Origin of the sequence: Glutamicibacter sp., assembly GCF_035257265.1 — a bacterium.
Classification (GTDB): domain Bacteria; phylum Actinomycetota; class Actinomycetes; order Actinomycetales; family Micrococcaceae; genus Glutamicibacter.
The window spans coordinates 57672-115342 of the sequence record NZ_DATEXC010000038.1 but is presented as its reverse complement, the minus strand read 5'-3'; the positions used below and the strand labels follow the sequence as shown (position 1 = coordinate 115342).

General features: G+C 55.6%; 53 protein-coding genes (2 of these 53 cut by a window edge). 30 read left to right on the top strand and 23 right to left on the bottom strand.

The genetic code is table 11. The features are described from left to right. Positions 1–781, bottom strand: partial view of an NAD(P)/FAD-dependent oxidoreductase gene (locus VJ369_RS09265; RefSeq protein WP_324091789.1) — the 5' portion only. It extends 620 nt beyond the left edge of the window; only the first 781 of its 1401 coding nucleotides appear in the window; the start codon lies at positions 779–781; its stop codon lies off the left edge, out of view. A gap of 346 nt (positions 782–1127) precedes the next feature. Beyond that, positions 1128–1988, bottom strand: coding sequence for a prephenate dehydratase (locus VJ369_RS09260; protein WP_324091788.1), 861 nt, complete (start codon positions 1986–1988; stop codon positions 1128–1130). A gap of 274 nt (positions 1989–2262) precedes the next feature. Here VJ369_RS09260 and VJ369_RS09255 point away from each other — a divergent pair, with 274 nt between their 5' ends. Then, complete coding sequence (locus VJ369_RS09255; RefSeq protein WP_324091787.1) at positions 2263–3006, top strand: IclR family transcriptional regulator; 744 nt, start codon at positions 2263–2265, stop codon at positions 3004–3006. 281 nt (positions 3007–3287) lie between these two features. On the opposite strand, the gene VJ369_RS09250 is transcribed toward VJ369_RS09255, so the two are convergent. Genes VJ369_RS09250 through VJ369_RS09240 form a run of 3 tightly spaced genes read right to left on the bottom strand, consistent with a single transcriptional unit; the run spans position 3288 to position 7905 of the window. Continuing rightward, positions 3288–4298, bottom strand: a complete 1011-nt coding sequence (locus tag VJ369_RS09250) for an NAD-dependent epimerase/dehydratase family protein (RefSeq protein ID WP_324091786.1) — start codon at positions 4296–4298, stop codon at positions 3288–3290. Further along, positions 4295–6883: an alpha/beta fold hydrolase gene (locus VJ369_RS09245; protein WP_414652639.1), complete on the bottom strand. Its 2589-nt coding sequence runs from the start codon at positions 6881–6883 to the stop codon at positions 4295–4297. The genes VJ369_RS09250 and VJ369_RS09245 overlap by 4 nt, the downstream gene beginning before the upstream one ends. Next, complete coding sequence (locus tag VJ369_RS09240) at positions 6880–7905, bottom strand: 3-oxoacyl-ACP synthase III (protein WP_324091785.1); 1026 nt, start codon at positions 7903–7905, stop codon at positions 6880–6882. Before VJ369_RS09240 ends, VJ369_RS09245 begins: the two co-directional genes overlap by 4 nt. Before the next feature lie 677 nt (positions 7906–8582). Between VJ369_RS09240 and VJ369_RS09235 the strand changes: the two genes are divergently transcribed. Then, positions 8583–8873 carry a hypothetical protein gene (locus tag VJ369_RS09235; RefSeq protein WP_324091784.1) on the top strand — a complete coding sequence of 97 codons (291 nt, stop codon included), beginning with the start codon at positions 8583–8585 and terminating at the stop codon, positions 8871–8873. Between the two features lie 62 nt (positions 8874–8935). Here VJ369_RS09235 and VJ369_RS09230 read toward each other — a convergent pair whose 3' ends face one another. Then, positions 8936–9412, bottom strand: coding sequence for a helix-turn-helix domain-containing protein (locus VJ369_RS09230; RefSeq protein WP_324092096.1), 477 nt, complete (start codon positions 9410–9412; stop codon positions 8936–8938). 21 nt (positions 9413–9433) lie between these two features. Between VJ369_RS09230 and VJ369_RS09225 the strand changes: the two genes are divergently transcribed. The 3 genes from VJ369_RS09225 to VJ369_RS09215 all read left to right on the top strand — a co-directional run bounded on the left by VJ369_RS09225 (position 9434) and on the right by VJ369_RS09215 (position 11534). After that, the gene (locus tag VJ369_RS09225) at positions 9434–9940 is read left to right on the top strand and encodes a PaaI family thioesterase (protein WP_324091783.1); all 507 of its coding nucleotides are present in this window, start codon (positions 9434–9436) and stop codon (positions 9938–9940) included. A gap of 13 nt (positions 9941–9953) precedes the next feature. Continuing rightward, entirely contained in the window at positions 9954–10469 is a 516-nt protein-coding gene (locus VJ369_RS09220; RefSeq protein WP_324091782.1) for a PaaI family thioesterase, read from the top strand. A gap of 102 nt (positions 10470–10571) precedes the next feature. Next, a complete protein-coding gene (locus tag VJ369_RS09215; protein ID WP_324091781.1) occupies positions 10572–11534 on the top strand; it encodes an ADP-ribosylglycohydrolase family protein in 963 nt (320 codons plus the stop codon). On the opposite strand, the gene VJ369_RS09210 is transcribed toward VJ369_RS09215, so the two are convergent. Together VJ369_RS09210 and VJ369_RS09205 are read right to left on the bottom strand one after the other, a co-directional pair. Next, complete coding sequence (locus VJ369_RS09210) at positions 11514–11828, bottom strand: DUF1883 domain-containing protein (protein WP_324091780.1); 315 nt, start codon at positions 11826–11828, stop codon at positions 11514–11516. The genes VJ369_RS09215 and VJ369_RS09210 overlap by 21 nt on opposite strands. 136 nt (positions 11829–11964) lie before the next feature. Continuing rightward, positions 11965–13008, bottom strand: a complete 1044-nt coding sequence (locus tag VJ369_RS09205; RefSeq protein ID WP_324091779.1) for an NAD(P)-dependent alcohol dehydrogenase — start codon at positions 13006–13008, stop codon at positions 11965–11967. Positions 13009–13334: 326 nt separating this feature from the next. Between VJ369_RS09205 and VJ369_RS09200 the strand changes: the two genes are divergently transcribed. The 4 genes from VJ369_RS09200 to VJ369_RS09185 all read left to right on the top strand — a co-directional run bounded on the left by VJ369_RS09200 (position 13335) and on the right by VJ369_RS09185 (position 20100). After that, complete coding sequence (locus VJ369_RS09200; protein ID WP_324091778.1) at positions 13335–14558, top strand: serine hydrolase; 1224 nt, start codon at positions 13335–13337, stop codon at positions 14556–14558. Between the two features lie 532 nt (positions 14559–15090). Beyond that, complete coding sequence (locus VJ369_RS09195; protein ID WP_324091777.1) at positions 15091–16347, top strand: exodeoxyribonuclease VII large subunit; 1257 nt, start codon at positions 15091–15093, stop codon at positions 16345–16347. Between the two features lie 307 nt (positions 16348–16654). Then, complete coding sequence (locus VJ369_RS09190; RefSeq protein WP_324091776.1) at positions 16655–18883, top strand: polyribonucleotide nucleotidyltransferase; 2229 nt, start codon at positions 16655–16657, stop codon at positions 18881–18883. A 308-nt stretch (positions 18884–19191) separates the two neighbouring features. Continuing rightward, a complete protein-coding gene (locus VJ369_RS09185; RefSeq protein ID WP_324091775.1) occupies positions 19192–20100 on the top strand; it encodes a PaaX family transcriptional regulator C-terminal domain-containing protein in 909 nt (302 codons plus the stop codon). Here VJ369_RS09185 and VJ369_RS09180 read toward each other — a convergent pair. Then, positions 20077–20820, bottom strand: coding sequence for an alpha/beta hydrolase (locus tag VJ369_RS09180; protein ID WP_324091774.1), 744 nt, complete (start codon positions 20818–20820; stop codon positions 20077–20079). The two genes, VJ369_RS09185 and VJ369_RS09180, sit on opposite strands and share 24 nt — an antisense overlap. 71 nt (positions 20821–20891) lie before the next feature. After that, positions 20892–21380 carry a cupin domain-containing protein gene (locus VJ369_RS09175; RefSeq protein WP_324091773.1) on the bottom strand — a complete coding sequence of 163 codons (489 nt, stop codon included), beginning with the start codon at positions 21378–21380 and terminating at the stop codon, positions 20892–20894. 203 nt (positions 21381–21583) lie between these two features. Between VJ369_RS09175 and VJ369_RS09170 the strand changes: the two genes are divergently transcribed. Then, positions 21584–22642: an MBL fold metallo-hydrolase gene (locus VJ369_RS09170; protein WP_324091772.1), complete on the top strand. Its 1059-nt coding sequence runs from the start codon at positions 21584–21586 to the stop codon at positions 22640–22642. After that, positions 22639–24126: an MFS transporter gene (locus VJ369_RS09165; RefSeq protein ID WP_324091771.1), complete on the top strand. Its 1488-nt coding sequence runs from the start codon at positions 22639–22641 to the stop codon at positions 24124–24126. Before VJ369_RS09170 ends, VJ369_RS09165 begins: the two co-directional genes overlap by 4 nt. A gap of 571 nt (positions 24127–24697) precedes the next feature. Here the strand turns inward: VJ369_RS09165 and VJ369_RS09160 are convergent. Continuing rightward, complete coding sequence (locus VJ369_RS09160; protein WP_324091770.1) at positions 24698–26041, bottom strand: aromatic acid/H+ symport family MFS transporter; 1344 nt, start codon at positions 26039–26041, stop codon at positions 24698–24700. Positions 26042–26154: 113 nt separating this feature from the next. On the opposite strand from VJ369_RS09160, the gene VJ369_RS09155 reads away from it, so the two are divergent. From VJ369_RS09155 to VJ369_RS09145, 3 genes are all read left to right on the top strand, one after another. After that, entirely contained in the window at positions 26155–26634 is a 480-nt protein-coding gene (locus VJ369_RS09155; RefSeq protein WP_324091769.1) for a thioesterase family protein, read from the top strand. Between the two features lie 230 nt (positions 26635–26864). Next, on the top strand, positions 26865–27653 hold the full coding sequence (locus VJ369_RS09150; RefSeq protein WP_324091768.1) for a cyclase family protein: 789 nt from the start codon (positions 26865–26867) through the stop codon (positions 27651–27653). Between the two features lie 73 nt (positions 27654–27726). Beyond that, a complete protein-coding gene (locus VJ369_RS09145; RefSeq protein ID WP_324091767.1) occupies positions 27727–29379 on the top strand; it encodes a thiamine pyrophosphate-binding protein in 1653 nt (550 codons plus the stop codon). Between the two features lie 419 nt (positions 29380–29798). On the opposite strand, the gene VJ369_RS09140 is transcribed toward VJ369_RS09145, so the two are convergent. From VJ369_RS09140 to VJ369_RS09120, 5 genes are all read right to left on the bottom strand, one after another. Further along, on the bottom strand, positions 29799–32189 hold the full coding sequence (locus VJ369_RS09140; protein ID WP_324091766.1) for a bifunctional salicylyl-CoA 5-hydroxylase/oxidoreductase: 2391 nt from the start codon (positions 32187–32189) through the stop codon (positions 29799–29801). Positions 32190–32256: 67 nt separating this feature from the next. Beyond that, on the bottom strand, positions 32257–33888 hold the full coding sequence (locus VJ369_RS09135; protein ID WP_324091765.1) for an AMP-binding protein: 1632 nt from the start codon (positions 33886–33888) through the stop codon (positions 32257–32259). Between the two features lie 34 nt (positions 33889–33922). Continuing rightward, the gene (locus VJ369_RS09130; protein ID WP_324091764.1) at positions 33923–34816 is read right to left on the bottom strand and encodes an acyl-CoA thioesterase; all 894 of its coding nucleotides are present in this window, start codon (positions 34814–34816) and stop codon (positions 33923–33925) included. Continuing rightward, positions 34813–35295 carry a cupin domain-containing protein gene (locus tag VJ369_RS09125; RefSeq protein WP_324091763.1) on the bottom strand — a complete coding sequence of 161 codons (483 nt, stop codon included), beginning with the start codon at positions 35293–35295 and terminating at the stop codon, positions 34813–34815. The genes VJ369_RS09130 and VJ369_RS09125 overlap by 4 nt, the downstream gene beginning before the upstream one ends. A gap of 41 nt (positions 35296–35336) precedes the next feature. Beyond that, positions 35337–36197, bottom strand: a complete 861-nt coding sequence (locus VJ369_RS09120) for a fumarylacetoacetate hydrolase family protein (protein ID WP_324091762.1) — start codon at positions 36195–36197, stop codon at positions 35337–35339. A gap of 142 nt (positions 36198–36339) precedes the next feature. Between VJ369_RS09120 and VJ369_RS09115 the strand changes: the two genes are divergently transcribed. Beyond that, entirely contained in the window at positions 36340–36759 is a 420-nt protein-coding gene (locus VJ369_RS09115; protein ID WP_324091761.1) for a RidA family protein, read from the top strand. A gap of 94 nt (positions 36760–36853) precedes the next feature. On the opposite strand, the gene VJ369_RS09110 is transcribed toward VJ369_RS09115, so the two are convergent. Both VJ369_RS09110 and VJ369_RS09105 read right to left on the bottom strand, forming a co-directional pair. Continuing rightward, on the bottom strand, positions 36854–37726 hold the full coding sequence (locus VJ369_RS09110) for a PaaX family transcriptional regulator C-terminal domain-containing protein (RefSeq protein WP_324091760.1): 873 nt from the start codon (positions 37724–37726) through the stop codon (positions 36854–36856). A 305-nt stretch (positions 37727–38031) separates the two neighbouring features. Continuing rightward, a complete protein-coding gene (locus tag VJ369_RS09105; RefSeq protein ID WP_324091759.1) occupies positions 38032–38613 on the bottom strand; it encodes a purine-nucleoside phosphorylase in 582 nt (193 codons plus the stop codon). Between the two features lie 141 nt (positions 38614–38754). Here VJ369_RS09105 and VJ369_RS09100 point away from each other — a divergent pair, with 141 nt between their 5' ends. Then, positions 38755–39246 (top strand): S-ribosylhomocysteine lyase, encoded by a 492-nt coding sequence (locus VJ369_RS09100; protein WP_324091758.1) that lies wholly within the window; start codon positions 38755–38757, stop codon positions 39244–39246. A gap of 200 nt (positions 39247–39446) precedes the next feature. On the opposite strand, the gene VJ369_RS09095 is transcribed toward VJ369_RS09100, so the two are convergent. Beyond that, positions 39447–39770 (bottom strand): hypothetical protein, encoded by a 324-nt coding sequence (locus tag VJ369_RS09095; protein WP_324091757.1) that lies wholly within the window; start codon positions 39768–39770, stop codon positions 39447–39449. A gap of 315 nt (positions 39771–40085) precedes the next feature. Here VJ369_RS09095 and VJ369_RS09090 point away from each other — a divergent pair, with 315 nt between their 5' ends. Further along, a complete protein-coding gene (locus tag VJ369_RS09090; protein ID WP_414652638.1) occupies positions 40086–41456 on the top strand; it encodes a M16 family metallopeptidase in 1371 nt (456 codons plus the stop codon). 82 nt (positions 41457–41538) lie between these two features. Here VJ369_RS09090 and VJ369_RS09085 read toward each other — a convergent pair whose 3' ends face one another. Beyond that, complete coding sequence (locus VJ369_RS09085) at positions 41539–42303, bottom strand: alpha/beta hydrolase (RefSeq protein ID WP_324091756.1); 765 nt, start codon at positions 42301–42303, stop codon at positions 41539–41541. Between the two features lie 73 nt (positions 42304–42376). Continuing rightward, the gene (locus tag VJ369_RS09080; protein ID WP_324091755.1) at positions 42377–42790 is read right to left on the bottom strand and encodes a hypothetical protein; all 414 of its coding nucleotides are present in this window, start codon (positions 42788–42790) and stop codon (positions 42377–42379) included. A 199-nt stretch (positions 42791–42989) separates the two neighbouring features. Here VJ369_RS09080 and dapB point away from each other — a divergent pair, with 199 nt between their 5' ends. Both dapB and VJ369_RS09070 read left to right on the top strand, forming a co-directional pair. After that, the gene (gene dapB, locus VJ369_RS09075; protein WP_324091754.1) at positions 42990–43748 is read left to right on the top strand and encodes a 4-hydroxy-tetrahydrodipicolinate reductase; all 759 of its coding nucleotides are present in this window, start codon (positions 42990–42992) and stop codon (positions 43746–43748) included. Beyond that, positions 43745–44209 carry a hypothetical protein gene (locus VJ369_RS09070; protein WP_324091753.1) on the top strand — a complete coding sequence of 155 codons (465 nt, stop codon included), beginning with the start codon at positions 43745–43747 and terminating at the stop codon, positions 44207–44209. The genes dapB and VJ369_RS09070 overlap by 4 nt, the downstream gene beginning before the upstream one ends. Positions 44210–44294: 85 nt before the next feature. Here VJ369_RS09070 and VJ369_RS09065 read toward each other — a convergent pair whose 3' ends face one another. Then, a complete protein-coding gene (locus VJ369_RS09065) occupies positions 44295–45182 on the bottom strand; it encodes a hypothetical protein (protein WP_324091752.1) in 888 nt (295 codons plus the stop codon). Positions 45183–45259: 77 nt separating this feature from the next. Next, entirely contained in the window at positions 45260–46438 is a 1179-nt protein-coding gene (locus tag VJ369_RS09060) for a heparan-alpha-glucosaminide N-acetyltransferase domain-containing protein (RefSeq protein WP_324091751.1), read from the bottom strand. A 60-nt stretch (positions 46439–46498) separates the two neighbouring features. Here VJ369_RS09060 and dapA point away from each other — a divergent pair, with 60 nt between their 5' ends. The 11 genes from dapA to VJ369_RS09005 form a co-directional block, all read left to right on the top strand. After that, positions 46499–47410, top strand: a complete 912-nt coding sequence (gene dapA, locus VJ369_RS09055) for a 4-hydroxy-tetrahydrodipicolinate synthase (RefSeq protein WP_324091750.1) — start codon at positions 46499–46501, stop codon at positions 47408–47410. 19 nt (positions 47411–47429) lie between these two features. Further along, a complete protein-coding gene (locus tag VJ369_RS09050) occupies positions 47430–49136 on the top strand; it encodes a ribonuclease J (RefSeq protein WP_105678603.1) in 1707 nt (568 codons plus the stop codon). Positions 49137–49222: 86 nt separating this feature from the next. Further along, positions 49223–49753, top strand: a complete 531-nt coding sequence (locus VJ369_RS09045; protein WP_324091749.1) for a hypothetical protein — start codon at positions 49223–49225, stop codon at positions 49751–49753. Positions 49754–49835: 82 nt separating this feature from the next. Continuing rightward, positions 49836–50318, top strand: a complete 483-nt coding sequence (locus tag VJ369_RS09040; RefSeq protein ID WP_324091748.1) for a hypothetical protein — start codon at positions 49836–49838, stop codon at positions 50316–50318. Positions 50319–50442: 124 nt separating this feature from the next. Then, entirely contained in the window at positions 50443–50943 is a 501-nt protein-coding gene (locus tag VJ369_RS09035) for a hypothetical protein (RefSeq protein ID WP_324091747.1), read from the top strand. Between the two features lie 437 nt (positions 50944–51380). Then, entirely contained in the window at positions 51381–52208 is an 828-nt protein-coding gene (locus VJ369_RS09030) for an ABC transporter ATP-binding protein (RefSeq protein ID WP_324091746.1), read from the top strand. Further along, positions 52205–52888: an ABC transporter permease gene (locus tag VJ369_RS09025; RefSeq protein WP_324091745.1), complete on the top strand. Its 684-nt coding sequence runs from the start codon at positions 52205–52207 to the stop codon at positions 52886–52888. Before VJ369_RS09030 ends, VJ369_RS09025 begins: the two co-directional genes overlap by 4 nt. Continuing rightward, positions 52888–53658 carry an ABC transporter permease gene (locus VJ369_RS09020; protein WP_324091744.1) on the top strand — a complete coding sequence of 257 codons (771 nt, stop codon included), beginning with the start codon at positions 52888–52890 and terminating at the stop codon, positions 53656–53658. The genes VJ369_RS09025 and VJ369_RS09020 overlap by 1 nt, the downstream gene beginning before the upstream one ends. Next, positions 53655–54557: an ABC transporter substrate-binding protein gene (locus tag VJ369_RS09015; RefSeq protein ID WP_324091743.1), complete on the top strand. Its 903-nt coding sequence runs from the start codon at positions 53655–53657 to the stop codon at positions 54555–54557. Before VJ369_RS09020 ends, VJ369_RS09015 begins: the two co-directional genes overlap by 4 nt. A 321-nt stretch (positions 54558–54878) precedes the next feature. Continuing rightward, complete coding sequence (locus VJ369_RS09010) at positions 54879–55232, top strand: TM2 domain-containing protein (RefSeq protein WP_324091742.1); 354 nt, start codon at positions 54879–54881, stop codon at positions 55230–55232. A 257-nt stretch (positions 55233–55489) separates the two neighbouring features. After that, on the top strand, positions 55490–57671 hold the 5' portion of the coding sequence (locus VJ369_RS09005; RefSeq protein ID WP_324091741.1) for a DNA translocase FtsK. The gene runs 746 nt beyond the window's last position; the window shows 2182 of its 2928 coding nt (coding positions 1–2182); its start codon is at positions 55490–55492; its stop codon lies beyond the right edge, outside the window.

Below are 57671 nucleotides of genomic sequence, written 5' to 3'. Positions count from 1 at the left end.
TGCCGTTGCTGAAGTGCGCGATTGAACCTTCGAAGCGGTCAATGAGGGGAAGTTCCTCAATGCCTTCAGGCCAGTCGAACCCCATAGGCCCTGAGCGGTAGCTATACGTAACTGAGCGTGCGCCCATTTTGAATGATTGGACGCCAATGTCTTCAGCCGAATAGCTGGCTCCGATCAGCAGAACATCTTTATCTGCCAAGCGTTCAGCTCCGCGGAAATCGTGGGCATGCATTAACTCGCCAGGGAAAGTTTCAATGCCCTTAAAGTCTGGGACGTTGGGGAAGCTGAAATGTCCGGAGCCCACAATGACGTGATCGAATTCGGAAGTTTCTGTTTGTCCGGTCTTGAGATCTTCGGTGGTGACAGTAAATACGTTGGTGCTCTCGTCAAAATCAACCCAACGCACCACGGTAGCGAAGCGAACGTGCTTTTTAACATCGGACTTCGCAGCACGCCCATTGATGTAATCCCACAGCACTGCACGTGGTGGGTAGGAAGAAATTGGGCGGCCAAAATGCTCATCAAAGGTGTACTCGGCGAATTCCAGGGCTTCCTTGGGGCCGTTGGACCACAGGTTGCGGTACATGCTTGAATGAACTGGTTCACCGTACTTGTCGATACCGCTGCGCCAGTTGTAATTCCACTGGCCTCCCCAGTCGTCTTGCTTTTCAAAGCAGACGAGCTCAGGGATCTCTCGCCCGGATTTCTTGGCAGAATCGAATGCCCGCAGCTGGGCAATGCCGCTGGGTCCTGCTCCAATGATTGCGACGCGTTGAGTCAAATGTACCTCTCCGGCTAGCTAAGCCTCATATCAGTTGCGCGCCGGGAATCGAATGAATAATCGAGTTCGTCAGTGTCGCGCAATTCAACAAAAATGCTTTCAAACCAGTCGACTAGTCACGCATTAAAACGTTCGCATGTCGAGGAGAAACTTGTCCTGTTCAAAGGACTTCAGCCTTGAGTTTACCAGTTATTCATTTTTTGGAATTTTAAAGCAGCTATTGAAGGGGTGGTTTGACGTCGATTCGGTGAAATTCGTGCTCGATAATTCGCCGTCGGGCATAGCAAATAACGCCAACTTCTATGGGCGAGTTCCGGTGGTTCGGAGACTAATGAGCTGCCAACTTTTACACGAAGGAGGCAGAGACTTTTTGGCGGTGTTCACTTGCTGCGTAGGTACCGAGTATCTTGATTTCCCAAGTGAAGAAGTCCAACTCTTCTAAGGCAAGGCGTACCGGTAGATCTTCGGGATGGCCTTCAATGTCAACCATGAAAATTGTGGCAGCGAAACTTGAGTCGAGCATGTAACTTTCCATGCGGGTCAGGTTTACCCCATTGGTAGCAAATCCGCCTAAAGCTTTGTACAGTGCGCTAGGTACGTTGCGAGCTTGGAAGACCAGAGTGGTGATCACAGATTCGGGTAGTTTAGAGCGCGCGGGGAGCTCTTGCTTCCGTGCAAGAACGACGAAACGGGTGGTGTTCGTTTCGTCGTCTTCAACTGAAGAAGCTAGTACTTCTAGTCCGTAAAGTTCGGCAGCAAGTGGTGGTGCCAGAGATAGCTTGCTTGGGTCGTTCCAATCGCGGACCTCGCGCGCTGAACCTGCGGTGTCTCCAGCAATCACTGGTGTCAGCTTGTGCTCACGGATGATCTTGCGACACTGCCCTAGCGCATGGATATGACTATGGACTTCGGTAGCATTTTCAATGCTGCTTCCAGGAAGTCCCAACAGGTCAAAACGGATACGCAAATAGTGCTCGCCGACAATCTGTAGTCCGGATTCGGGAAGTAAAACGTGAATATCGGCAACTCGTCCTGCAATCGAGTTCTCAATGGGAATCATGGCAAGGTCGGCGTCGCCGCTTTCTACCATGGCGAAAGCGTCTTCAAAGCTCGCACAAGGTATGGCTTCCATATCGGGGAACTGCTCGGTGCAGGCCATATTCGAATTGGATCCGGCTTCGCCCTGATAGGAAATCTTTTTGCTCATTAGTTCAATTTAGCGCAGAGTGCTCGCCACCGATGAATGCTAGCAAGGATGTTTCGAAGTGGCTGATCTACGAATGTTGCTGACAATCTCAGGGAGTGAAATTCCCCAGGAATATCTGTCTGGTCGTTCGCATGAAGCCAGATATCACGGTGAGTATCGATTTGTGTAGATATAAAATTTGACAGCATTTAGAACTGCAACGGTTCTAATCAGCTTAGGTTATGATGTAGCTCACTGCTGTTTTTGGGATCTCAGCTTTTCATGGGGGTGTGAAGTGGCACAACCAACTTTGATTGGGTCGGTGCAGAAGGCATTGCGCCTTTTGGAGGCTGTTGCGGCGAGCGGTACTGCCATTTCGGCGAAGAAGCTCGCACGAATCACCGAATTCCCCTTACCCACGACCTATCACCTATTGCGGACCCTCGAATTTGAGGGTTACCTGTGCAAAATTGATGGTGGGTATGCGCTCGGCGCATCCTCACTTACGGTGCAAAATGACGCGATCCAAGAACTGGTGCCACGGGTTCGTCCGGTGCTCCGGTCGTTGAGTGATGAGCTTGGCGCAGCAACGTATTTAACCTCCTACCAGGATGACGAGATCCAACTCCTAGCAATGGTCGAAGGTCCCGAGGGGCGAAGCGTGGATTTGTGGGTAGGCGTGCATGAGTCCGGGCATGCAACGGCATTCGGCAAGGCGATTCTGGCAAACCTTAGCGACGAACTGCGTGATGATTACATCAACCGGCACGATCTTTATGATCTAACGCCTAACACCATTACTAGCCGCGGCGGACTGGAACGCAACCTGTCCGTCGGTTCTAAGATCTGGTCAGATAAAGAAGAATATCTACTTGGTATTTCCTGTCACGCGGCTCCCATCCAGAATAACGGGATGGTTGGCGCGATTGCAGTGTCTTTACCTTCGCAACGCAAGCTGCTGGAAGGCGAAGAAGCAAGTCTTAAGAGGGCTGCGAGACGTCTCGGTCTGGCAATGGGGCCATCTCTTATCAGTATTTGAAATCTTGTCTCTTGTTGACCAGTTGGCCCACCAGCGATGATGGACGCATAGAAGGTCAGCAGGAATCTAGAAATCCAAGATGTAGCGCGAGTGCTACGGACCAACTGCGATATCTAGCATTCCAGACAGCCTCTAAACGTCCTGCGCAGTATTTCCCGAGTACCCCCAAGACCCGGGAAACCAACGTTCAGGATAGCGGCCCCGAAGATTCCCCCAAGACTTCGGGGTCGCGCTGTCTGGAACCGACACTGCCACAGGACTAAAGACTGCGTACTTTTGACTTACAACTGCCCATAGTGGGCTGCAAGTTTTGCCAAGCCTGCGTCAAGTCTCACCGTTGGCTTCCAATCCAGCACTTCATGCGTCTCGCGCTGGTCAAACCAGTGAGCGGTTGAAAGCTGCTCGGCCAAGAACCGAGTCATCGGCGGCTCATCATGCACTAGATTGCGCGAACCTGCGGCCAACCAGACTTTCTCGATAACTGAGCCCGCACCGCGCGCTAACCAGCCAGGAACATTGAGCTTCGGGGCCGGAGCTCCACCAGCCTTGCAGATTCCAGCAATGAGTTCCCCCACCGGGCGAGGCTCACCATTGGTGACCACAAGCGCACGTCCGTGGGCGTAATCCATGCGTTCCATCCCGCGAACAATCGCGGAGGCTGCATTATCAATGTAAGTAGTGTCAATAAGTGCCACACCACTGTCTAGCAGTGGAAGCCGGCCGCTCTTGGCACGGTCAACCACACGCTCAACCAGTTGGGTATCGCCAGGACCCCACACCACGTGTGGCCGAATGGCAGCCACCCGGAATTCGGGGGAGTCCTCGGCCAATGCATTTAGCTCAGCAGCTGCCTTAGAGCGAGCGTAGTTACCGCGAGCCAAATTCGGGTCCGCAATTCCTGCTGATGCGCCCGCCAGCGAATCGCCGAAATGAGCGACCGAAGGGGAAGAAACAAAAACAAAATCCTTGATGCCAGCGCTTTTCGCAGCTGCTAACAAATTTGCTGTTCCATCAATATTTGTGGCGAAAAATTCGTTCCAATGTCCGGTGAAGGAGACCTTCGCGGCCAGATGAATCACCGCATCCATGGATTGCACGGCTGTAGCCACTGCATCCTTATCGGTGAGTGAGCCGCGGATCTCGTCCGTCGCTTGGCTCGAAGTGCCGCGCTGGAAAGTTCGAACGTGGTGTCCTTTGCCGCGCAATAGCTCAGCTACCGCCCCGCCGAGCATCCCGCTGGCTCCGGTAACCAAGACACGACGAGGTTCTGGTTTATTCACGGCTGTGCTCATGGCTTGCGTACCCTACCGCCGGCCAGCGTGGCAGTTGCCCAAGTAGCTAGTGCGGCACGATCGATTTTGGAGTTATGGCGAATGTCAGTCGGCAGCGATGGCACAATCAAAACCGCAGCCACATCCACGCCGGTTTCCGCGACGGCACTGCGTACTTTTTGCGATAACTCGTTACTTGCCGGGCCTGCTTTGCGCGCCGGTGGAATTGTTTCCATCACTACAACGGCGGCCTGTGTGCCAGCCGGTCCTACGCCTACCAATGCGGCGCGACCAGCGCCGGACACAGACTCAACTGCGTGTTCAGCGGCCACCGGGGTAATAGCCCCTTCAGCGGTGCTCAGTACATGCCCCAGTCGGCCCTCTACCCAGAGCCTTCCGTCATCATCTAGATGTCCAACATCTCCAGTCCTGTGCCAACCCGGGATTGAAATGCTCACCTGCTCGGTAACCCACAGCCGGTCATAACGATCCTTGACATGTGGGGCGCGAACCAGAATTTCACCGGTGACGTGAGGGGCGTACTGCGGTTGGTCTCCCGCGATTCCCATCGAATCTATAGGGGCAATCGCTACCTTTGCGCCAGCAACGGCCGTACCAACGCATACACCGTTGCCCTGGCCCGCGGCGCGAATACCCGCAAGGTCGATATCTGTGACGGGAAGTGCCTCGGTCATGCCATACGGTGTGTGTACCTGTGCGTTAGGTACTAGCTCTTGGACTTTGGCTAACAATGGCTCTGGAATAGGTGCACCAGCCGAGAGCATCACCGAAACATTTGCGAGAGTCTTCCGGTGAGTTGCATCCAGAGAATTCTTGGTTTCCAAAACGTTGGCCAGTGCTGCGGGTGAGGCAAATACCGTTGTTGCATCTACGGCTACCGCAGCATCTGCTAAGGCCGCGGCAGTCAGCGTTCGGGGTGCGGTGACATCCATATCTGGAGTGACCGAGGTTGCGCCCAATGCCGGACCAAGCAAAGCAAACGGCGCAAAGCCAGCAACAAGAGCAGAACCGGCTTTGAGATTGTAAGTTTCGCGCAGGGTGTCACGCATTGCGCCCAACTGACGGTGTGTATAAACAACACCCTTGGCGGGGCCGGTCGAGCCAGAAGTGAAGAGCACCGCGGCGTCAGCGTCTGGTTCGGCGGGCACGGAATTTGAAGCCTTTGGCACCAGCTTGTTTCCTACGTCGTAGAGCTCGGCAAGAGAATGCTCAACGCCTAAGAGTTTGCGCTTGGCAGCAGGCAAGGTGTCCACTGAGATTTTGGTACCTGGCCAGTTGAATAGTCGTGCTCCGGTGAGTGCACGGTCAATTCCAATAAGATAGCTTGGCCCAGCGCCCTTGATGGCACGTCCCATACCCTTGGTGCCGAGTCCAGCATCAGCCACCACTATGACGGCCCCTAAACGCAGGCAAGCATAGATCAAAGTTGTTAGCTCAATGCCCGGGGGAACAAGTAAATTAATTCGGTCGCCGGCCTTGACACCAATTTCCTGAAGTCCCGCGGCCAAAGCATTGACTCGTTGACCCAACTCTGACCAGGAAAGCGAGCGTGGAGGATTAATATCTACCACAGCAACGCTGTGGTCTGCGGTGCGTGAATCCAACTCTGCGAGCATTGGCCGGTAGGCAGCTAGGCTGTCTGCTCGCGAAGAATTTGTGGAGTTCTGACTGCTGGATAACCAGTCAAACATTGGGGTGGCGATATCTTTGTCCTCGCCTACCAAATGGCTGGCGCCCTCGAAACGGTGCACCTGAGCGTGCGGGAGTCGACCCATCAGGTCGCGCAGATAGCGGTCTGAGAAGACTGGATCTTTTGGACCCCACAACATCAAGGCCGGAACGGTGAGTGTGCGCACGGCCTGTGCAATTTCGTTCAGAGTTGAGCGGCTGGGATGTTCGTCGGCGAAAGGAATATCTGCCACAAAGTTCGCTACGCCCTCGCGTTTGGCAGCACTTGTGTAGGGAGCCATGAATGCTTTGCGGACTTCTGGATCAAGCGCAGGCTGGGCCAGCGAGTGGGTTACCTGTAAGAATGCGCTGGTGGTCTTCGTGCCCCAACCATGAACCGCAGGATGTGAAGCGAGCTTCAATGCTGCGGGCAGTTCAAAGCCAGCAGGATGAATCGCGGTGTTAGTTAAAATGACGTTGGCCAGCTGATCCTGATGTCTGGTGGCCCATCCCAGAGAAATGACGCCACCCCAGTCATGCCCCACGGTAGTGACCTTGCCGCTGAGCCCGAGTGAGTCAATGAGATCTCCCAAATCATTAACTCGGTCCGCTAATCGACGGAACTTCCCGGTACGCGCGGAGAATCCCATATCTAGCTGATCCACGGCGACGACACGCCACGGCAGAGCATTAGCCGAAACATGGTTCAACAGGCTGCGCCATAGGTAAGACCACGTTGGGTTGCCATGGACACACACGAGGGTGCCGATGGGCTCAATTCCTCGTGCTAGAAGTTCTTCTTCGTTATCGAGCAGATGCCACATGTGAAGCGTCCCTGGATCATCCACTTTTGAAGTCGAAGGAACCTCAAGATAAGTCGAATAAATTCCGTCTACACCGGGGAAAAGCTCGGTCACCAGGCAATCTCCATCATCGCGGTATTTAATCCTGACCCAACACCCATACACAGAACGCGGTCACCTGGCTTCAAGGTGTCAGCTTCCTGTGACAAGGTCATCGGCAAGGAGGCTGGGCCAACGTTTCCCCACTTGGAGAAGGTGATCGGAACGCGATCCTTGACTAGGCCCACAGCCTTGATGATGGCGTTGGTGTAGGACTTGGAAACTTGGTGGGTGACATACCGATCCATGGACTTCCAGTTCCATCCGGATGCTTGAGCTTCATCCCAGGCATTTACCACCAGTTCTAGGCCGTTGTCTAACAGCCCCTTGGTGTCGGTGTACATTCCTGCCGGGCCACCTACGCACAGTTCGTGGTGTTCGGTACCGGCGCGGGAGACGCCACCAATGATGCGGTGTCCGTCCGGGTGCAGATCTGCTGGGCCAATGACGGCTGCAGCTGCGCCCGAACCAAGAGTCAGAGTCGCAAACTCGCGCATGTAATCTTCACGAGTAGAGCTCTCATCATTCAGCCGCCGGAATGTTGTTTCCTGAGTTGGGCGGGAATCTTCACCAGCCACGATCAGGGCGTACTTGATCTGCCCCGAATCAATCATGTTTGCTGCCAAGCTCATACCGTTGACGAATCCTAGGCAGGCATTTGTTATGTCAAAATTCATAGCAGAGGATGGTAAACCCAAACCATTATGAATCTTGGAAGCTACCGAAGGCTCTAGGTTGCGGCGGGTGACTGAGGTATTAATCAGGAGACCAATCTCGCCCGGCTCCACACCTGCCTGCGTCAGCGCATTTTTACCAGCAACGATTGCAGCGTCGTCGAACTCGACACCCTCAGACCACCAACGGCGTTCTTTTACGCCCGACACCCGTTCAAGCAACTTTTTGGAAAGACGGAGGCGCTTGAGGCTTGGAGCCAGGCGCTCGTCGAATTCTGCTGAACTCATGACCTCTGGTGCAAGTACGCTATTTACCGCTAAGAGGGCCACGTTGTGGTGTTTAAAAGTGGCGTTGCCGTTCAAAATGTAGCCTTTGTGTCGGAGCTGTTGCGCCGTGCTTGGACGCAACGAAGTAGAAGTAGTTAGATGCTTTACGGGCAATAATAAAAAAACGTCTATCTCTACCGTATTCCTTGTTGGTGCACAGTGCGTACACGGGCACGCTATTTTCAGCGGTTAGCAAGAAACTCACAGTCTTTTTGGCTATATTTCGCTCATCCGACCACCATGAGTTACTGCACAGTAATATTTTTTGCGGAATAATCCAGTGATGGCTAACTCTGGGAGTGCAAGGAATTAGGTTCTGCAACCCGTGGCACTAATTTATCCTCCGGTAGGCTGGCCTTGAACTGCGGGCCCGATGGCGCTCCTACTGCAAATAGGCGGGAAATCTAATGGATCTACTACGCGGATTAAGTCGAGAAGACCTATCGGTTGCGATTTGGGTATGCCTCGCGATTTTCGCTGTAGGGATGGGCATCTGGCGTCGACGACAGCTGCAATGGGTGGCACTTAGTTCTGTGATGCTCTTTGCAGTGCTTAACGCCGGCGCGGGGATCTACGTTTTGCGAACCGTCGGGGATCCTAGATGGGCACAGGAGGGAACCGTCCCACTTAGTGCACCCTCCCTGAGCGAGACACCTCTTGTCGGGCAATACTTGGACCCCTTAAATTCCGCACTCCAGTCAATGGTTGGAAGTGTGAACTCACTCGTGGCGTTCCAGCAGGCGCTTCCGTTAGCCCTGGATTTTTTCACGAAGAGCGGCTGGGCATTTCTCATCGCCGTTCCACTGATGATTCTCGTCGCGGTGATGGGTTTCAGAGCTGCTAGGCGTCGAAGGCGAGAGCTGAATAATTACCGTGAGACTGTTGACCAGCTCAAAATTGATTTAGAGCAGGTCAAGGTCAGACTCACTATGTTGGACGGAGCGTCAAGTCTCGGACAAGCAACGGTAGCTCTACCGCAAGCCGGACGCACAGACCAACGCTAAGAGATGTGGCGCTGAAAAATCCACCGGAAGCTGCGAAATTGATTGCCTGCGGGATCGAAAATTTAAGGAGTTGATCCACGCAGTTTCGCTCCGGGCCCGGGGGATACCTGAGACTTTCGTGGTGAGTCTAGAACGTGCCCGAGCGCGCACTGCACCACGGTGGAAACCTGCTCGCCACAACCTCGGTGCTTGATGAGTAATGGTGGACCGGCGGGATGTGCCTCGTATCTGTCGCCCCATTGGAGCAGTGAAATTATTATTGGGTAAAGATCCAATCCCTTTGGGGTGAGACGATATTCGTTACGCGTACGGTGGCCAGGTTCCTTGTATGGAGTGGCTACGAGTATTCCGCTGGCCACCAGGGAATTTAGCCGGGCGGAGATTATCGCTTCGGAAGCACCTAGGTGGCTGCGTATCGCGTCGAATCGACGCACTCCATTAAATGCTTCTCGGATTATCAGCAAACTCCACTTTTCACCGACGACTTCCAGAGTGCGTTGAATAGAGCAATTTTCTGTGTCGTAGTCCTGCCATTGCATAGTCAAAGCAGCTCCTTACCGTTGACAGATACTGACGATCTAGCTAGCTTCAAATATAACAGTCAGCTTTTGAAGGGCAAGCTATTGAATGCCAATGAAGAACTTATGCCAGAAATGACGCGGACTGAGCCCAGCGAGTTTGTGGCCGCTACCGGCTTTGTCGTTGATGAACTTAACGCCACGTCTCTGCGCGGGCACGTGCAATTAGGAACAAATCACCACACACCGTGGGGAGTGGTGCATGGAGGACTGTTCACCACAATCGTAGAAAGCGCCGCCGGTATTGGGGCGAGCTTCGCCGTTAAAGAGTATGGACAATTTGCGGTCGGGGTTCACAACGCCACAGATTTTTTACGACCAGGCAGTTCCGGTTTGGCTCTAGTAGAGGCCACAGCTTTGCATCAAGGTCGTACCCAGCAATTATGGGAAGTCATCATCACCGATGACGCTAGTTCTAAGGTGCTGGCCCGCGGGCAACTGCGCTTACAAAATGTGTCGTTGCCCGAGAAAACGGTAACGCAAGGCTAAAGGAGCCATATCAATGGAAGCTCGAACTGACGCGCGTGAAAAAATTGTGAAGTGGCGAGATCCTGCTGACGCCATGGATCAGCTCCCGCTGCTTTCAGGGGTGGAATATCTGAAACGGATGGCATCGGGTGACCTTCCTGGTGCACCAATCGCGTCGCATCTCAATATGGATCTAGTCGAAGTCACCGAAGGGTCGGTTACGTTCACAAGTACACCGGATGTGTCTTTGTATAACCCGATTGGGACCGTGCATGGGGGACTAGTTTGCGCAGTGCTGGACTCTGCACTTGGCTGCGCCGCACACTCGACGCTTCCGGCCGGAATGGGATACACCTCGATTGAAATCAAAGTGAACTACCTTCGTCCGGTGATGGCAGATAGTGGACCGCTACGTTGCACCGGAACTGTTAGCAAGCCGGGACGTCGGGTGATCTTCGCCGAAGGAGAAGTTGTAGATAAAAACGGGAAGGCAGTGGCAACCGCGTCGGGATCTCTTCTTGTGTTTCCGCTCGATATTCCTAAAGACTGAGTGCTGAAAAGTGTCGGTTACACGGGATAACTTGGATTTACCGCCAATACATTGGCAAAGTGCGAGTATTCGGATGGGGATGGAATGTAGCTTTCGTCTGATATGAGAGATCGTATCTGTGGAGTACTTACAGGTATGGCCGCGGGAGATGCTCTTGGCGCGGGGTATGAATTTGGTTCTCCTATGCCGGCTGACTGTCCGGTTGCCATGATTGGTGGCGGTCTTGGTGACTTTGCCCCCGGAGAGTGGACCGACGATACCTCGATGGCGATCGTGATTGCACGCGCGCTAGCGAACTCCGAAGGACTACTCGACACGGACGCATCTGATTATATGGTGCACCAGTGGGCTATCTGGGCGAAAGATGCGCCGGACGTAGGTACCCAGACCCGGGCTGTTCTCAGTGCGGCGGAACAAACCGCACAGGTTAATAAGCGGGATGCTCCGAATACGGAGGATGCAGTCTCGGCTGCGACTGCGATTCACCGGCAAACAGGTCGTTCGGGAGGCAACGGAAGCCTGATGAGAACTGCTCCCATTGCCTTGGCATATCTAGACCGTACGCCAGAAGAGACGTACCAGGCGGCAGTCAAGATTAGTAAGCTGACTCATTTCGATGATGAGGCCGCCGAAGCCTGCGCTTTATGGACGCTAGCAGTCCGGCACGCCGTACTTACCGCGGAACTAGATATCCGTGTAGGGCTGGCATTTTTAGATCCTGAACGCGCCGTCGTTTGGGAACGACGAATTCAGCAGGCTGAAGAAAAACACCCACGCGAGTTCTCGCATAACGGTTGGGTGGTTGAAGCGTTCCAAGGCGCTTGGAGTTCCATCACGGTCTCCAAAGTTGCTGACGTTGGGAGTGCTGAGCGCCTCGTCGCATCTGTCGAAGCTGCGGTACGCGGCGGGGTCGATACCGATACCGTGGCTGCAATTGCTGGATCGTTGGTCGGTGCCGCTTGTGGGCTACGGGCTATTCCGGCGCAGTGGTTGGAAATACTGCATGGTTGGCCGGGTATGAACGCGCAAAATCTAGTTGAGCTCTCACTCGAACTTGTCGATTAGTGGACCGTCGAGCCGCCGCGGCGGTTCGACGCTCACTGCGTGGCGTACCCTGCGGACTCTCAATCCGCTGAGATCAACCGCTAAATACCAGGGGCCTGAACGGGGAACCTTGATTCGGTACGGTGCTTTACGCGCTAATCCACCTCGAAAATCGTAATCTTCTGAATCTTGGAACGCGGCGAAATTTTCCGGGTCCATGAGCCTGAGGTAGGCCGGTCCGCTGAGCGTGACTACCAGGATGCTGCCACGTTCAAGATGATTCCAAGAGTATTCGGCGAAATCAGGAGCGGTCATTGAGATTCCTCTGTAATCGAGCAGCGTTTTGCGTAATCGTTAGCTGTGTCCCGAAGCCGCATGCGGATACGGCGTTCGAACTATCAACTGTAAGTTAATAGTTCGAACGCCGTCCGTAGAACGCTGGATGCTGCTTTTAGACCAAAGTCGCTGTATCAATCACAAAGCGGTAACGAACATCAGACTTCATCACGCGCTCGTAAGCATCGTTGATCTGCTCGGCGCCGATGACCTCTATTTCAGCACCAATGCCGTGCTCGGCACAGAAATCCAACATCTCTTGGGTTTCTTCGATGCCGCCAATCTGCGAACCGGCAAACGAACGACGTCCACCGATCAATGCGAAGGCATTCACCGGCAGTGGTTCTGCCGGGGCACCCACATTGACCATGGTGCCGTTTACGCGCAGCAGCTGAAGGTAATCGCTGATATTGATCGAGGCGCTGACCGTGTTAATGATCAGGTCGAAGTTCTTGTGCAGATCCTTGAAGGTGCTCTCGTCGCTGGTGGCGCGGTAATCGCTGGCACCCATGCTCAGTCCTTCGTCTTTCTTCTTCAACGACTGGGATAGCACAGTAACTTCGGCTCCCATAGCGCTAGCGATCTTCACGGCCATATGGCCTAGACCGCCAAGGCCCACCACTGCCACTTTCTTGCCAGGGCCTGCACCCCAGCGCTTCAGTGGGGAGAAGGTGGTGATGCCGGCGCAGAGTAGCGGAGCGGCCACATCAAGCTCGATACCTTCTGGGATGCTCAATACGAAGTTTTCGGTGACCACAACATGAGTGGAGTACCCGCCCTGAGTGATGGTTCCATCACGATCGACTGAACCATAGGTTCCGACGGAGCTGTCGCAGAATTGCTGGTCGCCAGCGAGACAGTTTTCGCATTCCATGCAGGAGTTAACCATGCATCCCACGCCAACACGGTCACCGACCTTGTGTTTGGTGACTTCGGATCCGACCTCGGTTACGATACCGGCGATTTCATGGCCTGGGGCCAATGGGTAGGACTGCGGTCCCCATTCGCCGCGCACGGTGTGAATGTCAGAGTGGCAAATGCCCGAGTACTTGATGTCGATCAGGACGTCGCGCGGACCTACCTCGCGTCGCTCGATCTGAGTTGGAATCAATCCTTCGGTAGCCGAAGGTGCAGCGTATGCATTGACCATGCTTGTCATAGTTCTCTTTCCTCGTACTCAGTGAATGCGCATTACCCCAAAAGAATCGGGTAGATCTGATCGGGCAAAGCGTGTGTTCCGGAGATTAACAACAGCCCGGGAAGCCAGAATAATCCCGACAAACCTGATTATTTGCCAATTCTCAGCTAGCTCGGCTAAATCCAAGAAGACTAGGGCCGAAAGGACGGGGAAGAAGTATGACTGTCACTGATTGTCCTCAGGTTATGAACCCAAGTATTTGATACGTGACAGTCAAAGAGACACATCCGAGTTACTCAATGGTAGTCTCCCATTTACTAACTGGTGTGGCGTTGAAAGGATCTCTCATGGATGACACTCAAATAGGCGCTGGCACTGGCGCTGGCGCAATCAACGCACTGAATTGGAAATTGCCTGAGAACCTGCACTGGTCTTTTCAGCATATGGCTGACTTCTTGCCCACCGCCGAAATCCCACGTGGTTCAGCGTCGCCTTCGGAACTGCCCGTTGCGCTTCGCAATTTGGACTTGGTACTAGCACCGTCCAGCCTTCCGGGTGCTCCGCTGGTGACCGTTGGATCGATCATGGCTACGACACATACCGATGCCTGGATGGTCTCGCATCGGGGCACAGTGATCACAGAACAATACTTCGGGCAGATGAATGAAGATTCTTCGCACCTTTTGATGTCGATGAGCAAATCCCTAATTGGTGCCGTTGCCGGTTCCTTATGCGACTCTGGAGTTCTAGATCCCGATGCCCAGATCACGGACTATATCCCCGAACTGGCCGACGCAGGTTATGCCGGCGCGAGGGTGCGCCACTTGCTCGATATGTGTTCAGGAATTGATTTCTCCGAAAATTATTTGGATCCACTCTCAGGGATCCGCCGGATGTCGGAGGCCATCGGTTGGGCACCAACCAGTACGCCTGGACCGACTGGGATGTACCCGTTCCTGAAAACACTTCAACGCAAAACAGCTCACGGCGGAGTATTTGAGTATCGATCCTGCGAGACTGACATGCTCGGCTGGGTGTGTGAAGCCGCATCAGGAACCGCAATGCCACAGCTGATGTCTGAAGTCTTATGGAGCAAGCTGGGTAGCGAAGCTGACGCGACGATATGCATTGATCAGTACGGAACCGGAACTTTCGACGGCGGGATCAATGCCACGCTGCGAGATATGGCCCGATTCGGTGCAGTATTCCTCAATGACGGACTGTCCCTGACTGGAGAACGTGTGCTCTCTGAAGAATGGATTGCACAAACGTTGGAAGGAGCTCCGGATTCACGAGACGCTTTTGCTGCCAGCCCGGGGGACTACCGTATGCCCGGTGGGATGTACCGGAACCAAATGTGGTTTCCATATCCTGGCAATGATGTGGTGCTGTGCATGGGTATCCATGGACAGCTGGTCTACATTAACCGTCCAGCGCAGATGGTTGCCGTGAAACTTTCCAGTTGGCCATTGCCGCAGGACCCGATCAAGCTGTATGCCACATTGGGCGCTTTCGATTCGATTGCTGCTGCCCTAATCGTAGAGATGCAGACCACACCGGACAAAGCATAGAAGTCGCAAGGACTGCGCTCGGTATGTAACCTGGACTATATTGATTTCACCCTGACGGATTGTGCGCCCTGTGTTTAGGAATTCGAACACAAACAGTTGCCAGCTGGATAGCCTGAGCATTTAGATCTCTCGTATTCACAACGATGTTCTGGAAATGAGAACTGAGGGATTACCGAGCAGAACAAGCTACTCGAGATGGCGCTAAAAGTGTGAACTGCTCAATGTAGCTGACTCCAGACACCGACTCGAAAAGTGGATGAGGTTGGGAATCAGCAGGACCGAGAAAAAGCATTATCAATTCCAAGTCTAAAATTGATTTTTTACCTTGAGATGCACCAAGTACCGCCACTTGTCGGTTTAGCGACATATCGTGGTTGGTATGGAGACGCAGCTAGGACAGTCTAAGACTTCAACCATTCACTCATTGGCCCAAGTGAGATCATTTGTGTCCAGGCGCATCGCCTTTACCCGAACAGTGCAATTTCGCGGAGAAATCATTGGAAAAGTAAGAGGCACGGCCGATAAAAGGTGGGTGACACTTATTGACGGAGCTGCTGCTTTAGAAATTGAAGCACCGTCGCACGCGATTCCCAGCAAGCTCCAAGAAGGACAACAGCTAGTAGTCACAGCCAAACCTAACTTTGACGTATGGCGCAGGAACCCGGTATGGAAAGTAATCAGATCCAGCGCCGGTGAGGGGCAACCAGAGGTTCAGGTCCTTCCCGAAATTGGTCCCTTAGAACTTTCCCGACAAAAAGTAGCCGCAGAATTCGGGATTGGACCGAAGCCAATTCGCAATTTAGAAGATATTCGTCCTACAGAAAAAATCGGAAACGTTGTGGTTATCTGTGGCCAGGATGCTCAGGTGCTAGCCGATTTTAAGCGGGGTCTGCACGAAGGCGACAGAAAACTTCGGGTATCGGTCAAGGCTGTCGAAGCGCACATTCAAGGGACCCGAGCTGTTGACGATATCTCCAGCAAGCTAAAAAATCTCAAATCTAGTGATGCCGATGCCGTCATTATTATTCGCGGTGGCGGTTCTTATGCTGATTTCTCGGTCTTCGACGAGCGAGACCTCATCGAAGCCGTAGTTCAATGTCAGGTTCCTGTCGTCACTGCCTTAGGACACAGTGAACATGTTCCATTGGCGGCTAGGGCTGCGACTGCAAATTTCGCCGTGCCGTACGATGCCGGTGCATCGATCCGCAAGGAGAATTCTAAACGCTATTTCGATGGACAACCTTCATACGCAGATCTCAAAATTGAGAACCAAAGACTGAATGAAGAAGAAAAAATATGGCGGGCGCACACAAAAACGAGCGAAGGGTTGCTCGAGAGTCTCAAACGAGACCTAGATTTGGAGCGAATAAAAAACGAAGAGGCACAAGATCAATGCATAATTGCGCAAAAGTCTGCCAATGAACTCCATCAGCAGACTTATCGAGATTGCTTGACGATTGCGCTGCAATCGATCCGTTTGAAGTCAACAATTAATGGATTGTGGTGGAGTCTATGGACAACACTGATCGCTTTCGTCTCCTTCTCCAGCGGCAGTCTTTCTACTGGATCTGCTGTGCTGATCACGGTAATTGCTGCGCTCTGGACGGGACTGACGTTCACCGGAGGATATCGAAGTCGAAGGATTCTCGAGTCACAGACCTGGCGAACATTATCTATGGGCGAGGACTTGCGATGGGTGAGAAGGAGCTTGCAAGGAGCGAGCTCACCTAGAGACCTGCGGTGGGTATTGAAACGAAAAATCGAAATCGAGCATCCCAGATCACGGTAAATACTGCTGGCCGCTGAAGCGCAGAGGGCGTTGACAACACCCGCGAAAATCGCGTGGAACTGCACCTTTTGCCAATTCCCGGTAGGCTTAGAGCAGGACTTGGCCGCTGGCCAAGACCTCAACGATAAAAACACTCCCTTGACCGCGTCACCGTGAGTCCTGACCGCCAGTATCGCGGTCCTCGGTAGTGGCTTTCGCTTTAGCCCATTGATGGCTGAAGCGCGGGTCTCGATCGAAGACCAGATCTGGGTAGGGCGTCACGGATCGCTTGTCAGCTATGGGAGCGATCGAAAGGAGAACCCCCTTAATGGAGGGTCCAGAAATTCAATTCGCCGAAGCACAGATCGACAACGGTCGCTTCGGTACCCGCACCATTCGCTTTGAGACCGGCCGTTTGGCTAAGCAGGCCGCTGGCGCTGCAATGGTTTACATCGACGAAGAGACCGCACTGCTTTCGGCCACCTCGGCCGGTAAGCACCCACGCGAAGGCTTCGACTTCTTCCCACTGACCGTGGACGTTGAAGAGCGGATGTATGCAGCTGGCCGTATTCCGGGCAGCTTCTTCCGCCGCGAAGGCCGCCCATCGACCGAAGCCATCTTGGCTTGCCGTCTGATGGACCGCCCACTGCGCCCGGCATTCGTCAAGGGCCTGCGCAACGAGGTACAGGTTGTTGTGACCGTCCTGGCTATCGATCCAGATGAGCTGTACGACGTTGTCGCAATCAATGCTTCCTCGATGTCTACTCAGCTTTCGGGTCTGCCATTCTCCGGCCCAATCGGTGGCGTTCGCGTTGCCTTGGTTGACGATGGAGAAGGCGCCCAGTGGGTTGCATTCCCTAAGCATAGCCAGCTGAAGAACGCAGTGTTCAACATGGTCGTTGCCGGCCGTGTTGCAGGCGATGACGTAGCCATCATGATGGTTGAAGCCGACGCTACCGACAACGCTTGGGAACTGATCCAGGGCGGCGCTACCGCGCCAACCGAAGAGGTCGTTGCCGAGGGTCTGGAAGCCGCTAAGCCATTCATCAAGGTGCTTTGCGAAGCGCAGGCCGATCTGGCTTCGCGTGCAGCGAAGGAAACCGTTGAGTTCCCAATCTTCCGCGACTACGAAGATGACGCCTACGCAGCGGTTGAAGCAGCAGCTTCCACCCGCCTGGCAGAAATCTACGCCATCGCAGACAAGCAGGATCGCGACAACGCCGCCGGCGAATTCAAGGACGAGATCGTTGCATCGCTGACCGCCGAAGGCTCAGCCTTCGCCGATCGTGCAGGAGAAATCTCCAAGGCTTTCGGTGCCGTAACCAAGCACATCGTGCGCCAGCGCATCCTGACCGAACAGATCCGTATCGACGGCCGTGGCCTGGCTGACATCCGTCAGCTTTCCGCCGAGGTCGAGGTTCTGCCGCGCGTCCACGGTTCGGCAATCTTCGAGCGCGGCGAAACCCAGATCATGGGCGTTACCACCTTGAACATGCTCAAGATGGAACAGCAGATCGACTCGCTGAACCCGGTAACCCGCAAGCGTTACATGCACAACTACAACTTCCCGCCATACTCGACCGGTGAAACCGGCCGTGTGGGCTCACCTAAGCGCCGCGAAATCGGCCACGGTGCCCTGGCAGAACGCGCCATCGTGCCTGTTCTTCCAACGCGTGAAGAATTCCCATACGCAATCCGCCAGGTCTCCGAGGCATTGAGCTCTAACGGCTCGACCTCCATGGGCTCGGTTTGCGCCTCGACCCTGTCGCTGCTGAACGCCGGCGTGCCACTGCGCGCACCGGTTGCCGGTATCGCTATGGGTCTGGTTTCGGACACCGTTGACGGCGAAACCCGCTACGCTGCCCTGACCGATATCCTCGGTGCCGAGGATGCCATGGGCGACATGGACTTCAAGGTGGCTGGTACTCCTGAGTTCATCACCGCGATCCAGCTTGATACCAAGCTTGATGGTATTCCTGCCTCGGTACTGGCCGCAGCGCTGACTCAGGCTCGCGAGGCTCGCCTGCACATCCTGAACGTGGTCAACCAGGCCATCGATACCCCGGATGAGCTGTCCACCTACGCGCCACGCATCATCTCGGTGAAGATCCCGGTTGATAAGATCGGCGAGGTCATCGGTCCGAAGGGCAAGATGATCAACACCATTCAGGAAGACACCGGAGCCGACATCTCGATTGAAGATGACGGCACCGTGCTGATCGGCGCCACCAATGGTGAGTCCGCTGAAGCCGCACGTTCGGCCATCAACGCCATCGCCAACCCTCAGGTTCCTGAGATTGGCGAGCGTTACTTGGGTACCGTAGTGAAGCTGACCACCTTCGGTGCGTTCATCTCGCTGACCCCAGGCAAGGACGGACTGCTGCACATCTCCGAGCTGCGCAAGATCAACGACGGCAAGCGCGTCGATGATGTTGAGGACGTAGTCTCGGTCGGTCAGAAGATCCAGGTTGAAATCACCAAGATCGATGACCGCGGAAAGCTGTCGCTGTCTCCAGTTGTTGAAGAGGACGAGGCTTCGGAAGAAGCAGCAGAGTAATACTCTCCTCTAGTTTGAAAGCCCCGGTTCACATTTGTGAGCCGGGGTTTTCTCATGTCAGGGACTTTGCGCGCGATAAAGAGCGCCAACACGAAAACAGCGGGGAGATGCCTCTGGCTTATGATTTCAAAGTGAGCGTGAAATCAATTTAAGCGACCGGGCGATACCCGTTTCACTGCTTGCCCAAGGTGAGATGTCGCGCGCAGTGGCCGTGGTTCATTCCAATAGTCTTACGCTGAAAAGCCCTCTGGCATGCAGCCATGTCACTGTCTTACGTTGGAAATAGCAACTGTCCGCATAGGATGAGATTGAGCACCATAAATTCTAATCTGCAAATGGAGGACGTCGTTTCAGTGGATGTCGGGGGAATGAAATTGCAACACCAGAATCTGCTGGTGACGCTTTATGGCTTATACGGGCAATCAGCTGCCAGCTCATTCCCTGTCTCCGTCATCGTTGAGATGCTCGGTGCGCTGGGCATTAAGTCCCAAGCCTCACGTTCGACTATTTCTCGATTGAAAAGCCGCGGAGTGCTCATCAACGAGCGCACGGGAAATGAGTCCGTCTATCAACTGTCCGCCGAAATCGTGGACGGCTTCCGCAAGGATGACCAGCGGATCTTTGCCCCTTCGCGCTCCACCTCGGAGGAGTCGCTGATTTTGGCTATTTTCTCGGTGCCCGAAAGCGAGCGGAACCGTCGGTACGAACTTCGCACTGAGCTGGGGAGCATGGGCTTCGGGATGGTCGCAGGAGGTGTGGCCGTTGGGCCGCAAATTGCATTCGAACAGGCCAAGACGCGTCTGGATGCACGCGGTCTATCCGAATACGTTGAGTACTTCCGTGCAGATTACATACCCGCGGCAGATATCCGGGACCGTGTGGCGCAGTGGTGGGACCTACAGGCCTTGGACCAGCAATACACCGACTTCCTTCAGCTCTACGTCGGACGACTGGGCTCATGGCGCGAGAAACTTGCCGCGCCAGCAGGATCTGCCGAGCAGCGCAGCGATCTAGAGCGTGAGGCTTTTGCCTTCTACGTTCCCATGCTGACACGATGGCGGCACTTCCCCTATCGTGATCCGAATCTTCCTTTCGAATACCTTCCCGAAGGGTGGAAGGCGCCGCAGGCTAAGAAGACTTTCCTTGCATTGCATGAGCTGTTGTCCCCGCTGGCAGAGGCGTATGCGACTCAGTTACTGTGCTCGCGCATTAGCTGAGTTCTGATCCATCCAGGCCCGAACCGCATCCCAATGATGCTGCTCCGGAGCGATGATCTCAAAGTGGCCCAACTGGGGATAGAACATCGTCGTGTACAGGGAGCTTTCGCCCAGAGAATGGATGTACCGTTCGGTATGCTCCAGTGGCACCCGGTCGTCATCTCGTCCGTGGACCAATAGCATAGGAACCATCGGGACCGGCTGCCCACATGGCGACGATTGGCGGTAGATGCCGGGAATTTCAACTGGTGAATTCCCGAAATACTCGATGGCCGCCGAGTCCCCGAGGTCTTCTTCAAAGACCTTTGCCACATCGGTGACCGGGGCAAGGCCGACCACGGCATTGGCAAGATCGGCATTAAGCAGAGCCAACTGCCCTCCGACCGAGTGCCCGACCAGTATTACGTGCTGTTCGCGCCCCTGGTCGCGCAGCGTGCTGCGTACCAGCCGAATCGCCGCGGCTACGTCGCTAGAAGGTATGGGCCAGGCATGTTCCGGTCCGCGCCGGTATTCTACATTGGCCACGCTCCAGCCGGCCTGCAGCAGGTCTTTAAGTATGGGCTGCATGACCGCGGCGGTGATCCGCTGCCGCCAGTAGCCCCCGTGGACCAAGACTGCGGTGCCCCGGTAGGACCGGTCCTGAGGGTGCACCAAGGTGACGCTCTGATCTGGATGACCGCCGTAGCTCAATACTTGGCTGCCTTGCTGATTTTGAGTCACGGGGTTTTACCTTTCGCCGACGGGTGGCCGGCAGGATCTCCCTGCCGGCCACCCGGAATTTTCATCTGATACTAGTTCGCGCCAGGAACCGATCCTGGTGGCAGAAAGTTGACGTCGCGCAGTGCCGAGAGTCGGACGACTTCTTCCGGATCGGTCAAATCATGTAGTTCATCGAAAAGCGTGGCGAGCTGACCTGAAGGGCTGACCCAGAAGAGCGATTTGCCCGGTGTCTCGTCCTTATTGAAGTACGCGTGTGGAAGGCCCATCGGCATTCGTACGGTATCGCCAGGACCCGCCTTGAACCATTCGCCGTCCAGATAAAGGGTGTAGGTGCCCTCCATGATGTAGATGTGTTCGTCCTGGGTCGGGTGCACATGAGGCGGTACTCCGGTGCCCGATGGGTCCAGGGACAGCCATGCAAAACTGCTGGAGCTCTCGACCTTGGATAGGTAAGTATGGCCAAGGACGTTCCATGTCTTGTTGCCCATTGACTCGCTTGCCAACGTGATGCCCTTAGGGAGGTCGCCCAAGATGATTTCCTGGCCCTGCTGCTGATCCATGATGTCTCCTTTGTGAGGTTGCGAACTTATGATCTCAGAATGGCATAGATCACATTGAATATGCAATAGGTCTTGCGGTCGCAAAATACGGTGTATATGATTTCTATCACGTCGGCGTCGTTGCCGGACGCTTGACTACCCTCGCAATCCACGCATCGCGGTCGATGGGACCCTTTGCTGCTCACCACGAGTAAGGCATCAATGTGAACACCAATCAGACAACAGGAATGAGCGTCTATACGCTCGGTACCGGAGGCGGCCCTATCGTCTCCAGCTCCCGTGCTGGAACCAGCACGGCGATTCGTGTCGATGGGGCAACCTATGTCATCGACTGTGGAATGGGAAGCATCCGAAACTACCGTTCGCACGCTGACTGGGGCGAGTTGCGCGCGGTGCTGCTGACCCATCACCATTCAGATCACATCTACGACCTCGGCGCCTATCTGGTCACCGGGTGGCAGGTGCCGGGAGAGTCTTTCACCCAGCCCATCCAGGTCTTCGGACCAGGTCGGCCCAACCGCGTCCCCGCTCTGGACCAGAAGCACGAGAAAGATGTCACCGCACGAGTGGGCAATAGAGAGATGGGCAGCACAGAAGAAATCGTAGACGCCTTGCTGGATAAGGTTTTTGCCTCGGATGTGCTCATCCGCATGGCAGACGAAGGCCGTGACGAGCCACATGAGTGGATCCAGGCGCACAATATCCAGATCCCGGAATCCACCGGAGCTTGCGCTGTGGAAAATAGGCACCCGCAGATGGAACCATTCGAGATCTACCGCGACGATCTGGTCACCATCTCGACCATTCTCGTTGACCATCGATTGTGCTTCCCGGCCTTCGCCTATCGGATCGACTCGCGCTACGGTTCTGTCGTGGTTTCGGGGGATACGGCCTACTCCGAGAACTGCATCAAGCTGGCCCAAAGCGCGGATCTGTTGCTCCACGAAGTTATTGATCTTCCGGGGATCCTTCAGACATTCCCTGACGGGCCGACTCGGGATGGCATTGAAGTGCACCTGCGCGAATCGCACACTCCGTACAGCGAAGTGGGCAAGGTCGCGCAGCAAGCCAACGTTTCATCGTTGGTGCTGCACCATATCGTTCCCAACACTCCCGGCACCGCCGACTTGGAGGTCATGCTGAATACCGCACGTAGGGATTTTTCCGGGACCGTTTCCATCGCAGAAGACAATGATGTCTTTGATATTGGCGGAGTAGAGTTGCAACTTGCCGCCACTGAATCCAAGGGGAGCTTGGCATGAGCCATGCACAGAATCTCGCAGACCACACCCTGAGCGCCGCCATCAGAAATGGCAAGATGAACCGGCGGGCTTGGATCGTCACGAGTATGCTCGTTCTTTTTCAAATCGTCAATTTTGCCGACAAGGCAGTATTGGGCCTTGTGGCTGATCCTGCCATGCGCGAGCTGGGCTTGACCGCCGGGCAGTTCGGCTTCATCGGCAGCGCATTTTTCTTCCTCTTCGCCATCGTCGGTGTCGCGGTCGGTTTTCTGGCGGGAAAGGTGTCCACCCGCTGGATCCTGCTGACCATGGGCGTCGCATGGGCCGTCCTGCAGTTCCCGATGCTCTTTGGTGGCGGTGCAGCGGTCTTGCTGGTGACCCGCATTCTCTTAGGTGGTGCTGAAGGTCCGGCCACACCTATTTCTTTGCAGCATGTACATGGATGGTTCAAACCCAAAGAACGCGGACTGCCCAGCAGTATCGTCGCCGCTGGGTCGACCTTGGGACCGATTCTCGCAGCTCCTGCTCTGGCCTGGATTATCGCCAACCCGGCTTTGGGATGGCGTTGGGCCTTCGGCTTCTTGGGCCTCTTCGGGCTGCTCTGGAGCGTGGCATGGCTCATTGTAGGTCGCGATGGTCCGTACAGCCATTCGAAAGCTGGCAAAGCCTTAGCGCAGGAGGAGTCTGAGGCAGCGCAGCGGACCTCGCCGCATTCAGTGACGAATCACGAAGCGCAGTCGGAACCGGTGGAGGAATTCGAGCCCAATGGTACGGGCAGTATCGCCGATTCGGCAGACCTGCTGCAGATCGTCCCGATTCGAAGAGTCCTGGGATCGTGGATGTTCGTTGCCGCGGTATTGGCTGGGGCCGGATGTTTCTGGGCCCAAGGATTCCTCACCACATGGTCTCCGAAATATCTAGGTTCAGTGGTCGCTCTGTCACCGGAAATGATCGGACTAGTTTCGACCTTTCCCTGGGTTGTGGGTGCCATCGCCCTGTTGATTCTGGGCTTCGGCTCGCGCTACCTGATGAAACGCGGAGTTACCGTCCGCTGGGCTCTGGGTGCACTGTTCGGAGCGACTCTTCTGGTCTCCGGCTTGTGCTTCTCGATCCTGCCTTTCCTTTCGGGATACGCTGCGGTCGCGATGCTGACCTTGGGCGCGGGCACCGCGATGATCTACCCGCTTGCACCTACGGCCATCGCTTTCAGCGTCTGCTCCAAGCAGCGAGCTGCAATCATGGCCACCCTGACCGGGCTTGCCTCGATCGGCGGTGTCATCGCTCCGGCCATGGTCGGTGGACTCATGGATCGCGCAGGCTATGTCCCCGGTGCCAAGGGGGTCGCTGATACGGCAGAAATGTCCGCACTGCTCGCCCAAGGCATGAACTCCTCATTCGGGATGATCGGCATCTATCTGGTCATCGTGGGCGTCTTCTGCGTCTTGATGCTCAACCCGGACCGAACAGCGCGCAGGCTGCAAACAAAGTTCACGTTCACCGGTTGATGCGCAAAAACGAATCCTGAGCGCATTCGTTACCTCTGTGCCCGCTGACTCTACTTTGTCAGCGGGCACAGGTAGTGGGGCTTTTGCTTTTTATGCAGGGCACGTCCGGGCGTGCGTCAGGTAGGTAGCCCCCGCTGATCCCGACCAGCGGTAATCAGGTAGCGCGATGACTGCGCAGCCTATTCGGTAACGGGCGTGCGAATAAGTTGGGATGTGACACGGTTGCATATGCGGATCGGACGCAGCAATTAAAACTTGGAAGTGCCACCTCAACTACCTTGGGATTGGGTTCACGATCATGGTGTTGGAAGTGAGGCACCAATGGATAGCGCTTCCTGGCCGGCGATTTGGGCATGTCTTCGAAGCGCAGTAGCAATGGTAACGCCCGGATGGAGCGCTGGGACGCCGGCGCAGCCGTAGACTCAATTGCGTGCAAGCGTCTCCTTGGAAACTTGAGTATCTGGCAGCGCCTCACCGGCTTCATGTGCACGTGCAAACACGGCCTCGGTTTACGCTTGAAGGCGAGTTCCGAGACCGTGCTGGTTTTGCAGCTAAGCGCATTTCCGACTAATCAGTCGGCTGCGAGCTCCCGCTCGATAACCGGCTGCGGGGAGGGATCTTCCTTGATCCTCGGAGGAATCAACGCCACTGCAATGGCCGCTATGGCTCCAATGATGGCGAAGAAGACAAAGTTGAATTCAAAGCTGATTCCCGTCGCTGCGATCCAACCACCGATGATCGGACCAGAGATTGCGCCCACGCGTGCGAAGGACAGCGCCCAGCCGGTCGCGGTGCCGCGCTGAGCCGCAGGGTAGTAATCGGCGATGTAACCGGTGAGCACCAGCGAGGTAGAGATCGAGCCGATGCCTGCGAAGGCCACGAAGCACAAGTTGACGAACATGGTGTTCGGGAACATCAACAGCAGGATGCCGCCGGCGCCGAGCAGGAAGAAGATCACCAAGACTGGCTTCTGGCCGAACCGGTCGGCAAGGTAACCCAGCGCCAGTCCGCCTGCGGCTGAGGCTAAGGAGAACACGAGCAAGAAGGTCAGCGATGAACCCAAATCGTAACCGGCGCTGCGCATAATCTGCGGCAGCCACGTGTTCAATCCGTAGACCAAGACCATGCCGCAGAACAGCGATATCCAAAAGAATATGGTGGAACGAAGATACTTGCCGGAGAACATGGAGCCCATGACTTCACGCCAAGGGATCTTTCCCGCCAGTACTGGCGGTGCCACCGGCCTGTAGTCGGCAACATTGAGGCGTGCGGCCAAGGCCTTCGCTTCGCTGATTTTGCCTTTGGCAACGAGGTACTCAAGGGATTCCGGGAGAATCCATGCCACAAGCGGCAGCAACACGACCGGCAGCACGCCGACTGCGATTACCCAACGCCATCCGAGGATGGGGAGCAGGGTCATAGCGACCAATGCTGCAGCGACAATACCCAATGAATATCCGGAATACATGATTCCGTAATTCAGCGAACGCTTCTTCGGCGGAGAGTATTCGATGGTCAATGCCGCAGCCACGGGAATAATGCCACCCATCCCCAATCCGCCAATCAGTCTGAACAGCCCGAAGATTTCAGGAGTTGGTGCCAAGGCGGCTCCAGCCTGCGTGATGGTGAAGACGACCATGGATAACAGCAACATGCGCTTGCGGCCGATGATGTCGCTGAGAGTGCCGATGAATAGTGCACCGAACAGCATGCCGACGAGGGCGTATGCCCCGAGGCCACCTAGCTCCAGCGGGCTGAGTGACCATTCCTTGTACTCTGCCAACGCAGGAAGTACCGCGCCGAGCACCCCGACGTCGTAGCCTTCCGCCAGAATGGCGAGCCAACAGGCGAACAGCACCATGCCGGTGGTGCGTTTGGGGATTTTCCAATCCGATACCTCGGAAGAAGATGGCATCTTCAAGCTCCTATGTCGTTGATGGGGCGTGTGTTCTCAGGTCCAACTTATGAATCATCTCGTTAAAGTGACGTGCGTTACAATACCTATATAAATATTATCTAGGAGGGTCGATGAGTAATCGAGAGAAAGCAAGCGCTGCGGAGGCTTCGCTGTCGACTCTGGTCAAGGTATTCCTTGCGTCGGGAGTGAACGGCGAGGCGCTGCAGAGGACTATTGAATGGGTTGATACGGACGCGGCCGGGCATCAGCACAACTCTGCCATCATGCACTTCGTCGAGGCGGCCGAGGCGAAGCTCTTTCGCGATGCTGGTGCCGATTCCTATTTCGCGATGGCACCCCGAGTGCGCCAAGAAATTGACTTTAGCGCCAAGCTCTTCTTCGGCCAGGAGGTGACTGCCGCAGTCCGGGTGGAGCGTATCGGAACGAGCTCGATGACCTTCGGGTTCAAGGTCTGGGGCCACCCGCACCAAGAGCGCGGGCTGGTACTTGCGGCCGAAGGGAAATTCGTGACGGTCTGTGCTCCTCCAAGTGGGGAGGGTGCGGCGCCTTGGCCAAGGGAAATCCTTGCCGCGCTGGGTACTGGAACCTAAATTCCCCCGACGTGCCTCTGCGGGCCGCGGCTTTCGGCTATGTCGCCTTCACGAGGGCGGGGCTGTAATTGTCCGTGCGCTGATGCCTTCACGCGGCCTGACCCATTTCGTGAAATTGTTTGCCTTCAGCGCCCGGGCTGATAGATTGAATCGAAATGTAATATTCGTGACGATCGTCACTTTACCTCTAGGTTGATCACGCGGTAACCGGCGCATGCAGGAGAGAATAAATGACCAACACTAACGAAGGTACCTTGAGCTCCACCTTGACGGCACTGGCTACGGGAGCAATCCACGTCCACGATCTGACCGCGCCGCTCTCGGCAGAGACCCCTACCTTGGTGCTGCCAGAACCGTTCGCTAACTTGAACGACTTCAGCCTCGAAGAGGTAGTAGCCTATGATGCGAAAGGACCGTTCTGGAAACACCACAACATCCAAACCGGTGAGCATATCGGGACGCACATTGACGCACCCATCCATTGGATCAGTGGCAGAGACGGCAAAGACGTCTCCCAGCTGGACCCGCAGCGCCTGATCGGACCAGCAGTAGTGCTGGACTTCAGCGCAGAGTCAGCCGCCAACCCGGATTTCCTCATCGATGTCGAGCACCTGCGGGCCTGGCAGGAGGAACACGGGGAGGTTCCGCGGAACTCCTGGTTGCTCTTCCGGACCGGGTGGGACCAGTACGACCATGATAAGCAGGCATTCCTTAACCTGGATGACTCCGGTTCGCACACTCCTGGCTTCAGCGCCGAATGCGCCAAATACATTGCCGACGAACTGGATATCTCAGGAATCGGCGTGGAGACAGTGGGAATCGATGCGGGCAATGCCGGGGTGCTGGAACCTCCGTTTCCCATGCATTATTACCTGCTCGGAGCAGACAAATACGGGATCACCTCGCTGAAAAACCTGGACAAGTTGCCAGCATTCGGTGCGATGATCGTGGTCGCACCGCTTCCGATCGTCGGCGGCACCGGTGCTCCCACACGCGTGTTTGCCCTGGTTGAGAACTGACTTCACAACTCGACTGCCCAGTCGCGCAATGGGTGCTCGAATTATTGATTTTCGCCTGTATGGAGGTACGTGAATGAACGTCGCAGAATTAGTCGGCAAGACCCTGGCTGGGCTCGGGGTGGGACATGCCTTCGGTGTAGTTGGCAGCGGAAACTTTACGGTGACCAATGCCCTCATGGCCCACGGTGTGGCTTATACCGCCACCCGGCATGAGGGCGGCGCAGCCACGATGGCGGATGCCTATTCGCGTACCAGCGGCAAGGTTTCGGTGCTCTCAGTGCACCAGGGCTGCGGGCTGACCAATGCCGCAACCGGGATCGGCGAAGCGGCGAAGTCGCGTACCCCGTTGATCGTCTTGGCTGCGGAAGCCGCCCCGAGCGCGGTCTACTCGAATTTCGCGATGGACCAGGATTCGTTTGCAACCTCGGTGCACGCGGTCTCCGAGCGGGTGCACAGCGCCGAAAGCGCTGTAGCCGATACAGTGCGAGCCTACCGGACGGCAGTCAATGATCGCCGCACGGTGGTGCTCAACCTGCCGTTAAATATTCAGGCCTTACCTGCCGTGGAGTCAGTCGAAATCCCGGTTGTGGTTCCAGTCGAACCGGTCAGGCCCTCGCATGCTTCGGTCGAGGCCATGGCTGTGCTTCTGCAAGGCGCAAAGCGCCCGGTGTTCGTGGCCGGCCGCGGCGGAAAGTCCGCTCGCGATGAGATTCTGGCCCTCGCGCGGCATAGCGGTGCACTGGTCGCCACCTCGGCTGTAGCCAAGGGGCTATTCAACGAGGACGAATTCAACCTCGGAATCTCCGGTGGATTCTCCTCACCACTGGCCGCAGAGCTGATCAGCAATGCGGACCTGATCATCGGCTTCGGTTGCGCATTGAATATGTGGACCATGCGCCACGGTCGCCTAATCGGCAACGGCACCAAGATCATCCAGGTGGATCTGGAGGAACCGGCTTTGGGCGCCAACCGGCCAGTGGATCTGGGCGTGGTGGGAGATTCGGCCCAATGCGCCAGCGACGTGCTTTCGCTTCTTCGATCGCAGAAGATCAAACAACGCGATGGCTACCGCACAGGGGAAATCCATGAATGGATCACCCAGAGAATTCACTGGCAACAGGTCGACTACCAGGACCTCTCCACGGATAATTCCATAGATCCCCGAACGCTGACTAAGCATTTGGATCGGCTGTTGCCGGCCGAGCGGATCCTCAGCGTGGACTCCGGGAACTTCATGGGATACCCGAGCCAGTTCCTCTCCGTCCCGGATGAGCACGGCTTCTGCTTTACGCAGGCGTTTCAGGCCATTGGACTGGGGCTGTACACGGCAATCGGCGCCGGCTTGGCCCAGCCTGATCGCTTGCCTGTGCTGGGCACCGGCGACGGCGGATTCCATATGGCCATCGCCGAGTTGGATACCGCGGTCCGCCTGAGGATGCCCCTGGTGTGCATTGTCTACAACGACGCCGCGTATGGCGCGGAAGTGCACCACTTCGGCGAAATCGATCCGACCGCCGACATGGGGTCGGTGGTCTTCCCCGAGACCGACTTCGCTTCCATTGGCCGCGGTTTCGGTGCCGAAGGAATCACGGTGCGTTCGTTGGAAGATCTCGAAGCGGTTAAGCAGTGGCTTGAATCGGATCCGGCCGGGCCATTAGTCATTGATGCGAAGATCTCGTCGGATGGCGGAGCCTGGTGGCTGGCTGAGGCATTTAAAGGGCACTAGGTCAACGACCGCGATATCTAGGCCAAGTACTCCGGAAGATCATATTTCCGGAGTATTTGGTTTTTAAAGTGAATTCAGAAGCTAGCGCCTTGATGCTGCCGTGAGCATTTGGCCGCACTCCATTTGCCATCCGTAGTCAGTCCGAAGCAATTACCCAAGCTAGAAGAATTGAGAACTGCGTACCGGGTTCTCCGTTCACGAGCCAGTACAAGAAAGCGTGGCTTGTCGCTGATCACGGAGTCTTCTATCGGGGATCCGCGACGGGGCAACAACCGACCTTTCACCAGTTGTTCCCTCGGACATTAGATCCGGTTGCTCCCTCGAAAAACAGAGTTCAGACGCGACAATGCCCGGTCCGCTGCTGCTCAACGAGCACGCGAACCGGGCATCTGTGCCATCAGTTAAACCGACCGGACCAGTTACCGGCTGCTTGCAAGCGCCTGGGCATCCTTCGCCGGAGTCCAACGCACATGCGTCGGGTCAACTTCTTGCGTCTCCGATAATAGCGAGAGGCGCGGGCGTACCGCATCAGTGCGGGCTGCGGGTGGCTTGCGTCGACCAGCTTTCAGCGGCAACGGCCAAGTCGCGCCAGCGCCCACATAATCCTGCTCGGCTGCTGCCTGCAAAGTCCACTGCGGGTTGTACAAATGCGTACGGCCCAGTGCTACCAGATCCGCACGGCCCGCCAGCAGGATCGAGTTCACATCATCGTATGAGGAGACTGCGCCGACGGCAATGACGGAGACGCCCGTCTGAGCAGCAACCTGATTGCGGATCTTGTCAGCAAAAGGAGTCTGGTAGCTTCGCCCGAAGGCAGGCTTTTCATCTTTGACTATTTGCCCGGAGGAGACATCAATGAATTGCGCACCATGGTTGATGAAGGCCGTGGCGATTCCCACCGCGTCCTCTTCGGTGTTGCCGCCTTCGGACCAATCGGTGGCCGAGATGCGCACACCGATAGTCTTCCCCTCTGGCCAGACCTTGCGCACCGCGTCCAAGACTTCCAATGGGTAGCACAGCCGGTTTTCCAGCGAGCCACCATATTCATCGGTGCGCTTATTGGACAACGGGGAAAGGAAGGAGGAGAGCAGGTAGCCATGGGCCATGTGTACTTCCAGCACGTCGAAGCCTGCGGCTTCGGCGCGGCGGGCCGCGGATACGAACTGCTCACGTACCTCGTCCATCTGCGAGCGGTTCATCGCCACTGGCACATGGCAGCCTTCCCCGTAGGGCAGTGAGCTCGGAGCCAGTACCTCCCAGTTACCTTCCTCCAGTGGCTGGTCGATGCCATCCCACATCAGTTTCGTCGAACCCTTGCGGCCCGAGTGCCCAATCTGTGCGCCGATCTTGGCATTTGAATTTCCGTGCACATAATCGGTCACCCGCTTCCACGCGCTGGCCTGTTCATCGGTGTAGAGTCCGGTGCATCCAGGGGTAATGCGTCCGATATCCGAGACACATACCATTTCGGTCATTACGAGCCCGGCACCGCCCATGGCCTTGGAACCCAGATGGACCAGATGGAATTCACCGGGTACCCCGTCGGCGGCCGAATACATGTCCATGGAGGAGACCACCACGCGGTTCACCAGATCCGTGTTGCCCAGCTTATGTGGCTGGAACATCGCAGGAGCGACGGCGGTCGAATCATTCAACCTGGCAAAGTTCTCATCAACGGTTTGCGCAAACCCAGGATCACGCAACTTCAGGTTGTCGTAGGTGATCCGCCGGGAACGGGTGAGCAGGTTGAAGCAGAACTGCACAGGGTCTTGGTCCTTGTACTGGCCAATGTTTTCGAACCATTCCAGTGAGGCCTGGGCCGCACGCTGGGTGGATTGAACCACCGGACGTCGTTCGGTTTCATAGGCAGCCAAAGCACTATCCACGTCAGCGTGCTCATGCAAACAGGCTGCCAGTGCCAGGGCGTCCTCCATGGCGAGCTTGGTACCCGAACCGATAGAGAAGTGGGCGGTGTGCGCGGAGTCACCCAGAAGGACGATGTTTCCATGACGCCAGTTTTCGTTGCGCACCGTGGTGAAATTGATCCACTTCGAATTGTTAGTGAGCACCTGGTAGCCGGCCAGCTCCTCGGCGAAAATCTCGGACACCTTGGCCACTGACTTTGCGTCGCTGACCCCCGGGGCGAATACTTCATTTTCAGTCTCATCAAAACCGGCTGCCCGCCACACGTCTTCGTGCATCTCGACGATGAAGGTTGAACCCTCATCGGAGTACGGATAGCCATGGATTTGCATGGTTCCCGCGTCGGTTTCCTTGACGAAGAACTTAAAGGCCTCGAACACCTGATCAGTACCTAGCCACATGTACTTCGAAGTACGCGGATCAAGGGAAGGCTTGAATGACTCGGCGTATTTGGTACGAACAGCGGAGTTTAGTCCGTCGGCGGCCAGAACTAAATCATATTCGGCCGAGAGCTGTTCCACATCTGGGGCCATAGTGGAAAAACGCACATCCACACCCAGCTCGATGCAGCGGCGCTGCAGCAGCTCAAGCAGTTCCTTACGGCTCATGGCGGCGAAGCCTTGGCCGCCTACGGTATGCATCTGGCCGCGGAAGTGGATGTCGATATCGCTCCAGCGGGCGAAGCGCCGTGACATGTATTCGGCGACCACCGGATCGGCATTGCCGATGCCTCCCAACGTTTCGTCGGAGAACACCACGCCGAAACCGAAGGTATCCGAGGCGGCGTTACGCTCCCAGACGGTGACCTCGTGGTTGGTATCCAGTTGCTTCATCAAAGCGCCAAAGTACAGGCCGCCTGGGCCCCCGCCGATAATTGCAATTTTCATGGTGTGTCCTTTCATCAACCCCACAGGGGTGCTGGGCCGGTAAGAGCCCGGATAAGTTTGTCAGTGATTAGGCGACCGGTGAGCCATTGAAAGCTTCACGGAGTTTGAAATGCTGGAGCTTGCCGCTGGGATTGCGTGGCAGTTGAGTCACGAAGCGGATCTCCCGTGGGTACTTGTACGGCGCGATTGTGGCCTTGACGAAGTCTTGCAATTGCTTGACCTTCGCCTCGCTGGCCTCGGCGCCTTCGACGAGAACCACAAAAGCACAGACGATGGATCCGCGATTCGGATCAGGACGAGCCACTACGGCGTTTTCCAGCACGTCAGGGTGCTGGTCCAAAGCTTGTTCGACCTCTGGCCCGCCGATGTTGTAACCGGAGGAGATGATCATATTGTCGCTTCGTGCTTGGTAGACGAAGTAGCCCTCTTCGTCCTTGTAGAAGATGTCGCCGGTGATATTCCAACCATTGCAGATATAGTTGTGCTGCCTCTCGTCGTCGAGATAGCGGCACCCGGTCGGTCCAATGACTGCGAGCCGGCCCGGTTCATTTGTGCCGACCTCATTGCCATCTTCATCCAGCACGGTGGCGCGGTAACCTGGGATCGCTTTGCCTGTGGCTCCGGGCTTGATATCCGGGCCTGCAGCGGATACGAACACATGCAGCAGTTCGGTGGCTCCGATGCCATTGACCAGTTCCAATCCAGTGGCAGCCTTGACCTGGTGCCAAGTTTCGGCAGGCAGGTGTTCGCCGGCCGATACTGCCACGCGCAGCGATTTGAGCAGGTCTTCCTTGCCGTTTTTAAGTATTGCGCGATAGGCGGTCGGAGCGGTAAACAAAATCGTGGCACCGACCTGATGCGAATACTCGGCCAATTCCACAGGGGTAGCGCGTTCGGTCAGGAGCGAGCTAGCTCCAAAGCGGAACGGGAAAACTACGAGGCCGCCTAAACCGAAAGTGAATGCCAAAGGGGGAGAACCCGCGAAGACATCATCTTGGGTAGGTTTAAGAAGGTAACGGGCAAAAGTATCCGCATTGGCCAGAATGTCACGGTGGAAATGCATGGTGATCTTGGGGACACCAGTGGTTCCCGAGGTAGGCCCAAGCAATGCCACATCGTCGGCCGCCGTATCCACCGCAGTGAATTCACCGGACTTGGCAGCGCATAACTGCGCAAGATCGTCCTCGCCTTGGCCACCGTAGTTCAGCACTGGATACGTGCCTCCGCTGGCCTGTACGGCATCTTCGGCAAATCGGTGATCGGTTAGCAGCACCAAAGGACGCGTCAGCTCAGCCAGCTTTGATATCTCAGAGGCGCGCAGGGCCGCCATGGTGGTGACCACAACGCCGCCGGCTTTGAGCACGCCAAGCCAAGCGGCGACCAGCCAGGAATTATTTGGACCACGAAGCATCACCCGGTTTCCTGGGCGCAGCGCATAGTCTTCAACCAGCACTTGGGCCACTTGGTTCGCTTGGCGTTGCAACTGACCATAGGAGAGCTTGGTGCCGTCTGGGGCCAGAAGGGCGGTGCGGTCCGCACCAAATTCTGCAGCAGCCTGGTCGATGAGGACCTCTGCGGCATTCAGCCTTTCCGGATACTGCAATTCGGGCAAGGTGAATTCCATTGTGGGCCACAGATTCTGTGGCGGAAGGTGATCTCGCGTGAAGGTATCCTCATGCGCGGAAGGTGAAAGTTCCATCAGGTAACTCCGTAGGGTGAATCGGTCGGATATCCTAGGCTGCGGTGGTCCGAGCGGCGCGGATCATGCCCTCTTGGGCAACGGTGGCTAAGAGCTTCCCATCGCGGGTGTAGAAACGCCCGATGGCCAGACCACGGCTGTTTTGGCTGGATACGGCCTCTTGGGCGTACAGCACCCAATCGTCCATGCGCCCTTCGCGGTGGAACCACATGGAATGATCTAGGCTGGCAGTCACCAATCCCGGGTCGCCCCAGCTCAGCCCGAGGCTGCGCATAATCGGTTCCAAGATGGTGTAGTCGCAGACGTAGGCCAAAGCGGCCTTCTGCACGAGACGGTCGTTCGGAAGAGGCGAAAAAGCGCGGATCCATACGGCCTGGTGAGCGCTCTGTGCGCGCTCGCCGGGAAGATAGATCGCTTCGGGCACGTGGCGCATGTCGAAGCTGCGCCCGCCAGCCCAGTAGGTGGCGGCTTCGCTGTCAACGCCCTGCAAAGCCTGGGCGGCACTGGACAATGTTTCCGGGTCGAGGTCCAAGGAATCGCTCGGTGCATCCATTGAGTATTCTGCACCTTCTTCCGGGACATGGAAGGATCCCAAGGCGGAGAAGACGGATTTGCCATTCTGGAAGGCGCGGACCTGGCGGGTGGAATATCCACGTCCATCACGCAAGTGCTCGACTTCGTAGCGTACCGGCTGATGCATATCCACCGGGCGTAGGAAGTATGAGTGCATCGAATGCAGCGATCGGTCCGTGTCCACCGATTTCATCAGTGACAGCGCACCTTGCGCAACCATGTCGCCGCCGTAGGCCTTGGGCCAAGGTACATATTGCGGAACCGCGGTGAAAGCCTGGTCGAAGACCTCGGCTTCGCACGCAGTTAATTCGATGGCGTTAAGGAATACTTGTGCGGAAAGTTCGGTGGTGTTCATGCTCGGCGGTATCCTTCCAGCGAGGTGTCTGAAACATCGGGGAGGTTCACTACGATGTTTTCTGGTGTGCGGGCGGTGAGCCACACGAGTTCCTCGGTGACCGACATATTTGCTTCAACGTGGGGCATGAAGGGCGGCACGAAGACCCAGTCGCCAGCTTTCATATCTGAATACTGTTCGTAGTTTTCGCCAAAGTAGATGCGGCCATGCCCGCGCAACACGTAGCCGCCGGTTTCTGCTTCGCCATGATGATGCGGCAGGGAACGGTAGCCCGGAACGTTGGACACCTGGCCGAACCAGATTTTGGTCGCTGGGGTGTGCTGGATACTGACGCCCGAAACACGGATGCAGTCACCTGACTGTGCGGTGTTGGTGTCTTCAGAGCCGGCACGAGTAACCACGGGAATAACTTGGCCATTTTCCGAAGCGTAGATCGAGTTATCGCCTTCGGTGCGGTATGTCATGGGTGTTTCAGTCATGTTCTTCTCCTTCGAAGTTTGTGTTCTTTATTTGCAGGTATTCAGTGGCTCGGAATTGGGGTGTTCACGCGCAGCCGGACGCGGTTTTTGAGAGTTCCGATTCCCGGGATTTCTGTCTGGAGCTCGTCCCCGTCGGCGAGGAAACGCGCGGGTTCCATACCCATGCCAACTCCGCCTGGAGTTCCGGTCAATACGACATCTCCCGGGCGCAAGGTAGTGAACTCGGAAATGTAGCTAATGAGTCGGGCCGCTGAGAAGACAAACGTCGAAGTGTTGCCGCGTTGGACTTCTATGCCATTGACTCTGCAGATGACTTCCAAGCCCGACTCCGGATCGAGCTCATCGGTGGTGACTAATACCGGGCCGAGCGGCGTCGTGCCGTCGAAGGCCTTGCCTTGGAACCACTGCAGGGTGCGGCGCTGCCAGTCTCGCATCGAAACGTCGTTGGCCACGGTGTAGCCGGCAATGGCGGCAGTAGCTTCTTCTTCGGTGGCATTAGTGATTTTGGTTCCGATTACCACGGCAAGTTCGGCTTCCCAATCCACGTTATTTGAAGCGGTGCTGATGATCTCCGAACCGGGATCGGCAAGGGTGTCGGCGAATTTGGCGAACAATGTCGGATATAGAGGCAATTCCCGTCCCATTTCCAAAATGTGGTCAGCGTAGTTCAGTCCGCAGCAGATCACCTTAGCCGGCGCAGGAACCGGGTTGAGCAGTCGCGCCTCAGCGGTCGGGAGCAGACTGTCCGAGCGGTGCTCTGCAAGGACTGTAGATGCGATGGATAGCCAATCTGTGTCTTGTAGAAACTCACTGAGATTGCGGGCTGGAAGAGGGAGGTAACCCTGAGCGACCTGCAGTGCCGCATGTGTTTGCCCGCCCGCTTCGACCGTTGCGAGTTTCATGTGTGACTCCTTGTTTATCCGGTACATATTCCATGTGTCGACTTTTTTACTGCCGTCACGTAAGCTCAATGTAGCACGCATCACAAAGATGACGCTAGAGCCAAATGGGGCACAATTGATTAGCCCAGTACAGGAGTTGGAAATGACTGAGACCAAGCTTCATCGCAATGAAACGATTAATCCGGCTTCCATGGCTAAGCCCTCTGGTTATGCGCATGGAATGAAGGCCGGAAACACTGTTTACCTTGGCGGGCAGACCGCCCTGGACAAGGACATGAATATCGTTCCTGGCGGCATAGTGGAGCAGTTCAAACAGGTATTTTCCAACGTGCTGACTACTTTGGTTGAAGCCGGCGGACATCCAGAAGATCTGGTAAGCGTCACGATCTACCTGACCGACGTTGACGACTACATGGCTAATGGCCGCGAAATTGGTCGGGTCTGGCGCGAAATGGCTGGCACCGAATACCCCGCAATGGCTGGTGTCGGTGTTACTCGGCTCTGGCAGAAAGAGGCCCTAATCGAGATTCAGGGTGTCGCCGTGATCCAGGATCGGGACTAATCTTCAGACATGCCGAAGAGCCACGGACTTGCCTAAAAAGGGCGAGTCCGTGGCTCTTCGGCTTGGCACGGTTAGAACTATCTTGCGAGCAGTATCAGCTGTCCAGACCGATGGTACGTTTGGCATGACGACCAGCCATGGGTGCCAAGAGTGTGTGTAATTTGTGAAAGAGATCTTCTGCCTTTAATGCATTCCATCCCTCTGGAAGTAATTCTGCTGGCAGCCCTGGATCGGAGTAAGGGAGCCGTCGCCATTGGGTGAGCAGGATCAAGTGATCTGCGAATGCCCGGGCATCATATTCAGGGTTGTCCCCGGCCCGGACAAGCTGTTGCCAGCTTTCCAATCGGTCTCGGTTCGCGTTCAAGAATTCGGAATATAGCTGATCCAAAGAAACTAAGTCCCACCAAGAACTAAGATTCTTCTGAATTTCGGCGCCGCCTATATGCTCGGCAAGGAAAAATTCGAAATACTGATCTAGTCCGTGTCGGGTGAAATAGGCCAGTGCTGCGTCCTTGGCATGTTCCGGAGCAATCCATAGTCCAGGAACTACGGACCCAAACCCCATCCGCACGAGTGCTGAGCGAATCTTGTGCCGTATGTTGCGCTGGGTCTCTGGCACCGTGAAGGTCGCCAGCAACCAGCGATCCTGAGCTGTGGCGCGACGGGGATGGAAGATCCGTTCGTCACCTTCGGCGAACGTGGTCAAGACAGAGTCAGCAAGCGAATATCCATTGCGGCCTTGCACTTGAACGCTTTCAATGACTCCGCGTTTTTTCAATCGTGATATCGAGGAACGCGTTCCGGTGGATTCAACTCCCACATCCTCCATCAGGGAAATAATCGTTGCCACAGGCAAGGCGCCCCCGTACTGGCGTGCATATAAACCAAAGAGGGACACAATCAGCTGATGATGGCGAGGCACAGAGAGGTCTCCAGCACTGACACGTGCGTTTGCCTGTGCGGTCATGAAACGTTCTCCAATCGATCCTAGTTATTCGATTCTAGTGCGACCCGTCAGCCTCATGGCGCAAGCCAAAGAAGTTTGTTCATTTTGATCGGCCAAGGTAATAAGTGGGCAGTTCGGCAAAATAACATCTAAGAATTCCCGGATTTTGGAATCCGTGCACATTCGCGAACGCGAATGGCACAGACGTGGTCTAGGTATCTGTTTCCTCGATCCACGTCTGTACCGGGTGGAACTATTTAGCAGAAGCTGATGGTGGACCGGTGAATCACCAATCGTTCACTTCTGAGGAACGCGCGCTCGCGGTACTATTTGGCTGTGTCGATTGCCGGGCTCAGGTGCGCATCGTAGAACTCGCGCAGTTGCACACTCTTGGCCACAACGATTGCATCCCAATCGTCCATGCTCGTGGAGCTATCGGCGTAGTCCGAAGGAACCTTGAAGATCTGCAATGGAACGTCAAAACGCTGGCACATGCTGGCGTAGGCGTATCCTTCCATATCCACTAACGCGGCGTTCAACCCCGAGATGTGGGCGCGCTGCTCGTCATTGCTGACAAACACGTCACCGGTGGCCATAGTGGCTTGAGTATCAGGCAACAAGATCTTACCGGTGGGCACCACATCATTCGAAGCCAAGGGGAAGTCATGCTGGATCAAACGAGTTACCTGGTAAATCGTATCCAAGCTCGGGCGGTCTTCATCGGCATTGCCGACTACGCCTGCGGTGCCCAAAACGATGACTCGCTCTACGCCGCCCTCGGCGAGCGCACCTGCGAGTGCTACCGAAGCGTTAACCTTCCCTACTCCGGAGACGATGTGCGGCACGTCTGCGAAGGCGGATGCTTCATCACTGTGCGCGAATACGAGCAGGGTCTTCTGTAGTGACATTCGGTTCCTCTCAACAACACTTAAGTCTTTTTGATTCTGACCGGTAACAAATTCGATGGTCAGCATGCTCACTTGAGTTTATCGGTTACGGGCTATGAAGTTCTTCAATTTTGCCAATGGGGGAGCGGATAGACTGAAACTATGAGTGAAATTGAACTTGCAGCTGTTGAAAGCTTTGCCCTGGACCACACCAAGGTCAAGGCTCCCTACGTGCGTAAGATCGGCGTTGAGCATGGGCCTAAGGGCGATGCCATCACAAACTACGATATTCGTTTTGTGCAGCCAAACCATGGTGAGATCCCTACCGCTGGCCTGCACACCATTGAGCACACCATGGCTGGCCTGATCCGTACGCGCTTCGAGGGCCTGATTGATTTCTCGCCATTCGGCTGCCGTACTGGTTTCCACATGATTGTCTGGGGCGAGCCAACTCCAGCTGAGGTTGCCCAGGCCATCAAATCTTCTCTTGAAGATCTAGCCGAGAAAGTCACCTGGGATGACGTTCCAGGTACGGAAGCCGTGAGCTGCGGCAACTACCGCGATCATAGCCTGCACTCGGCGAAGGAATGGGCAAAAGTCATCTTGGAACAGGGCATCAGCCTGGATGCGTTTGATCGCACCAATATTGCTTAATTGAAGCTGTTAGATCGATGTCGATAACTACTAGTTTCGGGCGATCGATCATGATTCCGTGAGCTCGCTTAGCGCAATGCCGTTTAACGAACCCCAGCGTTTGAGATATAAACGCTGGGGTTCGTTGTAGTTTATCTAAGTTTGGACGAAGGATACTTGGGTTCTCGATTCACGGTTGAGATCCCCCAGTTAGAGCGCCTTCACTCCTGTGAATTCACTGAATAGTGGTTGTCCTCGTGGCGGCTTTGTTCTTGAATGGGAATACTTGGCTTGGTGCCAGGAGATAAGGAGAGCCACATGGACAACACCATTGATCCAACGCACGCGCCCGCTCCGGAACCACCACCTCCGCCGGCGGAACCGACCACACCTGATCCGTTGACCCCCGTCCCTGGAGGTCCAAACAGTCCTGAGCCGCCTTCAACTCCGGGGTTTCCGCCAGATCCAACGATGCCGCCGGGGGCTCCAGAAGCTCCCGAACCACCACCGACGATTCCACATGATCCGTTTGGATAGGCTGACATATCCTGCCACGACCTTTTCGTGGTTGTCCCAACAGCACTAATGCGGCTTCGGATCTGTTGTGGAAATTGCGTCGGAACTCGATGAAATTAAACTCATCTGCTGATGACCATGAGGCATTCTGCTAGTCATTCGGTCCCCAATTTCAAAGCTCTCCTTCCACCTCATCTTGGGGGAGGGAGAGCTTTGTGCTGGGTTACTAAGGATTCTTCTGTGTGTGGAACACGGACGCTGTCTATGCTCCACTGTGGGAGAATGGTGGCAGTGTTCCGCCCGGATTCAAGTGCCGGGGCCCAATGTTTTAAGGATGTTTCTCTGTGGTCATGATTCCGTTGCCCTTGCACTCGGTTGAGGCACAACAGTTCTCACCAATTGATCCGGCCGACCCTTCGCTGGTCCACCGTGGCGAGGGCGGGGCAGAGGTGCGTCGCAGTATTCTTCCCGGTGGAGTCCGTGTGCTCACCGAAGCCATGCCCGGCCAGCGGTCGACCACCGTAGGATTCTGGGTACCAATTGGATCTCGTGACGAAGAAGCCGGGCACTATGGATCGACCCACTTCCTGGAACACCTGCTGTTTAAGGGAACTAAGAAACGCACTGCGCTTGAAATCGCTCAGGCTTTTGACGCCGTGGGCGGCGAATCAAATGCTGCGACCGCGAAAGAATCCACCTGCTACTACGCGCGGGTGCTTGACTCCGATCTGCCGATGGCCATGGATGTCATCGCAGATATGGTCACCTCCGCAGTTATTGACCCCCTGGAATTGGAGCAAGAGCGTGGGGTGATCATCGAAGAACTAGCAATGGATGCTGACGATGCCACCGAGGTAGCACACGAACACTTTGTCGCGAAGGTTCTTGGCGATCACCCGTTGGCGCGACCTATTGGCGGCACACCTGCCGAAATCATGGAGATCTCCCGCGAGGCCGTTATGGAGCACTATCGGGCGCATTACCGTCCGAGCGAAGTGATCATCACCGCGGCAGGCTCGCTGAACCACGACGAACTATGCGCAATGGTTCTCACCTCGCTGTCCGAGGCAGGCTGGGACCTTGACCCGATGGCTGTTCCAGAACCGCGTCGTTCCTCGGAACCGGCAACCATTGTCTCGGTGCCCGGCATTGAAGTAATCAACCGCCCGGTAGAACAAGCCAGTATCATCATTGGTTGCCCAGGTATTAGCGGACAAGATGAGAGGCGGCAGGTCCTTGCCGTGCTCAACGCGGTCCTCGGTGGCGGTATGAGCTCGCGTCTGTTCCAGGAGATCCGTGAAAAGCGTGGACTTGCCTACTCCACTTATTCGTTCTCGGCCGCGTATACCGATGCCGGATACTTCGGCATGTATGCCGGTTGTTCGCCAGCCAAGGCGAGCGAAGTGATAGGTCTGCTTGAATCCGAGCTGGATCGATTGGCGGCGGACGGTATTACCGACGCTGAATTAGCGCAGGCCAAGGGCCAGCTCGCTGGCGGTACAGTGTTGGCTCTGGAAGATCCAGGAAGTCGGATGTCGAGGTTGGGACGAGCTGAGATGGTCACCGGAGAATTCCAGGACATTGACGAGGCGTTGAGCCGGGTTAATGCGGTTACCAAGGAAGACGTGCAGGGGTTGGCTCAGGAACTGGCTGCCAAGGAACGCACCATCACCGTGGTCGGTCCATTCGAATCGGCAGCGGCGCTGGGGCGCTAAATACTTCAACAAAAACCTAAGGGACGCTTACCACTTCAACAGTGGGGGCGTCCCTTACTTTTTGATGGTGGAGCCGTTGCGCTTAGAGGGTTGCGCGTACCAGCTGGGCTAGTTGGTCAAAATGCGAGTAGTTGAACCCGTGCGCCGCATCTTCAAATACCGACAGCTTCGCGTTTGGAGCGTTGGCCACAAGCCGTAACCCAAAGTCCGGTGGCGAGAGTGAATCCTTTGTTCCACAAACTACATCGACAGGAACAGGCACCGATCCCAAATAGTCAATGGTCGGGTAATCGAGCATCTGCGTGCAGCTCTTAGCCCACCACGGAATGCCGCATCGCAGGTAGTCAACGAGCAGGATGGCTTTGACGGCATTCAACTCGTGGGGAAAGTCCTGCAGGAGTCTGCGAGCCTGCCGGAAGAGCGTATCTTCTCGGTCATTAACCGCTGGCGCAGCAATGATCAGGTGTTTGAGCAGCTCGGGACGGCTCCGAGCAATCTCGATGGATACCTGAGCTCCCATGGAATGTCCCAGAATGACCGCATCTTTCACATCTAATGTGCGTAAGGCGAGAGAGACCTCATGAGCAAAGCGTGCCACGCTAACCGGCCTGCCATCATCCATATTCTTGCCGTGGCCAGGCAACTCCGGAACGATCACTCGATGGTCACGCGATAGCTCTTGGGCGAGGGGAGTGAAATACCGGCTGGAGGCTCCAAGGCCATGAATGAGCACCACATCGGGACCAGTTCCTGCCACGCGTACCGATAAGCGGGTACGCAACGTCTCCGGGATCTGTCCAAAATAGCCGTGCCGCACACGTACCCTTCCGTCCGCGGACGATTCCACGAAAAAACTTAGTATTTATTTGCTGAATGCTCTACTTTAGCCAGGATCTGTTCCAAGCAGATGCAGGTCAGCTTCAGGGCAGTCCCACGGAATGTTCCTCGATCGCTGACCATAAGTCTTCTGGGAAGATTTCCTTGAGGTCCTGTTCGTAGGCGCCTCCATCGCCAGGGACACGGATCTGATCGCCATCAATGCGAAAAGGATAGGACTCGCCCTGTTGAAGTTCTTGCTCAGAAGTTGAAGCAGAAGCTGAAGTCATGCAATCAGCCCAGCCATAGGTTGTCTCGCCGTCTTGCCGAAATACCTCGACCTGGCAGGAAGGCGATTCAATCCACGAGCTTTGCTCTTCGACTATATCGACGAGTCGTGCGCGTTCATCATCGCTCAGGGTTGGCGGTACATCGCCGGAACTACATGCGATGGTACCGAACGTGACGACGGCAACTAAAAAAGTGCCGGCGCACCATCGCTTCAGGGCAGTCCCCATTTTACTTGCCAACTCCTTGGAAGATCTTGAAGCTTATTTTTCCTTGAGTTGTCCAGCAATACAAGCTGGGTATCGTATATCTCAAGATGATCGCAAAAAATCTGATGAATGTTCATGACGGCACGATGTGGACTTGAACGGGTAGAGATCACGTCATCGATGCCAAGTGCTACCGCCTGCAAGCGATACGCTTAAAGGTATGAGTGCACAAATTAAGGTTGCGGTGCTAGGTGCCGCAGGACGAATGGGCGAGGAAGCTGTTAAAGCTGTTTCCGCGGCGGCCGATATGGAACTCGTGGCCAGCCTCGGACGCGGCGCGGACCTCACCGAGATTCTGGAGGCCGGAGCAACCCACATCGTTGACCTGTCGGTCCCGGCAGCTACCGAAGCTAACGTGCGTTTTGCCGTAGAAAACGGATTACACGCCGTGGTGGGAACCACCGGATGGGATGCCGAGCGCCGCTCCAGCCTTGAAGAGCTACTCGCGCAGCATCCGGAAGTTGGTGTGTTGATTGCACCAAACTTTGCCCTGGGCTCCGTACTTGCCAGTGCATTTGCGGCCACCGCCGCTAAATACTTTGAATCGGTAGAAATTATCGAGCTGCACCACCCGAATAAGGCGGATGCTCCCAGCGGTACTGCGGTACGCACCGCCGAACTCATCGCCGCCGCTCGCAAGACCGCAGGTGTTGCGAAAAGCCCAGACGCCACCGATACACAGATCGATGGTGCTCGCGGTGCACTTGTAGATGACGTGCACGTGCACTCGGTGCGTTTGCGTGGCTTGGTAGCCCATCAAGAGGTCCTCTTTGGTGGGCCGGGCGAGCAATTCACTTTGCGCCACGATTCTTATGACCGCGCCTCGTTTATGCCAGGTGTGCTTTTGGGGCTGCGAAAGGCTTCGGCGCATGCCGGCCTGACTTATGGACTAGACGGATATTTGGAGTTGGGTCAGTGAAAACGAAACTCTGGGTAGGCGTAATTCTGCTTGTCTTCGCCTTGTATATCTTTATGTCATTCACCCAAGCGGTGCGTTTCATGAGCACCGGTGAACCGATCGCTATCGCCATGGGAGTCGCGGTCTTCGTGATTCCGGCTTTAGGAGTGTGGATCTTGATTCGCGAGGTGCTCTTTGGGCTGCGTACGGAAAAAATGGGCAAGACCCTTGCCGAGCTTGGGCAGCTTCCCGAAGATCTTCCTCGGATGCCCTCGGGGCGGTTTATCCGTGAAGCTGCGGATGCCGACTTCCCACGTCACAAGGAAGACGTCGAGGCGAATCCGGAGTCGTGGAAGTCTTGGTATCGCTTGGCCTTGGCCTATGACGCCAGCGGGGACCGCAAACGTGCACGTTCGTCGATGCGTACAGCGGTGAACTTCTTTGTGGCCGACAATAAGGCTTCGGCAGCCAGCAGCAAATAACGACTTAGCGCATTGATAAAGGGAGTGCCAAAACCCGTCTGGGTTTTGGCACTCCCTTTAGTTTTCGCCGCAAATTCTCGGTGGACTAGGTCACCGGTAGCCAGATGCAGCGCTCAACGGAGTCATCTTTCTCGACCACGTTATAAAGCTTCCACCCTTCGGGTTCCGCAGTGTCGGTAGCGTCCATCCCATTGCCTGCGATGCTAATGCCGCGAATCTGATCATTGGCCGCGAATTCTTGCTTCGTTTCCTTGTTTGGCGCCAGATAGTATGGCTCGTCAAAGGGGAGGATATCTCCAGGAATCGCTTCATTACAGATGCCGCCATAACCGCGCTTTGGGGCGGTCTGTACCGGGAGCCAAATTTTGTTTTTGCCGATTTGCTCTACGGAGATGGTTCTAGTTTCTTTCCACGTTCCACCTTCGGCGCATGACCGTTCTGTATCAAACATGGTTCGTCGTGTTTCCATGATTTTGATTCCACCTGCTACTGCGGTGACCTTGTTCACTGAGTTCCCGCAACTACGTTCCACAGCAATTGGCTGTAGCAACTGTGTCGGCTTCTGCTCGCCAGCCAGCCAAAGATACATGAAGGTTGCATAAACATTTCCATCTGAATATTCCAACGTGGCTGCGGCGTCTTCAACGCCATCGTCATTCAAGTCTGAGTAGACTACATCGCCGAGTTTGTAGGATGGTGAAAGCTTTTTGTCATCTGTGGTGACGGACTTTCCATTCTGCAGTTTTACGATGGGACGCGGTTTGTTCGCATACCCTTCGCCTAACTTCCAATCTGTGTTGCCCAAGTCAAAATCGCGAAGACTTAAAGCTGTCGGTGAGGGGGAAGGCGCCGGCGTGCTGGGTTGGTCTGCTGGGGCAGAAGAACACCCTACGAGGGTGAGTAGAAGTGCAATAGCTGAAATTTTTCCCGAGAGAATGTCGGTTTTACTTCTACCGCGTCGATGCTTTTTCATAAAGAAAGTGTAACTATTCGCTTGTCAGTCGTTCAAGATAACAAGCTTCTGTTTCGTTCTTGAATGGTGGGTGCGGGCTAGTTCGGGTCGTGATTCTTTTCGTCAGTTGGCAGGATGCTCAGATAGCGCACGCCTGCCTCAAGCGGTCCGGCCTTGCCCCAATGGTGCAACACCACCGCGGTCAGCAACATGAGAACACACAGCGTCCACCATTGAACCCACGCAGATAAACCCACTTGCAACAGCGGGAGTACGACTAAGTGCCCAATGTATAAAGTGAGCGGTGCCCGGCCTGCTGCTGCCAGCAAAGCTCCGACGTACCCTAAATGGGGAGTCACTAAGAGCAGTATTGCCAACAGCGCCAATGCGCAAGCTGCGGCATGGATCGTGAAGATCATCGAACCTGAATGCGCAGTTGGCAACCAGATGTAGGACGATTCGCTCAAAAAATTGTCAAGGTTCCCTGCCGGAGATCGGCCGGTGACCAGTGCGGTGAAAATCTGGGAGCGTGGGATGCCGGCGACGGTACCTACGGCGCTTACCCACGGTAAAATTTTGAGCCAGCCAATGAGCAGGCTCAATGCTGCAAGGACTACCGCGCCAGCGCCCATCCAAGCGACGGTTTTCTTCTGTGAAAGAGGTAGCTTGCCGACTGCAACGCCTAATAAGCCAAAACCGATCCAAATTAACAACGGGTAGTAGCCGGTAACTAGCAGATCAGCCAGAAGCAGACCGGGATGTGCGAAGTCGGTAAATGTGGGGTTATGTCCTAGAGATTGCGCTGCTTCAGCTGCAGCAAGCGGTCGCCATACCAGCGGCGCGATGACCAGCCAGAAAGCGGACAGGACCCATAGCACCCGGGTAGGCAGATAGAGCGCCGGAATGAGCAGCAGAAATAGTAGGCCGTAGTGCATCAGAATGTTTGCTATTGATTCATTGACAGGGCCGATGAGTAAACCTAAGACCGCGATGACCAACGCTCTGCGCACTAACACGCCTGCAGAGGCTTTCCGGGTCAGCCCCTTGCGTTCTAAGGAGCGGGCAAAGAGGATGAGCGAAACGCCTGCCAACACCATAAAGAGAACTGACGCGCGGCCATTGGCGGTCGCTCCAGTGAAGGTTGGAGATAAGGTCCCGGATTTATCGAGGGCAAAGAGATCAAAGATGTGGGCGGCGAACATTCCCAGGATTGCCAACGCTCGGGTGGCGTCTAATCCGGTGAGTCTGCGCGACTTCGTTTGCACGTGCATAGACATATCGCATCACGTAACTACATGAATATGCCATCGTGACACTTCCGCGTGTAGATTTAAGCCATGGCAACTAGTGAAATTGATAATCAGTCATTCCCCTTCGGCACCGTGCTGACCGCGATGGTCACCCCTTTCACCGAGGCAGGTGAGGTTGACTATGATGTCGCCGCGAAGCTGGCTATCAAACTCGTTGATGAAGGCTGTGACGGATTGGTCGTAACCGGCACCACCGGCGAGACTTCCACGTTGACCGACGACGAGAATATTGAAATGTTCCGCACCGTCGTCAACGCCGTGGGAGACCGCGCAGCGGTACTTGCAGGGTCCACTACTAATGACACTCGCCACTCTATTCGTCTGTCTTTGCGCGCCAAGGAAGCCGGAGTGCACGGCATCCTGATCACCGCTCCGTACTACAACAAGCCAAGCCAGGCTGGTGTTATCGCCCATGTGAAGGCGATTATCGACGCCGTGGATCTTCCAGTGATGATGTATGACATTCCTGGACGCACCGGAATCGCGCTGAGCCCAGAAACTATCATTGAATTAGCGCAGATCCCACAGGTGATCGCGCTTAAGGATGCAAAGGCCGATTACCAGTCGACCACCACCGTGTTGGCGAACACCGATTTGCACGTTTATTCAGGCGATGACGGGTTGACCTTGCCGCTTATGGCAGCGGGCGCCGTAGGAGTCGTTTCTGTGACGGCTCACGTTGCGGCGGCTAAATACCGTACGCTTGTTGATGCGATGCATGCTGGCGATTTGGCCACTGCACGCGCTACACACTTCGAGCTGGATCCGATCCAGCGCGGCATTATGAGCCACATTCAGGGCGCAGTTGCTGCAAAATATGGACTTCACTGGCAGGGTGTCCTGCCGAACACCGTCGTTCGATTGCCACTACTGGCACCATCGGACGCAGAACTCGATGCCATCCGCGCGGATCTACGTGAAGGTGGATGGGATCTTTAACGAAAGGGCTTAACCGCTTATGACTGAAAGTTCGGTAGGCAAGGCCGATACTGCGCGCATGCAGAAACCAGCCAAGCTGAAGAAGGGGACTTTACGTACCGTTCCGCTGGGCGGATTGGGCGAAGTTGGCCGCAATATGACCGTATTCGAGATCAACGGCAAACTTTTGATCATCGACTGCGGTGTGCTCTTCCCTGAAGAGCACCAGCCAGGCGTGGACTTGATCCTGCCTGACTTCTCCTACATCAAGGACCGTCTAGAAGACATCGTTGGTGTGGTGCTGACTCACGGTCACGAAGACCACATTGGCGCCGTGCCGTACTTGCTGCGTCTGCGCGAAGATATCCCGCTGTATGGTTCGAAACTGACCCTAGCGTTTATCGAAGCCAAACTGGCCGAACACCGTATCAAGGCGATCACCAACGTAGTTGCCGAGAACGAGATCGCTCAGATCAGTGAATTTGAATGCGAATTCGTCGCCGTGAACCACTCGATCCCTGACGCATTGGCAGTGTTCGTGCGTACCGAAGCCGGTACCGTGCTGCACACTGGTGACTTCAAAATGGATCAGTTGCCGCTGGATGGTCGTATCACCGACCTGCGACACTTCGCGAAGTTGGGTGAAGAAGGCGTGGACTTGTTCCTCACCGACTCCACCAACGCCGAGGTCCCGGGATTCACCGTGGCCGAACGCGAAATTGGCCCGGTGCTGGAAGCAAAGTTCGCTCGTGCCCGCCGCCGTATTATCGTGGCATCCTTCTCCTCACACGTACACCGCGTGCAGCAGGTGCTCGATGCGGCAGCAATGCACGGCCGCAAGGTTGCGTTCATTGGCCGTTCGATGGTCCGCAATATGGGTATCGCGGAGCGTCTGGGCTACCTGCACATCCCACAGGGCGTCGTCGTAGACCTCAAGCAAATCGATCAGCTGCCTGACGACAAGGTGGTGCTGATGTCCACCGGTTCGCAGGGCGAGCCCATGGCAGCACTGTCGCGTATGGCTAACGGCGAGCACAAGGTTCAGATCAACCCGGGTGACACCGTCATTCTGGCTTCTAGCTTGATCCCAGGCAACGAGAACGCAGTCTTCCGTGTGATCAATGGCCTGATGCGTTTGGGCGCAGAGGTCATCCACAAGGGGATGGCTAAGGTTCACGTCTCCGGACACGCCTCGGCCGGCGAACTGTTGTACTGCTACAACATCGTCCGCCCGAAGAATGTTCTGCCAGTACACGGCGAAACCCGTCATCTGATCGCTAACGGCCGTCTGGCCGCGCTTTCCGGTGTTCCTGAAGAGAACGTGATCTTGGCAGAGGACGGTTCGGTCATCGACCTCAAGGGCGGCGTAGCTGAACTTGTCGGTCAGGTTGAATGTGGTTACGTCTATGTTGATGGTTCCAAGGTTGGCACCATTACCGACGAAGATCTCAAAGACCGCGTCACCTTGGGTGAAGAAGGTTTCATCTCGGTCATCACCGTGATCAACCGCCAGAACGGCACCCTAATCTCCGGACCGGATATCCACGCCCGCGGCGTTGCCGAGGACGATGCGGTATTCAACGAGATCAAGCCGAAGATCGCAGCAGCAATCTTGGAGGCAGTGGCGAACAACCCGAACCACTCCACCCACCAGCTGCAGCAGATTGTCCGCCGCGTTATTGGGTCGTGGGTGTCGCGCAAGCTACGCCGCCGTCCGATGATCGTACCGGTAGTGCTCGAAGCCTAAAGAACAAAATAAGTAATGCCTCAAACCGTTCCTGGTTTGAGGCATTACTTATATCAGCGGAAGTATCTAGGGTTTATGATGTGGTCATGAGAAAGATTTCGGCGCAGAGTTCAAATAGGTTGCTGCTCCCGATGGGAGCGCTGGCGCTGATCGCAGGCTTGATCTGTGGCCTACTTGCGGTGGTGCTGATGGAGTTTTCCTCCCGGGATGAGGCGGTTGCTGAGCCCGGCTCCGTCTCAGCGACGGGCGGATTTTGGCTCGAATATGGAGCATTTGCGGTTTATGCGGCGCTCATCGGTGGGGCAGTTGCATTATTTCCGGGACTCGGGGCTGTTACTGCAGTCTTCATCCAAGAGCTCAAAAACCCGGATGCCTCGGGGCAGCGGCAAGCGCTGTGGGCCGGAGGGGGAGCCAGCGTTGGTTCATTGCTCCTCGCAATGGTTTTACTCGTTTTTTACCTCTCCGATCCATCGGATCACAGCATCTTGTATGTGGCCGCAGGATTTGTTCTTCTCTGTTTTGCGCTGACTTACGTGCTGATGCATGTGTTGCTGGGCTATCTGCAACTTAGAGATCACCGGACCGTCAAGAATAGTTTGCAGGCTCAAATCTCCTGATGTGTGGATTTGTGTTTTCATCGATATCACTGCAGCGTATTAAATATCGACAAGTCAGCTTCTATTCACATACGATGAACTCATGTCAGATGCCCCGGAACAAGCGACCGGCTCCTTCACGCTACCGATCTTCGGTGTGGCAATAATACTAGGTGCGCTCTTCGGTGCTGTACTGAGCACAGCGATTTTCTGGCCGGTGCTAACTCACGGATCTTCAGGTACGTCGGGCGATTCTATCGGCGGACTTTTGCTTGCCGCGATCAACGGTGCCTGGGTCGGTGCTGTCATCGCAATCTTCCCAGCCACTGGTGCGGTGATTGGCTTGGCAATCGGTGAAAAGAAGAGTGCCAGCGCTGACGCCAGCCAACGGGCCAAGATTGGTGCAACCGGGGCGCTGCTTGGCGGGCTAATGGTCGTCTTAGGAGTGTCCATGGTTCTTTATATGAGCCTTGGGCCCGCTATTTTTCTTGTCGTTGCTGTCATTTTTCTCGGGCTGTGCTTCGCCATCGCATGGACAACTCTTGGATCCTTAGAACAGCGACGCGAGGCAACGAGTAAGGCTTAGCCGAAAATCTGCCGACGTACTCGAATGCGTCGCAGGGTTTGACGATTGAAAGCTTCGAAATTCCGCTTGCATGAATTTATTCTTGCCTGCGATTCTCTCATCAGTTAGAACGGCGTTAACAAGAATGAACGTTATGGTTGGCGAGAAAAAAGCGTTGCCTTCGGTCGATACTTCATGGCAGAGGCTTCCCTTGATCTCCAGCATTCTCTGGCTGATCTTATTGCTTGTAGTGGACCCAGTATTGGTTGACGCGCCGTGGTGGAGTTACCTCGACTTCAGCTTTTGGTTTGCTCTGGTCCTGCCACTCATCCCTTGGCTTGGAATCGCAGGGCTCATGTCGATTCTGGGTAAGGCCGTCTCTTCCCGGTTGAGCAGGGTGCTTCTTAGCCTGATCGCTTTGGCGATGGGAATTATCCCAAGCACCGTCTGGGCGTTGCTGTTAAATGACGTTTTTGATGCGGTAAGTTCTTTGCCACTCTCGCTCAAGGTCTCCCTCGCAGCTGGAACAGTAGCAGTACCCCTATCATTGATCGTGCTCGCAAGGACATTGGTGGCCCGACGAAAGAAGGTACGAGTGACAACGAGTGCGTTTAATAATGGGTATGAAGGTCAACCTGACCAGTAAGCAACGCGGGGATATCTCCCTCCCAGCTGTTCTCCCAATGACCAAGAAGGCACCGGCACCGGCAGGAGGATCTGCAGGCCCTGCTCGTCTCTGAAATATTCCAGCAAGGCCTCGCCAGTCTCGAATTCTGCGGGTATCACCGAATCCGAAGTGTTAAAAAATCGTTTGCAGCCTTGTCTTTGGCTTGAGCCAGAGTGATTCCGGCCAAGTCTGTCGTCATCATGGCTGAGACTACTAGCGTGGCCGGATCGGCGGCGCAAGCCACCCAGATAATTTTGAATTAGATTCCGTCCTGCCGCTGGCCTGAATGGATCTGGTGTGCCGACACGGATTTCATTAAATGAGCAAATCCTGAACCACGGTGATCGTGGAGATGTTTTAAGGCAGAATTAGGCGCAACGACATGACAAGGAGTCAACGATGCTCGGGTACAACGCATGATCGAGTTCGAGAATGTTTCCAAGCACTATGCCGACGGAACGATGGCCGTCGAGAATTTCAACCTGACTATCCCTGCACGCAAGACCACGGTGTTTGTTGGTTCCTCGGGATGTGGCAAAACCACCTTGTTGCGCATGATCAACCGCATGGTTGATCCGAGCTCGGGGTCGATTCGCATTGACGAACAAGAAATTTCTACGAAGCCCGCCGTGGCATTGCGCCGTAGCATTGGTTACGTCATGCAGAATTCCGGACTGCTGCCACACTTTACCGTCGCGGAAAACATTGCCACCGTCCCCAGGCTTGAAGGCCAATCCCGCAAAGCCTCCCGAGTCCGTGCCTTGGAACTGATGGAAACCGTGGGCCTGCCCGCATTGATGGCAGATAGGTACCCTCATCAGCTTTCGGGTGGGCAACAGCAACGTGTAGGCGTAGCTCGTGGCCTGGCTTCAGACCCGAATATTTTACTTATGGATGAGCCTTTTGGTGCGGTGGACCCAATTGTCCGCGCAGAACTTCAACAAGAGCTCATCCGGCTTCAGCAGGAGCTGGACAAGACCATAGTTTTTGTAACCCACGATATCGATGAAGCATTTTTGCTGGGCGACCAGGTTGTAATCCTTGCAGCCGGAGCGCAAAAGCTCCAAGTGGGCAGTCCTAGCGAAATCATCGAAAGTCCTGCCAATGACTTTGTTGCCGCATTCATCGGTACCGATAGGGGCGCTAGAGCGCTGAGCGTCAAACACACTCCACATGGTGTGGTCCTGGTCGACTCGCAGGGTCGTACTCAAGGACGGCTCATTGACGACGGCTCCAGCTCGTGAACTGGATAACTGAGAACATAGGTCTCATTGGTTCACTGTCGTTGGAACATCTGCGACAGAGTCTGATTGCGATCCTAGTGGGATTCATAGTGTCGATTCCGTTGGGCTGGGTGGCTTGGAGATATCGACTCGTTCGCGGGCCTGTGGTGACGTTAACCGGGCTGCTCTACACCATTCCTTCGCTGGCACTGCTGATGATTCTGCCTGTGCTCACTGGGATGAGTGCGATCAGCGAAGCTAACCTCATCGTCGCGTTGACGCTCTATGCAGTGGCCATTATGGTTCGTGGGGTAGTCGATGGACTGGATTCAGTTGACCCTGCAGCGCGCTCGGCCGCTACGGCGCTGGGCTACGGCTCAGCACGCAGATTCTTCGCGGTAGACCTGCCGCTTGCGGGACCGGTGATCCTGGCGGGCCTCAGAGTCACCGCGGTCAGTAGCATATCTTTGGCAACGGTAGGAATTCTGGTGGGTGTCACCAACCTGGGTTACCTATTTACCAACGGACTACAACGGCGCATCATCGAAGAGGTATTTGCGGGAATTCTCGCCGTCGCATTGATTGCCTTGGTTGTGGATCTTCTGCTCATCCTCATTGGCCGCTGGCTCATGCCATGGACACGAGAACCTAAGAAATCTCAGCAGGCCGTCAAGAACGCTACTCGGCAGCAGGTGTCCTAATGGATCTTATTAACAAAGCAATTCAGTGGCTCCTCGCGCCGGAGCAGTGGGAAGGCAGCGGGGGACTCCAATCCTTACTGGGGCAGCATCTGCTATTCACCGTACTGACAGTAGCCATCGCTGGACTAATTGCAATTCCGGCAGGATGGGCCATTGGGCATACGGGTAAGGGACGCGAGATTGCAGTGGGTGCCGCAGGAATCGCTCGTGCTGTGCCATCTTTTGGTTTATTGATCCTTTTGGTGTTGATTTTTGGTGTACTGCACAAGCCTGAGGCCGCGGTGCTTACCTTCGTGCTGTTAGCTATTCCCTCGCTGCTCGCAGGTGCCTACACGGGGTTTGAAGCGATCGACAGGAAAACCATCGATGCGGCCCGAGCAATGGGCATGACTGAATGGCAGATCCTCTTCAAGGTAGAAATTCCGTTGGGTTTGCCGTTGCTCGTAGGCGGAATCAGGTCAGCTGTCTTGCAGGTTGTCGCGACGGTGACCATCGCAGCCTACGTAAATCTTGGTGGACTGGGACTGCCCATTATTACCGGGCTGAACTTGCGCCGCTTCGACATGGTGCTTGGGGGAGCACTTATGGTTGCCGTGCTCGCGCTGCTCTTGGACTTGATTTTCGCCTTGGCACAAAAACTGGCGGTGCCAGCGGGGGTGGGACGCAAAATTACGAAAATACCCCGCAAAGTTGCGCCGGCTAATGAAGCCGATAAAGATACAAATAAGAGCCCCGAACATTTGAAGTCCAACGAAAAGGAAATGTCATGAAGCTAAAACGCATCATCGCTACGTCAGCTGCATTAATGGCTGGAAGTCTCGCCTTGGCTAGCTGCGGCGGGGGAGATCCTCTGGCAACCGAGAGCAACTCCGCTCCGGCAAGTGGCGAGAAAATTGTTGTTGGCTCACAGGCTTACTACTCCAATGAAATCGTTGCGGAAATTTACGCTCAAGCGCTAGAAGGTGCCGGCAAAGAAGTTGAACGAAAGTTCAACATTGGTCAGCGCGACGCTTACATGCCACAGCTCGAAGACGGTGCCATCGACGTGTTCCCCGAGTACACCGGTAATCTGCTGCAATTCTTCAAGGAGGATACTAAGGCCCGCGCTTCGGACGAAGTGTACAAAGAACTCGAAGCTGAGTTGCCAGATTCATTAGCAGTTCTTGAGCAAGCGAAGGCCTCGGACCAAGACTCATACACCGTGACTCGAAAGTTCGCTGATGAAAATAAGCTGAAGTCCATTGCAGATTTGGCTGGTGTTTCAACCAAACTAACATTGGGCGGGCCACCGGAACTTGCCGAACGCCCATACGGGCCCAAGGGACTTGAAAGCGTCTACGGGGTCAAGGCTGACTTTTCCGGTACAGGCGACACAACGGTAGAAGAGTTGGTCGCCGGTACCGTGAACGTGGCCAACGTATTTACCGCTGATCCGCGGATCAAGACCGAAGATCTAGTGGTACTTGACGACCCGAAGTCAATTTTCCTTGCCTCGAACGTTGTGCCAGTCGTATCTGCTGATTTGTCCTCGGACCTAGCTAGCGTACTGAATCCAGTCAGCGAAAAGCTGGATGCGGATACGCTCGTTGAACTAAATGTGCAGAGCACGGTTGATAAAAAATCGGCGGCAGACATTGCTTCGGCATGGTTGGCTTCCGAAGGACTGTAACCGCCGTTTAACATCAAGGCATGGAGCGTTCATAAGTATCGTGGCTAGTTTCGATACCTGAATCTTTGAACTCTGGACTGCTAGCTTTTAGCCGCGAAGTAGCTTTGTGCACTGTACACAGGGTTGGAAGCTTGTCGCTTCGGGGCCTGCGCATTGATGCACTTAAAACACATGAATCTGCTCGTGCCAAGAAATCGGCACGAGCAGATTCGTGTGTGGGCTAGTTGCAACCATGGCCCTGAGTGTTTCACTAAATAGTTTGTTGGTTTGCCCAGTAGTATGTTCCGATTAGGGTTCTCACCGAACAACAGCTGGAGAAAAATGTCGGTATCCTCGAACAACCATCAATACACCGCATCTGAAAATGGGGCGTATAACGGCGAAGGAAAGAAGAGCTTCATCGTGACCTGGCTGCTGTCCTGGTTTCTTGGCGTTCTGGGAATCGACCGGTTCTACCTAGGGAAAATTGGCACAGGTGTCCTTAAGCTTGTCACCTTGGGAGGCTTCGGAATTTGGGCCTTGATAGATATCATCCTCATCCTTTGTGGCACCATGCGCGACAAGTCAGGCTATTTCCTAGCCGGATATGAGGAACACAAGAAGATGGCGCTGATAGTCACGGTCATCTTGCTGGTTTTCGGTATCGGCGCTAGCTGGGAAACCTTCAGTTTCTAACCCGAACCGTGCTGAGTGACGAGACCAAGTACGTCGAAGGATTCTTTCTTGGGAGTTTTTGCGCAGGCAGTCTATCTACCGCGTGCTTAGCCGTCCGCTGGTTCGGTGTTTACCACCGGGCCTGACCGCCGGTCACGCTATAGGGCCGTCGGAACTAAGCAGAGAATCCGGCACTGTGACCAATAGCAGGTAGTACCAATCCCCGGGCAGACGTGTAAATTCGGCTGGTATCCAGCAGGTGGCGATACCCTAGAACTATGGCCTCACGCACCCAGTCGCAGGGGGAGAAGAAGCCGACGACGCGCAAACCGCGAACGTCGAGCTCTTCGCCTGCCAAAAAAACGCCCGAGAACCCGGAACAGGATCTCGCTCTTCCACTGCGCGCAATTCGCAGCATGTGGATGGGCGTCGCCCGGATTTTTGGTGGCGCCTTCCGCCGGATCGGTGCCACGGTCAAACCCGACTTTGAGTTACGCCGTGACGGCACTGGACTCTTTCTCACGCTGATCGCGATCACCATTGCCATCGTCGAGTGGTGGGGTCTGCGTGATGTCGGCTGGTTCGGGCGCGGCGTGCACGCGGTGGCCGGAGGCTCAGTGGGCTTCATGGCGGTACTGCTGCCGGTGATTCTGTTCATCGGTGCGTTCCGGCTCTTCCGCTACCCGGAAGCGGACGCTTCAAATAACCGCATCGGTATTGGCCTGTTCATGATGACCTTGGCAGGGGCCTCTGTGGCGGCCTTGGCTAACGGATCCCCATCGGTCAGTGACGACTTCACGGCCCTTTGGGCTGCCGGCGGCATGGTCGGGTCGATCCTGAGCACCCCCTTGGGATTGATGATCTCGGTACCCGGTGCGATGGCAGTACACATCTTCTTCCTAATTCTTTCGGTGCTCGTGATGACCGCGACCCCGCCATTGCAGATCGCCTCGCGCGTCCGCATTGGTTACAACCGGTTGCTCGGCCAGGACCCGCACCGCGAGCGTACCGCGCCCACGGTGGCGCAGTCTGCGGTACTGGACCCGCACGCCGAAACTCACGACCAGACCTATCTGTACCCGGATGCTGAGCATGAGCACGCTCCGAAGCCGAAGAAGAAGAACTTCTTCGAACGCCGTGCCGAAGCTAAACGCGTCTCCGAGGTATATAACGTTGATGGCGACGGACCCGACGAGCGCCCCGGCGATGTCGCCTACGATAAAGCCGTTATCGATCCCGCGGAGCCCGCAACCAACGCACTGCCCATTTCCCAGGTCTACGACGCGGATTCCACCGCCACCGAGGCAATCGCCCGTCCAGACCTATCGGCCAAGTCCGCGGCTGCCGCCGCCCCTGCCGGTCCGCCGCCGGGCGTCAAACGCCCCACCAAGGCCGAGGCCGAGATGGCTGCGATCATGGAACAAGTTGGCCTGAACAGTGCCAGCGAACCAGAGCCAGACACCGACGCGATGCCGACCGTCGCGGTGAACCACACCCGTCCGGCTCCCGCCCTGGAACCAATCCCGCAGCGCACCGAACAGCTTCAGCTTTCCGGCGATGTCACCTACACACTGCCGCAGGATGACTTCCTGCCTGCCGGCCCGCCGGCTAAGGAAGCATCCGAGGCCAATGAGGCCATCGTGGCCGCGCTGACCAACACCCTGCAGCAGTTTAAGGTCGACGCGCACGTCACCGGATTCTCACGTGGCCCAACGGTGACCCGCTACGAAATTGAGCTCTCTCCGGGCACCAAGGTGGAAAAGGTCACCGCGCTGTCCAAGAACATCTCCTATGCGGTCGCCTCCTCGGATGTGCGTATCCTCTCGCCGATCCCCGGCAAATCCGCCATCGGCATCGAGATCCCCAATACCGACAAGGAAATTGTTGCGCTCGGCGATGTGCTGCGTTCCAACAACGCACGCAAGACCGAACACCCAATGGTGATGGGCGTGGGCAAGGACGTCGAGGGCGGCTTCGTCGTGGCGAACCTGGCCAAGATGCCGCACCTGTTGGTGGCCGGCGCTACCGGCGCCGGTAAATCTTCGTTCGTGAACTCCATGATCACCTCGATCCTGATGCGTTCCACCCCGGACGAGGTACGCATGGTGATGGTTGACCCTAAACGCGTGGAGCTCACCGCCTATGAGGGCGTGCCGCACCTGATCACCCCGATCATCACCAATCCGAAGAAGGCCGCTGAGGCACTGCAGTGGGTAGTCCGTGAAATGGACACCCGCTACGATGACCTGGCGAACTTCGGTTACAAGCACATCGACGACTTCAATAAGGGTGTGCGCGCCGGCAAGGTGATTCCGCCCGAGGGGTCCAAGCGTGTGATGAAGCCCTACCCTTATCTGCTGGTCATCGTCGATGAGCTCGCCGACCTGATGATGGTCGCCCCACGTGATGTGGAAGATTCCATCGTGCGCATCACCCAGCTGGCGCGTGCCGCCGGCATCC

Coding starts and splice junctions, on each gene's coding strand:
- VJ369_RS09260 (WP_324091788.1), bottom strand. CDS start 1,988: ATGAGCAAAAAGATTTCCTATCAGGGCGAAGCCGGATCCAATTCGAAT.
- VJ369_RS09250 (WP_324091786.1), bottom strand. CDS start 4,298: ATGAGCACAGCCGTGAATAAACCAGAACCTCGTCGTGTCTTGGTTACC.
- VJ369_RS09230 (WP_324092096.1), bottom strand. CDS start 9,412: ATGCAATGGCAGGACTACGACACAGAAAATTGCTCTATTCAACGCACT.
- VJ369_RS09220 (WP_324091782.1), top strand. CDS start 9,954: ATGGAAGCTCGAACTGACGCGCGTGAAAAAATTGTGAAGTGGCGAGAT.
- VJ369_RS09215 (WP_324091781.1), top strand. CDS start 10,572: ATGAGAGATCGTATCTGTGGAGTACTTACAGGTATGGCCGCGGGAGAT.
- VJ369_RS09210 (WP_324091780.1), bottom strand. CDS start 11,828: ATGACCGCTCCTGATTTCGCCGAATACTCTTGGAATCATCTTGAACGT.
- VJ369_RS09205 (WP_324091779.1), bottom strand. CDS start 13,008: ATGACAAGCATGGTCAATGCATACGCTGCACCTTCGGCTACCGAAGGA.
- VJ369_RS09200 (WP_324091778.1), top strand. CDS start 13,335: ATGGATGACACTCAAATAGGCGCTGGCACTGGCGCTGGCGCAATCAAC.
- VJ369_RS09190 (WP_324091776.1), top strand. CDS start 16,655: ATGGAGGGTCCAGAAATTCAATTCGCCGAAGCACAGATCGACAACGGT.
- VJ369_RS09175 (WP_324091773.1), bottom strand. CDS start 21,380: ATGGATCAGCAGCAGGGCCAGGAAATCATCTTGGGCGACCTCCCTAAG.
- VJ369_RS09165 (WP_324091771.1), top strand. CDS start 22,639: ATGAGCCATGCACAGAATCTCGCAGACCACACCCTGAGCGCCGCCATC.
- VJ369_RS09160 (WP_324091770.1), bottom strand. CDS start 26,041: ATGCCATCTTCTTCCGAGGTATCGGATTGGAAAATCCCCAAACGCACC.
- VJ369_RS09155 (WP_324091769.1), top strand. CDS start 26,155: ATGAGTAATCGAGAGAAAGCAAGCGCTGCGGAGGCTTCGCTGTCGACT.
- VJ369_RS09150 (WP_324091768.1), top strand. CDS start 26,865: ATGACCAACACTAACGAAGGTACCTTGAGCTCCACCTTGACGGCACTG.
- VJ369_RS09145 (WP_324091767.1), top strand. CDS start 27,727: ATGAACGTCGCAGAATTAGTCGGCAAGACCCTGGCTGGGCTCGGGGTG.
- VJ369_RS09140 (WP_324091766.1), bottom strand. CDS start 32,189: ATGAAAATTGCAATTATCGGCGGGGGCCCAGGCGGCCTGTACTTTGGC.
- VJ369_RS09135 (WP_324091765.1), bottom strand. CDS start 33,888: ATGGAACTTTCACCTTCCGCGCATGAGGATACCTTCACGCGAGATCAC.
- VJ369_RS09130 (WP_324091764.1), bottom strand. CDS start 34,816: ATGAACACCACCGAACTTTCCGCACAAGTATTCCTTAACGCCATCGAA.
- VJ369_RS09125 (WP_324091763.1), bottom strand. CDS start 35,295: ATGACTGAAACACCCATGACATACCGCACCGAAGGCGATAACTCGATC.
- VJ369_RS09120 (WP_324091762.1), bottom strand. CDS start 36,197: ATGAAACTCGCAACGGTCGAAGCGGGCGGGCAAACACATGCGGCACTG.
- VJ369_RS09115 (WP_324091761.1), top strand. CDS start 36,340: ATGACTGAGACCAAGCTTCATCGCAATGAAACGATTAATCCGGCTTCC.
- VJ369_RS09110 (WP_324091760.1), bottom strand. CDS start 37,726: ATGACCGCACAGGCAAACGCACGTGTCAGTGCTGGAGACCTCTCTGTG.
- VJ369_RS09105 (WP_324091759.1), bottom strand. CDS start 38,613: ATGTCACTACAGAAGACCCTGCTCGTATTCGCGCACAGTGATGAAGCA.
- VJ369_RS09100 (WP_324091758.1), top strand. CDS start 38,755: ATGAGTGAAATTGAACTTGCAGCTGTTGAAAGCTTTGCCCTGGACCAC.
- VJ369_RS09095 (WP_324091757.1), bottom strand. CDS start 39,770: ATGTCAGCCTATCCAAACGGATCATGTGGAATCGTCGGTGGTGGTTCG.
- VJ369_RS09080 (WP_324091755.1), bottom strand. CDS start 42,790: ATGGGGACTGCCCTGAAGCGATGGTGCGCCGGCACTTTTTTAGTTGCC.
- dapB (WP_324091754.1), top strand. CDS start 42,990: ATGAGTGCACAAATTAAGGTTGCGGTGCTAGGTGCCGCAGGACGAATG.
- VJ369_RS09065 (WP_324091752.1), bottom strand. CDS start 45,182: ATGAAAAAGCATCGACGCGGTAGAAGTAAAACCGACATTCTCTCGGGA.
- VJ369_RS09060 (WP_324091751.1), bottom strand. CDS start 46,438: ATGTCTATGCACGTGCAAACGAAGTCGCGCAGACTCACCGGATTAGAC.
- dapA (WP_324091750.1), top strand. CDS start 46,499: ATGGCAACTAGTGAAATTGATAATCAGTCATTCCCCTTCGGCACCGTG.
- VJ369_RS09050 (WP_105678603.1), top strand. CDS start 47,430: ATGACTGAAAGTTCGGTAGGCAAGGCCGATACTGCGCGCATGCAGAAA.
- VJ369_RS09045 (WP_324091749.1), top strand. CDS start 49,223: ATGAGAAAGATTTCGGCGCAGAGTTCAAATAGGTTGCTGCTCCCGATG.
- VJ369_RS09040 (WP_324091748.1), top strand. CDS start 49,836: ATGTCAGATGCCCCGGAACAAGCGACCGGCTCCTTCACGCTACCGATC.
- VJ369_RS09035 (WP_324091747.1), top strand. CDS start 50,443: ATGAACGTTATGGTTGGCGAGAAAAAAGCGTTGCCTTCGGTCGATACT.
- VJ369_RS09030 (WP_324091746.1), top strand. CDS start 51,381: ATGATCGAGTTCGAGAATGTTTCCAAGCACTATGCCGACGGAACGATG.
- VJ369_RS09020 (WP_324091744.1), top strand. CDS start 52,888: ATGGATCTTATTAACAAAGCAATTCAGTGGCTCCTCGCGCCGGAGCAG.
- VJ369_RS09015 (WP_324091743.1), top strand. CDS start 53,655: ATGAAGCTAAAACGCATCATCGCTACGTCAGCTGCATTAATGGCTGGA.
- VJ369_RS09010 (WP_324091742.1), top strand. CDS start 54,879: ATGTCGGTATCCTCGAACAACCATCAATACACCGCATCTGAAAATGGG.